At 38.6% G+C, this 57,671-nt stretch carries 47 protein-coding genes (1 of these 47 running past the window's edge); 33 read left to right on the top strand and 14 right to left on the bottom strand.

Annotation, left to right across the window (positions count from 1 at the left end):
• Positions 1–997 carry the 5' portion of an alanine dehydrogenase gene (gene ald / locus ACT29I_RS16030; RefSeq protein WP_430932782.1) on the bottom strand. It extends 116 nt beyond the left edge of the window, so only the first 997 of its 1,113 coding nucleotides appear in the window; the start codon lies at positions 995–997; its stop codon lies off the left edge, out of view.
• 227 nt (positions 998–1,224) lie between these two features.
• Here ald and ACT29I_RS16025 point away from each other — a divergent pair, with 227 nt between their 5' ends.
• Complete coding sequence (locus ACT29I_RS16025) at positions 1,225–2,436, top strand: hypothetical protein (protein ID WP_430932783.1); 1,212 nt, start codon at positions 1,225–1,227, stop codon at positions 2,434–2,436.
• A gap of 337 nt (positions 2,437–2,773) precedes the next feature.
• Here the strand turns inward: ACT29I_RS16025 and ACT29I_RS16020 are convergent, their stop codons facing one another.
• Complete coding sequence (locus tag ACT29I_RS16020) at positions 2,774–4,234, bottom strand: sodium/proline symporter (RefSeq protein WP_430932784.1); 1,461 nt, start codon at positions 4,232–4,234, stop codon at positions 2,774–2,776.
• A gap of 192 nt (positions 4,235–4,426) precedes the next feature.
• Here ACT29I_RS16020 and ACT29I_RS16015 point away from each other — a divergent pair, with 192 nt between their 5' ends.
• The 5 genes from ACT29I_RS16015 (at position 4,427) to ACT29I_RS15995 (ending at position 9,745) form a co-directional block, all read left to right on the top strand.
• A complete protein-coding gene (locus tag ACT29I_RS16015) occupies positions 4,427–5,191 on the top strand; it encodes a glycosyltransferase family 2 protein (protein ID WP_430932785.1) in 765 nt (254 codons plus the stop codon).
• A 191-nt stretch (positions 5,192–5,382) separates the two neighbouring features.
• Complete coding sequence (locus ACT29I_RS16010; RefSeq protein ID WP_430932786.1) at positions 5,383–7,002, top strand: hypothetical protein; 1,620 nt, start codon at positions 5,383–5,385, stop codon at positions 7,000–7,002.
• A gap of 480 nt (positions 7,003–7,482) precedes the next feature.
• Entirely contained in the window at positions 7,483–8,406 is a 924-nt protein-coding gene (locus tag ACT29I_RS16005; protein WP_430932787.1) for an alpha/beta hydrolase, read from the top strand.
• 1 nt (position 8,407) lies between these two features.
• Positions 8,408–9,013, top strand: coding sequence for a methyltransferase family protein (locus tag ACT29I_RS16000; RefSeq protein WP_430932788.1), 606 nt, complete (start codon positions 8,408–8,410; stop codon positions 9,011–9,013).
• 21 nt (positions 9,014–9,034) lie between these two features.
• Complete coding sequence (locus tag ACT29I_RS15995) at positions 9,035–9,745, top strand: methyltransferase domain-containing protein (RefSeq protein WP_430932789.1); 711 nt, start codon at positions 9,035–9,037, stop codon at positions 9,743–9,745.
• A gap of 21 nt (positions 9,746–9,766) precedes the next feature.
• On the opposite strand, the gene ACT29I_RS15990 is transcribed toward ACT29I_RS15995, so the two are convergent.
• The gene (locus ACT29I_RS15990) at positions 9,767–10,894 is read right to left on the bottom strand and encodes a GNAT family N-acetyltransferase (RefSeq protein WP_430932790.1); all 1,128 of its coding nucleotides are present in this window, start codon (positions 10,892–10,894) and stop codon (positions 9,767–9,769) included.
• A 287-nt stretch (positions 10,895–11,181) separates the two neighbouring features.
• On the opposite strand from ACT29I_RS15990, the gene ACT29I_RS15985 reads away from it, so the two are divergent.
• From ACT29I_RS15985 to ACT29I_RS15960, 6 genes are all read left to right on the top strand, one after another.
• Complete coding sequence (locus ACT29I_RS15985; protein ID WP_444793922.1) at positions 11,182–12,189, top strand: hypothetical protein; 1,008 nt, start codon at positions 11,182–11,184, stop codon at positions 12,187–12,189.
• 11 nt (positions 12,190–12,200) lie between these two features.
• A complete protein-coding gene (locus ACT29I_RS15980; RefSeq protein WP_444793921.1) occupies positions 12,201–13,634 on the top strand; it encodes a B12-binding domain-containing radical SAM protein in 1,434 nt (477 codons plus the stop codon).
• Positions 13,573–14,898: a B12-binding domain-containing radical SAM protein gene (locus tag ACT29I_RS15975; RefSeq protein WP_430932793.1), complete on the top strand. Its 1,326-nt coding sequence runs from the start codon at positions 13,573–13,575 to the stop codon at positions 14,896–14,898. The genes ACT29I_RS15980 and ACT29I_RS15975 overlap by 62 nt, the downstream gene beginning before the upstream one ends.
• Positions 14,899–15,033: 135 nt before the next feature.
• On the top strand, positions 15,034–17,853 hold the full coding sequence (locus ACT29I_RS15970) for an aminotransferase class III-fold pyridoxal phosphate-dependent enzyme (RefSeq protein WP_430932794.1): 2,820 nt from the start codon (positions 15,034–15,036) through the stop codon (positions 17,851–17,853).
• A gap of 28 nt (positions 17,854–17,881) precedes the next feature.
• Entirely contained in the window at positions 17,882–19,057 is a 1,176-nt protein-coding gene (locus ACT29I_RS15965; protein ID WP_430932795.1) for a radical SAM protein, read from the top strand.
• Positions 19,058–19,366: 309 nt separating this feature from the next.
• Positions 19,367–19,654 (top strand): hypothetical protein, encoded by a 288-nt coding sequence (locus tag ACT29I_RS15960; RefSeq protein ID WP_430932796.1) that lies wholly within the window; start codon positions 19,367–19,369, stop codon positions 19,652–19,654.
• A 258-nt stretch (positions 19,655–19,912) separates the two neighbouring features.
• Here ACT29I_RS15960 and hemH read toward each other — a convergent pair whose 3' ends face one another.
• The 6 genes from hemH to folP all read right to left on the bottom strand — a co-directional run bounded on the left by hemH (position 19,913) and on the right by folP (position 26,989).
• On the bottom strand, positions 19,913–20,917 hold the full coding sequence (gene hemH, locus ACT29I_RS15955; RefSeq protein ID WP_430932797.1) for a ferrochelatase: 1,005 nt from the start codon (positions 20,915–20,917) through the stop codon (positions 19,913–19,915).
• Positions 20,918–20,965: 48 nt separating this feature from the next.
• Positions 20,966–22,330, bottom strand: a complete 1,365-nt coding sequence (gene hemG / locus ACT29I_RS15950) for a protoporphyrinogen oxidase (RefSeq protein ID WP_430932798.1) — start codon at positions 22,328–22,330, stop codon at positions 20,966–20,968.
• Between the two features lie 2 nt (positions 22,331–22,332).
• Positions 22,333–23,712: an oxygen-independent coproporphyrinogen III oxidase gene (hemN, locus tag ACT29I_RS15945; protein WP_444793920.1), complete on the bottom strand. Its 1,380-nt coding sequence runs from the start codon at positions 23,710–23,712 to the stop codon at positions 22,333–22,335.
• A 243-nt stretch (positions 23,713–23,955) separates the two neighbouring features.
• Complete coding sequence (locus tag ACT29I_RS15940) at positions 23,956–24,816, bottom strand: TIGR01777 family oxidoreductase (RefSeq protein ID WP_444793919.1); 861 nt, start codon at positions 24,814–24,816, stop codon at positions 23,956–23,958.
• A gap of 403 nt (positions 24,817–25,219) precedes the next feature.
• Entirely contained in the window at positions 25,220–25,996 is a 777-nt protein-coding gene (cdaA, locus tag ACT29I_RS15935) for a diadenylate cyclase CdaA (RefSeq protein ID WP_430932801.1), read from the bottom strand.
• A 129-nt stretch (positions 25,997–26,125) separates the two neighbouring features.
• Positions 26,126–26,989 carry a dihydropteroate synthase gene (folP, locus tag ACT29I_RS15930; protein ID WP_430932802.1) on the bottom strand — a complete coding sequence of 288 codons (864 nt, stop codon included), beginning with the start codon at positions 26,987–26,989 and terminating at the stop codon, positions 26,126–26,128.
• A 325-nt stretch (positions 26,990–27,314) separates the two neighbouring features.
• On the opposite strand from folP, the gene ACT29I_RS15925 reads away from it, so the two are divergent.
• The 5 genes from ACT29I_RS15925 to ACT29I_RS15905 all read left to right on the top strand — a co-directional run bounded on the left by ACT29I_RS15925 (position 27,315) and on the right by ACT29I_RS15905 (position 33,790).
• On the top strand, positions 27,315–28,646 hold the full coding sequence (locus ACT29I_RS15925; protein ID WP_444793918.1) for a TolC family protein: 1,332 nt from the start codon (positions 27,315–27,317) through the stop codon (positions 28,644–28,646).
• Positions 28,647–28,705: 59 nt separating this feature from the next.
• A complete protein-coding gene (locus ACT29I_RS15920) occupies positions 28,706–29,755 on the top strand; it encodes an efflux RND transporter periplasmic adaptor subunit (RefSeq protein ID WP_444793917.1) in 1,050 nt (349 codons plus the stop codon).
• Between the two features lie 28 nt (positions 29,756–29,783).
• Entirely contained in the window at positions 29,784–33,035 is a 3,252-nt protein-coding gene (locus ACT29I_RS15915) for an efflux RND transporter permease subunit (protein ID WP_430932806.1), read from the top strand.
• 241 nt (positions 33,036–33,276) lie between these two features.
• Entirely contained in the window at positions 33,277–33,585 is a 309-nt protein-coding gene (locus ACT29I_RS15910) for a hypothetical protein (protein WP_430932807.1), read from the top strand.
• 19 nt (positions 33,586–33,604) lie between these two features.
• Positions 33,605–33,790, top strand: a complete 186-nt coding sequence (locus tag ACT29I_RS15905; protein ID WP_430932808.1) for a YgaP family membrane protein — start codon at positions 33,605–33,607, stop codon at positions 33,788–33,790.
• A 128-nt stretch (positions 33,791–33,918) separates the two neighbouring features.
• On the opposite strand, the gene ACT29I_RS15900 is transcribed toward ACT29I_RS15905, so the two are convergent.
• Together ACT29I_RS15900 and ACT29I_RS15895 are read right to left on the bottom strand one after the other, a co-directional pair.
• On the bottom strand, positions 33,919–34,170 hold the full coding sequence (locus tag ACT29I_RS15900) for a hypothetical protein (protein ID WP_430932809.1): 252 nt from the start codon (positions 34,168–34,170) through the stop codon (positions 33,919–33,921).
• Positions 34,171–34,531: 361 nt separating this feature from the next.
• Positions 34,532–34,732, bottom strand: coding sequence for a (2Fe-2S)-binding protein (locus ACT29I_RS15895; RefSeq protein ID WP_430932810.1), 201 nt, complete (start codon positions 34,730–34,732; stop codon positions 34,532–34,534).
• Positions 34,733–35,037: 305 nt separating this feature from the next.
• Here ACT29I_RS15895 and ACT29I_RS15890 point away from each other — a divergent pair, with 305 nt between their 5' ends.
• The 8 genes from ACT29I_RS15890 to ACT29I_RS15855 all read left to right on the top strand — a co-directional run bounded on the left by ACT29I_RS15890 (position 35,038) and on the right by ACT29I_RS15855 (position 43,963).
• Entirely contained in the window at positions 35,038–36,033 is a 996-nt protein-coding gene (locus tag ACT29I_RS15890; RefSeq protein WP_430932811.1) for an AAA family ATPase, read from the top strand.
• 91 nt (positions 36,034–36,124) lie between these two features.
• Positions 36,125–36,991, top strand: coding sequence for a DUF58 domain-containing protein (locus ACT29I_RS15885; protein ID WP_430932812.1), 867 nt, complete (start codon positions 36,125–36,127; stop codon positions 36,989–36,991).
• Entirely contained in the window at positions 36,991–38,037 is a 1,047-nt protein-coding gene (locus ACT29I_RS15880) for a hypothetical protein (RefSeq protein ID WP_430932813.1), read from the top strand. Before ACT29I_RS15885 ends, ACT29I_RS15880 begins: the two co-directional genes overlap by 1 nt.
• 27 nt (positions 38,038–38,064) lie before the next feature.
• Positions 38,065–39,057, top strand: a complete 993-nt coding sequence (locus ACT29I_RS15875) for a vWA domain-containing protein (protein WP_430932814.1) — start codon at positions 38,065–38,067, stop codon at positions 39,055–39,057.
• Between the two features lie 15 nt (positions 39,058–39,072).
• On the top strand, positions 39,073–40,113 hold the full coding sequence (locus ACT29I_RS15870; RefSeq protein ID WP_430932815.1) for a vWA domain-containing protein: 1,041 nt from the start codon (positions 39,073–39,075) through the stop codon (positions 40,111–40,113).
• Positions 40,110–41,045, top strand: a complete 936-nt coding sequence (locus ACT29I_RS15865) for a tetratricopeptide repeat protein (protein WP_430932817.1) — start codon at positions 40,110–40,112, stop codon at positions 41,043–41,045. The genes ACT29I_RS15870 and ACT29I_RS15865 overlap by 4 nt, the downstream gene beginning before the upstream one ends.
• Positions 41,046–41,287: 242 nt before the next feature.
• A complete protein-coding gene (locus tag ACT29I_RS15860; protein WP_430932818.1) occupies positions 41,288–43,084 on the top strand; it encodes a BatD family protein in 1,797 nt (598 codons plus the stop codon).
• 129 nt (positions 43,085–43,213) lie between these two features.
• Positions 43,214–43,963: a tetratricopeptide repeat protein gene (locus ACT29I_RS15855; RefSeq protein ID WP_430932819.1), complete on the top strand. Its 750-nt coding sequence runs from the start codon at positions 43,214–43,216 to the stop codon at positions 43,961–43,963.
• 228 nt (positions 43,964–44,191) lie between these two features.
• Here ACT29I_RS15855 and ACT29I_RS15850 read toward each other — a convergent pair whose 3' ends face one another.
• Both ACT29I_RS15850 and ACT29I_RS15845 read right to left on the bottom strand, forming a co-directional pair.
• A complete protein-coding gene (locus ACT29I_RS15850; RefSeq protein ID WP_430932820.1) occupies positions 44,192–44,515 on the bottom strand; it encodes an STAS domain-containing protein in 324 nt (107 codons plus the stop codon).
• A gap of 15 nt (positions 44,516–44,530) precedes the next feature.
• Complete coding sequence (locus ACT29I_RS15845; protein WP_430932821.1) at positions 44,531–45,010, bottom strand: Hpt domain-containing protein; 480 nt, start codon at positions 45,008–45,010, stop codon at positions 44,531–44,533.
• A 323-nt stretch (positions 45,011–45,333) separates the two neighbouring features.
• Between ACT29I_RS15845 and gcvT the strand changes: the two genes are divergently transcribed.
• The 8 genes from gcvT to ACT29I_RS15805 all read left to right on the top strand — a co-directional run bounded on the left by gcvT (position 45,334) and on the right by ACT29I_RS15805 (position 54,343).
• Entirely contained in the window at positions 45,334–46,416 is a 1,083-nt protein-coding gene (gcvT, locus tag ACT29I_RS15840) for a glycine cleavage system aminomethyltransferase GcvT (protein WP_430932822.1), read from the top strand.
• A 656-nt stretch (positions 46,417–47,072) separates the two neighbouring features.
• A complete protein-coding gene (gene serC, locus ACT29I_RS15835; RefSeq protein ID WP_430932823.1) occupies positions 47,073–48,143 on the top strand; it encodes a 3-phosphoserine/phosphohydroxythreonine transaminase in 1,071 nt (356 codons plus the stop codon).
• Between the two features lie 182 nt (positions 48,144–48,325).
• A complete protein-coding gene (locus tag ACT29I_RS15830; RefSeq protein WP_430932824.1) occupies positions 48,326–49,246 on the top strand; it encodes a 3-phosphoglycerate dehydrogenase in 921 nt (306 codons plus the stop codon).
• 342 nt (positions 49,247–49,588) lie between these two features.
• Positions 49,589–50,839 (top strand): DUF1015 domain-containing protein, encoded by a 1,251-nt coding sequence (locus tag ACT29I_RS15825; RefSeq protein WP_430932825.1) that lies wholly within the window; start codon positions 49,589–49,591, stop codon positions 50,837–50,839.
• A gap of 73 nt (positions 50,840–50,912) precedes the next feature.
• Positions 50,913–51,602 carry a YggS family pyridoxal phosphate-dependent enzyme gene (locus tag ACT29I_RS15820; RefSeq protein WP_430932826.1) on the top strand — a complete coding sequence of 230 codons (690 nt, stop codon included), beginning with the start codon at positions 50,913–50,915 and terminating at the stop codon, positions 51,600–51,602.
• A gap of 76 nt (positions 51,603–51,678) precedes the next feature.
• The gene (locus ACT29I_RS15815; protein WP_430932827.1) at positions 51,679–52,665 is read left to right on the top strand and encodes a dihydroorotate dehydrogenase-like protein; all 987 of its coding nucleotides are present in this window, start codon (positions 51,679–51,681) and stop codon (positions 52,663–52,665) included.
• Positions 52,666–52,925: 260 nt separating this feature from the next.
• On the top strand, positions 52,926–53,861 hold the full coding sequence (locus ACT29I_RS15810; protein WP_430932828.1) for a hypothetical protein: 936 nt from the start codon (positions 52,926–52,928) through the stop codon (positions 53,859–53,861).
• Positions 53,862–53,884: 23 nt separating this feature from the next.
• Entirely contained in the window at positions 53,885–54,343 is a 459-nt protein-coding gene (locus tag ACT29I_RS15805) for a hypothetical protein (RefSeq protein WP_430932829.1), read from the top strand.
• Positions 54,344–54,400: 57 nt separating this feature from the next.
• On the opposite strand, the gene uvrA is transcribed toward ACT29I_RS15805, so the two are convergent.
• Positions 54,401–57,199, bottom strand: a complete 2,799-nt coding sequence (gene uvrA, locus ACT29I_RS15800) for an excinuclease ABC subunit UvrA (protein WP_430932830.1) — start codon at positions 57,197–57,199, stop codon at positions 54,401–54,403.
• Positions 57,200–57,671 lie beyond the last annotated feature (472 nt).

The raw sequence follows: 57,671 nt of genomic DNA, 5'->3' as shown, positions 1-57,671 counted from the left end.
ATGCTTTTTTCCACCCCTTTTTTGCCAGCTCCAATGCATACGGCAAAGTAGCGTTAGTTAATGCCATTGTTGATGTAAAAGGTACTGCACCAGGCATATTTGCAACTGTATAATGGATAACATCATCAATAATATATGTAGGATCTTCATGTGTGGTTGGTTTAGAAGTCTCGAAACAACCACCTTGGTCAATAGCAACATCAACCAATACGCATCCTTGTTTCATGGTAGGCAGCATATCGCGCGTTATCAATTTGGGTGCTTTGGCTCCGGGAATCAATACAGCACCAATGATTAAGTCCATTTTACGAACTTCTTCCCGGATGCGCATCTCATTGGCTGCCAAAGTACTTACGTTGGCAGGCATAATATCATCCAAATAACGTAAGCGCTCTAAACTTTTGTCCATGATAGTTACATTGGCACCCATTCCTGCCGCCATTTTTGCGGCCTGGGTACCTACAACACCACCACCGATCACTAATACTTTAGCAGGACGAACCCCAGGAACGCCTCCTAACAACACTCCGCGTCCTTTGTACGTTCTTTCTAAATACTTTGCGCCTTCCTGCGTAGCCATTCTACCAGCTACCTCCGACATTGGAACCAATAACGGAAGCTTTTTGTCGGGGGTTTCCACGGTTTCGTAACTTAAACAAATTGCTTTTTGCTCAATCATGGCCTTGGTTAATGGCTCACAAGATGCAAAATGAAAATAAGTGAACAATAACTGATTTTCTTTAATCAATTTATATTCCGGCTCAATAGGTTCTTTTACCTTCACAATCATTTCAGCAATAGCATATACCTCTTCAATGGTGGGTAAAATTTTGGCACCAACCTTTACGTAATTCTCGTCGAAAAAATCGGTACCTTCGCCTGCGGTAGATTGTACATATACAGTGTGACCAGCCTTAACACACTCTAATACTCCGGCCGGAGTCATACCAACCCTATTTTCGGAAGGTTTAATTTCCTTAGGAACACCTATAATCATTGCTCTAAACTTTAAAATATTTATTGAATAGTTTTGTCATTTCAAATTAAGAAATTACTTTGTTTATGCACTATGAATATTGTCAGGCAAAAAAGCTGTTTAAAATCATGGTAATTATTTACAAAAATCGTCAAATTAATCAGAAACCCTATAGTTGGGATGGCTATTGCACTTATAAGTGCATTTTTCACAAAGCACACCCGATATTTTTTTCAGTTAATACATAAATGACAGATATTTTCATCTATAACCCCACGGGCGAAATGGCAATCGCCAATGGCATGGTCAGTTATATGCCTCCTAAAAACCTAAGGCATTTTGAAAGTGATTTAGCTTTTCTGCCCTCCTTTTTTGCATCGAAAGGCGATATAATCCTCACCCCCAATCTTCCGAACCCCGCTTTTTTAGAACAATGGTATGCCTTAGGACTTGTAAAGATTCGTTATTTAAGCTCATTGAAACAAACAAACAGCAACTTAAATTATATCAGACCCTGGAGTTGGAATCCCGCCATACATCATAAAACCAAACATTTGAAAGCGAATACTTCAGATGATTTTAAAACGTCGCCTAATTTTAGCTGGAAAGATAGCAGTATGGCATTTTTTAGCAGGGATACCACGAACAAAGTCCAAAAGTATATTCACGAATCAGATGTGATAAATCCAATCATTAATATACCATCTCCAGCTATTTCACTTACTTCATTGGAAGATTTCAATTCGTGGATGAGCAAGCAAAAAACGGCTATTTTAAAAATGCCATGGAGTTCCTCGGGAAGAGGAATTCACGTTATTGCACCGCATAAAAATCTTCATGCGAATTACCCTTGGATAAAGGGAGCCATAAAACAACAAGGGTTCTTAACAGCAGAACCTTTGTTGGATAAAGTTTTTGATTTCTCCTTTCAATTGGAGATCAAGCAAGATGGAGAAATTGACTTTTTAGGTATCTCATATTTTATAAATGACGAAAAGGGACACTTTGTTGGTGGAAATATAAATTGGCCTCACCAAATAAATGAAATTAGTAATTTTCTGCAAGTTGATTTACTTAAAAATGTATCCTTGATTCTAATTGAAGCTTTAAAAACAGTTTCCCCGCATGATTATTACGAAGGCCCTATTGGTGTGGATGCCATCCTATATAAGGATATTAAAGGAAATTTAAAAATTCATCCTTGTGTTGATATAAACTGGCGATACAACATGGGTATTGTCAATATCTCGCTGCCTAAATTTGTGGATGAAAACGCTATTGGATTTTGGAAAGTGTCGTCATTCCGGAAAGGTGAATGGAACAAATTTATAGAATCAAATAAAAAAACTAAGCCACTTATAACTAGCGCTTTTAATAAGATATCCAGCGGTTTTATTAATATGACTCCCGCAAACGAACAAGCAGCATTTGGTGTATGGATGGAGGTATGGCCTAAATAAAACGTCCTTAAACCCGCAATATGCATTAGAAAATCTATTACACATTGAAATTGTTTCAAAACAAGACACTCCGCTGCTTCACTTCAACTCACCATAACGATGAAAACCTAGTAAGATTGCACTTTCAATGTTCACGACGAAGTTCTAATGCATAATCCGGGTTAAACTATTTTGATATAGATTACGAGAAGGTTTTGAGCCTCGCTTTGGGATTGATTATAATAACTTTGAAACCCGGGAACCTACCATATAATGCCCGGGAAAATAGTTTGGTGAGCTTTGGGGAGATCAACAAAGCAAGTTTCAAGTCATTCTTTTCATACAAAAATGGTTTCCATCATGAATCCCCATTGGGTTTAGTTTGATTTACATTGTTTGGTATTAAATACGACAGGATTACTGCCAAACTAAAAGCTACCAGATAACTCACCAATCTTTCTGATATGCCCGTGATATCGGCCAACCATGTTTTCCAGATAATGGTTGAAATTGATCCCCCAAGCAAAGAGCCATACAAGCCAGCCACAGAAAACCTTCTCCAGAAAAGCAACAGTAAGATAGCCGGTCCAAATGAAGCACCTATACCCGACCATGCATAAGATACCAAACCATATACTGTTTCTTTCATTAAAATTGCCAATGCAAACGCAAACAAGCCCACAACAACTATCAAGATCTTGTTGATCTGCAACTTTCTTTTCTCTGAAAAATGATGTTTCCGGCTGCTTTCAATTAAATCTTCACTTACTGCCGTCGAAGCCACCATCAATTGCGACGAAGCTGTAGACATCATAGCACTAACAGCCCCTGACAATAAAACTCCTGCCAATAACGGGTTCAATAGAAGCATCACAAGTGTTGGCATAATCTTTTCGGCATCTAGGGCTAATGTCAGGGCCACATCACCTAAAACTCCGGATTGTACCAACTTATATCCGATTAAACCAATGGCAAAGGCACCCACATAAGCTAACATGGTCCAAATAACCGCCACTACCCTTGCTTGTTTTGTTTCCCTATCGTTTCTTAATGCCATCAGGCGAGTTAATAACTGTGGCTGTCCAGTATAACCTACGGACCAGCTGAGACCGTTTAGGATGAGCAGAAAAGAAAAAACACTTTTGTGATCGGCATTACCTATCTCATCCGGCACAGTTGATACAATGGATGAGAGATCTATACCATTATTAACCGCAACAAAATAAGCTATGATCGGCAATACCACACAGGTAACCACCATTAAAATAGCCTGAAAAGCATCGGTGGCAACAACGGTAATAAATCCTCCCAACATGGTATAAAATGTTACCAATAACGACCCGAGAATCATTCCCCATAAAGGATCGATACCGAAAGTATTGTTGAATATTTTTCCGGCACCAGAAAATTGCGAGGCAATATAAAGCATAAAAAAGAAAATAATTACGGTAGAAGTAACTATGGTGATAGGTCTTGTGTGTTTGGGAAATTTGTTTACAAACAGGGCACTCACGGTTACGGCTCCATATTTTTGCTGAACTCGCTGAAGTGGATTGGCCATAAAGATCCATAAAAAGAAGATCCCTAGCATACAACCAATAGCCACCCATACGGATGTTATTCCTTCGGCATAGGCGTGGCCGGTAAGACCAAGCAACAGCCATGCCGACTCTCCTGTGGCCCTTTCGGAAAGTGCGAGCGAATAACCGGATAGTTTGTTTCCGCCGATAACAAAATCGGTGTTGGTTTTAGATTTGTTGGAAGACCAGGCAACTATTCCAATCAACAAGATTAGGTATAAGATAAATACAAGCGTCATATATAGTAAAGGTTATTTACCAGAGTTCCACATTGCTTTTTTTTAATTCGAACTCACGTTATTACAAATAAACATATTTATAACATAACAAAATAAAAACTGTTCCGTAATTATTTATACACAACTTTTACAAATGATTTGTAAATATTAATTAAAGCCCTCATTTTTGCGCTCGATATTTAAACCTTTATAATGACCGTTTCTATAATAACTGCTACCTATAATGCAGGGAAAACCCTTGAAAGTGCGATAACATCGGTAATCAATCAAACCTATCCACACATTGAATATATTGTTGTTGATGGAGGATCAAAAGATGAAACCATAGGCCTGGTTGACAAGTATCGTCCTTTTATCCACCGGTATGTTTCCGAGCCGGACAATGGGATTTATGATGCGTTGAACAAAGGAATCAGCATGGCCACGGGCGACATCATCGGATTTTTACATGCCGATGATCTTTTGGATGACGATTCAACCATTGAAACAATGCTAAACGTATTAAAAAACAAGAACACGGATGCCATTTATGGCGATCTGGAATATGTTCAGGTTAACGATCCAACCAAGGTGGTAAGGTATTGGAAAAGTAAACCATTTAAACCATCACTGTTAAAAGCAGGCTGGATGCCCCCGCACCCCACGTTGTTTTTGAAAAAACAGGTTTACGACGAAATCGGATTGTTTAACCTGAATTATAAAATTGCGGCCGATTACGATTTTATTCTTCGATTATTCTCAAATCCTAACTACAGTGCTACATATGTTCCCATGGTAATTACCCGCATGAGAGTGGGCGGTGCCAGCAACAAAAACATAAAGAACATACTTTTGAAAACCAGGGAAGACATACGTGCTCTAAAAGAAAACAAAGTAGGTAATCTATTTTCTTTGATATGGAAAAATGTATCTAAATTGCCTCAATTCGCAAAAAGTCGACACGGCCGAAGCGAATAATTGGCACGGCTGAGACGAATAATGGTTTTAACGGGATCTTGCCTTGATAGGCACTCAATATGTAGTGATAAAAGCAGTTAGTTCGCAAAAAATGAAAAGAACATACAAATTCAATCATTTAATTTATACGCAAAGGAATGATTGAATTTGCATGGGAGTTCCATATGACCATGGAAAGAAAATAAAAGCATATGAAAATTAGTCAAAAATTAATATTTGCCACAGTAGTATTAATAGCAACTAACCTGTCGGCACAGGAAATAAGTCATTATAACAACGATAAATTCAATCCATTTGAACGCATAATTTATCGTCCCGGATTAAACATTCATACTTCTGTTCGTACCTACCAATTGGATAAGATCAATGCGATAACAAATATAGATTCTTTGTTATATGATGGATTAAAAGTACCATCAGGAAAATTGAATTTTTGGCAACGTATTTTCCATGATGATTTATTGAAATGGGAAAATGAGGAAGTCACCATTAAAATTAATCCTCTGTTCGATTTTGGTGTGGGAAACGAAACGGATGAAGGAAAAGGCACCTGGAATAATACACGAGGGCTTTTTATTGAAGGGACCTTTGGCAAGAATTTTTATTTCTATACCGATTTCGTGGAGAACCAAAGCGTATTCCCGAATTATATGGACGAATTTGTTGACCTAAGAAAAGTAGTACCGGGACAGGGAAAAAGCAAAAGCTATGGCGATAATGCGCACGACTACGCTCAATCTACAGGCTTTATTTCGTTTAATCCTGCAAAGTGGTTTAATGTGCAATTGGGTCAGGGCAAACATTTTATTGGCGATGGATATCGCTCGTTGTTACTTTCCGACAATTCGTTTAGTTATCCTTACCTAAAGTTTTCGGCTGAATTTAATAAGGTTCATTATCATGTGTTGTGGGCACAACATCGAGACTTAAACAACATAACTGAAGAACAGGAAAGCAATGATTCCAGATATCTGGATAAATATTCAGCGTCGCACTATTTGACCATCAATGTCGGCAACCGCTTATCGATGGGACTATTCGAAAGCGTTGTTTGGGCTGGGCAAGATAACAGGGGACAACGCAACTTCGACCTTTCCTACCTTAACCCTATAATCTTCTTTCGCCCATTAGAATACTCTTTGGGATCGCCCGATAATATGACCATGGGATTAACCACCAAATATATCGTCGGCAACAACAGTGCCTTATATGGACAGTTTGTGTTAGGTGAATTTAAATTCGACGAAGTGTTTTCCGGCAACAAATGGTGGGCCAACAAACAAGGTTTTCAACTGGGTTTTAAAAGCTATAACCTTTTCGGCATCAACAAGCTTGATTTCCTTACCGAATATAACCAGGTAAGGCCATATACTTACTCGCACCGCGAAACCATAACAAATTACGCCCATTACAATCAGGAGCTGGCCCATCCCCTCGGTGCCAACTTCAGGGAAAGCGTTACCAAAGTAAAGTATCAATACAGACGATTTGTTTTTAATGCTGAATTGATGTTTGCCATGTATGGCAAAGACCTTTCTGACGATGAAGATGCTCCCAGCTTTGGCCAAAATATCTTTAGAGACAATGATTACCGACCTGAAGATTATGGAAATTCTATCGGTCAGGGTTTAAGAACCAATCTGACTTATCTGGATGGTAATATGAGTTATTTGATTAATCCACGAAACAATTTTAATATTGCTGCGGGACTTAGAATCAGAAAAGAATCAAATGACCAGGAAACGAAAAACACCCAAATGGTTTGGTTTGCCGTTAGAACATCCATCAGAAGCATTTATACCGATTTTTAAGTATAGTGAATCGAGCGTATAATGCTCCGTAATTATATCTAAACGAAGATTATCGACTAGTATATTTATTTAATCAATACCCGTTCCACATAAGCAACATCGGTTCTTCCCTTAAAATAAGAGTACTGCGGTGCAGTCGTAGGGAGGGGGATTGGGATATTAATGTAAGCTTATATTCCTATGCATATAAGCTTACAAACAACCATTAGAGTATTAACTAGCATTATTATTCTCCAATACATTTCATTTATTCCCCTATTAAATGGTATGGATTTTTACTAAAACATATCGTAACTTGAGTATAAATGTTTTACACAGGCCTTTCCGTTGGAATTGACCATGGCGGAGCAGTGCCTTTTGCTCCCTATAGATGCATCATTTCAAGCACTTTGTGAGTGATGCAAAAACAAAGTATCCTTCAGACACCATAATCTGACTCAAGAATTAGCTTAAAACATTACCTTCCAAAAACATACGATCATGAATTCACCAGAAAACAAGGTTAATAACGAATGGTTTGATTACTACCAAAAATTCGATTATTTCTCTCATGACAAAATCAGAGAAGGATGCTACCCCACGATGATGGAACACGAAGGTGCAGATAAAGCCATTGTGTTGGTTCACGGACTTACCGACTCCCCCTACTTTATGGGTGCGATTGCCTATCATTTTCATCATAACCTTGGATATAATGTTTACCTGCCCCTACTCCATTTTCATGGTCTTAAAGAACCGAAGGGAATGGAAGGTGTAGATTTAAGAGAGTGGAAAGCGAACGTGCGATTCGCCATTAAATCCGCTGCATCAAAAGTTAACCAAGTTTCAATTGGAGGTTTGTCTACAGGAGGAACTTTAAGCTTTTATATGGCTTGTATCAGTCCTAAAATCAATGGCGATCTTTACTTGTTCTCTGCTGCGCTTGATTTGGCAGGGGGGCCTTTGGGCGTTTTTGGGGAAATCATTGAAAGACTTCTTCGTACAGGCGTTACGGAATGGCTTGATAGGATTGATGGAAAGAAACCTCTTATTGGAGAAAATCCTTATCGCTATGCCAGAATTGATAAAGATGGTGCCCGTGAACTGGTTCGGCTGATTAAGGAAACAGATGATTTACTCGATGAATATGATGACAAAGATCCATTTCCCAAACGTGTTTTTGCTGCGCACTCAGAATTTGATCATACGGCAGATATTCAAGGAATTCTCAACCTGAAAAAAGTTACACCTCCAGACCGGTTTACATTCTTTAAAATCCCTAAGAAATTAAAAGTTCCACATGCGAGCCTGGTGCTTAAAGAAAACATTGAGACAGACATAAGTACCAAAAACAAAAAGGTGTTCGAAGAAGCAAACCCTTCTTTTAATGATATGATGGAAGCAATCACCTTCTTTCAGAAATAGTATGGAACTGTTTTTCAGAATTTTCCTCCCCTCGTACATTATTGTTTACATATTGGTGTTGTACATAGAAAATATTTCTTCTTTCAAAAAGAAATATGGTATTGATCCCGAAGTGGTCACCCCAAAAGATAAATTGATGTATATTTTTCAGGTCTACCGCCAAATCATCTTTGTCTTTATATTAATGGCCATTTTGATGTACTCGGCATTCCCAAATAGTTACCATATCCTTGTTCCAATACCTTATCTGGAAATCGGAATTGTCCGTATCTCAGGTGCCACGATTATGGTCGGATCCCTTGTTTTGGTGAGAGTTTCGCAACTTCAATTAAAAAGTTCCTGGAGAATAGGTATTGACCGGTCCGGAAAAAGAACCGACCTAATAACTACGGGAATTTATCGAAGATCAAGAAACCCTATTGCTTTGGGAATGGTTTTAAATGCGTTAGGCCTGTTTATGACATTACCCAACGTAATAACATTTTGTATACTTAATCTGGTGTTCATGATCTTTACGGTTAGAATTAGAATTGAGGAAGAACATTTAGCATGGATGCATGGTGATGAATACGAAGATTATAAAAATAAAACTCGAAGGTGGCTTTAGGATTCTTGAGCTGAAAAATATATGGATAATATTACATTAGAAAAAATGATCTTATCCAGGGTTGGAAACTGGACCTTTGATAAGCATGTGTCAAAAATATTCGACGATCATGTCAGGAAATCGATTCCCTGTTATGATGACGTACAACGACTTATTGCCTTGATTTCACGACAAATCCTACCGGATCATGCCTTTGTTTATGACCTGGGTACCGCAACCGGAGAAGTTATCTTTAACATTGAGGCCATTAACCACTCTAAGGAATTGTCTTTTGTTGGAATTGATCAATCCGACCATATGCTCAATATGGCCAAAAAAAAATGCCAGGTTATTAACAATGTAACATTCCGAAATGAGAAAATTGAAACGTTTGATTATCTGCCATCCAATTTAATAGTATCCGCTTTTACCTTGCAATTTGTCGAAATACCCAAGAGAAGGGACGTATTGAATAAAATTAAAGATTCAATCATGCCTAATGGTTATTTTATTTTATGCGAGAAAATGTCCTTTCCGAATGACGAATCAAATAGTTTTTTCCGACAGGTACACGAAAACTGGAAATTAAGACATTTCTCACCCGACGAAATAAATTCAAAGAAGAACAGCCTAAAAAATGTAATGCAATTATTATCTATGTCTGAATATTCCGACATGCTGAGAGAAGTTGGTTTTAGACAAATAGATGTATTTTTTCAATGGTGCAATTTTGTTTGTATCCTGGCACAGTAATAATTATTCCTCTTTTAATAATTAAACCTTTAAGTGCTTAATGTAACACCTTCTTCTTTTATGCTGTCTCTTATCGAAATATTTCCATTGGCCCTGAACAAGCTTATTTGATTCAAGCTCAGGATTGGATTCAACTTTTAATATTCCTTTTGAATTAAATACTTGAACCATGTTATGAATCAATATCGCATTGACCCCTTTTCTCTGGTACTCCGGTTTTACGGCAATTAAACACAACTCTGCCCGATCATTCTTCTTGAGGGCCTTAAAAAGATACATAAAACCCAAAGGATACAACTTGCCTTTTGCCTTTTGTAATGCCTTACCTATAAACGGGATCGCAAATCCAAAAGCAATAACACGGTTGTTCCTATCCATGACAACGGGAAGAAATTCAGGAATTATAATGTCATAATATTGCTCAATATATTTTTGTATCTGCTTTTTGGTTAATGGCACTACACCGTATAAATGTTGGTGCGAATCTTCAATTAATTGAAATAAATCGCTGGCATAAGGCAATAGTTCTTTTTTGTTGTTTACTGCCAACAGCTTAAGTCCATAACGTTGCATGGCCATATTTGCGATCCGTTCTATTTTTTCGTTTGTAACATCAGGAATTTCTATTTCATATTCAACCCAATCGGTATCTTTTGTGTATCCGGCTTTTTCGAAATGATTTGTGTAATAAGGATAATTATAAGTGGCAGCTTGTGTACTAATCTCGTCAAATCCTTCAACGAGCATTCCTACCGGATCATGGTCGGTAAAGCCCAATGGACCATGCACAGCTTCCAGCCCTTCTTGTAATGCCCATTGTTCTACCTTTTCCATTAAAGCTAAAAACACAGCTTTATCATCAATAAAATCAATCCAACCAAACCGTAAGTACCGCTGGTTCCATTTTTTGATATGAGCATGATTTATAATGGCTGCTACGCGTCCCACAACTTGATCCCTATCATAGGCTAACCAATATTTAGCCTCGCAATGCTCAAATGCGGGATTCTTGTCACGGTTAAGAATACTATATTCATTCACAAATAAAGGAGGCACCCGATAAGGATTATTCCTATAAAGCCATTCTGGAAACTGAACAAAACTCTTTAGATCCTTTAGGTTGATCACCTCTTTTATTTTTATATGCATAGTTTGTATTAATTACGCTAAGCTGTTAAAATACAACACTTACCTTCTATAAATATATGAAACCGGTGCTATTGGTGCAAATAATAATTTAGCAATGGATAATAATCTGGGCGCTTTTCAAACTTTGATCATTCTCATTTTTGAAAAACATGTCCAACAAGGCATTATAAAATAACCTGTACCATTAAAACTATTGCCAAAACCCGATATGCTCATTAAATTATAAAGAATCAGCAATTAATTTTCCAACAAGAATAATAGTAAGAATCAGTTAACTTAATCGCTTTATGGAACGAAGTATAAGAAGGGCAACTTCAGTAAATAAGCTCAATAAATATTGGGATGATTTAACATCTTGCTATTTTCAAAAAAAAGATTTCCTTCTTCATTTACAAAAATACAATCCCTGTAACCAGCGTTATTATGAGCTTTACATCGACGAATGTCTTAAAGCCGGGGCCGTGGTATATTCCATCAAGATGGACTTGCTCACTTTTTCCAAATTCACCAACCAAACTACAGTTCACATTATTGGCCTGCCTGTATCCGTTTCGGCAAGTGGGTTGATAGGAGAAACATGCGAGTTTACATATCTTTCGGAATATATCCTGAAAAAGGAAAAAGGATTCATACTTGCTCTCAATCTCATTAACGGATTCACCCAGGATAGTGCAATAAATATGAGGACATTACCTTCTGTTGTTTTCAAGAAAAATATCAATAACTGGGAAGAATATCAGGGACTAATCAGATCGAAATACAGAAGACGCCTAAACAATATCCTTCAAAAATTCTCAGGGGTAGAGTGCTTTGTTAATTTATGCTCCGATTATACCGAAGAGCATCATGAATTGTACCTGCAAATCCTGGAACGTACAAAAACAAAGCTAGAAACATTGACTTTTGATTTTTTCAGGAATTTACCGGATAATTTTCAGCTTACCAGTCATTATGCTGCAGGATGTTTACTCTGCTGGAACATAATCTGCTTCGATAACAACAGAGGATTTTTCTTTTTTGGAGGATTGAATTATGAACTAAGAAATAAATACCAGGCATACCATAACAATCTCATAAGCATATTAAAGTCATGTTTCACCAATAAATGTGAGCTTATCGATTTGGGTCAGACCGCAGAGATCCCCAAAATGAGATTAGGTGGAGAAATAGATGAGAGACATATGTTTTTGTACCATAACAAAAAAGTAATTATGGGTTTGCTAAGGATATTCCAAAAACAGATATCCTACAATCACATTTCTAAAAAAACAAAAGTATTTAGTAACAATAACTAAACTTGAATATTATGGAAAGGTCTTTAAATGTATTATTTGTACGACCAAAGCCATCGCCCGAAACAATCGGCCTGCAACACATTATGGTTGTTGAACCGTTGGAACTTGAAATTCTGGCTACTTTAATCAAGGCTGACAATCAAGTGACCGTTATAGATATGATTCATGAGAAAAAACCGATTTCTTATTTTATCCACAAATATGATCCGGATGTATTTTGTATTACCGGCTATATTACACATACAGCCATTATGGCAGCGTATTGCCGTATTGCTAAAGAGATAAATCCCAAAACCGTTACGGTAACCGGAGGTATTCACATTGAGAAATTTCCGGAAGATATTGATCATGAATATGTTGATTTTAGAGTGGTCCGTAATGCCACCATTACATTTCCCAAATTAATCGATCATATCAAAGGAAATGCCGACTTGCCGAATGGTGTTTTATCGCAAGGGGAAATTCTGGACGAGGCTTTACTGCCAGAATATGATTTCTATACGATAATACCCGACAGAACACTTACCTCAAAATATCGCAAAAAGTATTTTTATGTGTTCCACAATAAGGTAGCTCTGCTTAAAACATCTTTTGGTTGCCCCTATAAATGCAATTTCTGTTATTGCCGTATAATTACGGGAGGAAAATACTTTGCACGGCCAATCGATATTGTAATAAAAGAGTTAAAAACAATAAAAGAAAAAGAAATATATATCATTGATGATGATTTTTTATTGGAAAAAGGCAGGCTTAAAGAGTTTATTCGATTGGTTAAATCAAACGGGATAAACAAAAACTATCTTGTTTTTGGAAGAGCGGATTTTATTGCAAATAATCCAAACATTATCCATGAGTTTAAGTCAATTGGGCTTAGAACAGTTCTTGTTGGTCTCGAATCCTTTAATAATGATGAATTATCCGGTTATAAAAAACAAACCAGCGAAAGCACCAACAAACTGGCTCTTAAGGTACTAAGTGAAAGCAATGTAGATTGTTACGCAGCGGTTATTTTATCTCCCACATGGAGTCAGGAAGATTTCAACCGTGCTGCTGATATTATGGTTGAACTTGGATTGAAATTTATCAACCTACAACCTCTCACCCCATTAAAGGGGACCGGACTTTACATAGACGAAGATACATTGATTATTGACCGAAGTGATTTCTCCAAATGGGATTTGGCACATATCATGGTAAAACCACATCACATGACCGTGAGCGAATATTATAATAACATCATCAAATTATATCAACGTGTTATCTTCAAACCCAAACATTTATGGGGATACATTAAGTATTCACCTCTTATGCAATATAAAATCATCAAGGGGCTAATAAAAATTCGCAAGCAATATAGGAAAAAGATTATGGAGGGTTCACATTATGCCAAAAATACTATTTATTCAACCGACTCAGTACAGCGCCAAGAACAAAAAACCTTGTAAACAAAAAAGGGTTTACCTGCCAGGCCTTGCTTTTCCTTTGTTAGCCTCTATTACTCCTAAACATTGGGATGTAGAGGTTATTATTGATATTGTTGAAGATGTTAACCTGGATACGGATGCAGATATTGTGGGAATCGGCGCCATGGGCCACGCTATCTTCAGGGCTATAGATTTGGCCAAGGCATTTAAAGCCAAAGGTAAAACAGTGGTTATGGGCGGTTATATGCCATCCATGGTGCCCTGGTTTGTCAAAGATTATTGCGACAGCGTTGTCATTGGTGATGCAGAAATTGCGTACCCGAAGCTACTGAAGGATTATGAATTAAATGGTACAATAGATGAAGTTTACGATTACCCCATCAAAGAATTAAAGAACCTTCCTCTTCCCGACTATGATATATTAATAAACAAAAAAATTGGCTATATGCTACCTGTACAGGCAGGAAGAGGTTGCCCTAACTTATGTAGCTATTGTTCAATCGCTTGCCTGTACAAAGGTAAATATATTACCAGACCTATCGACGAGGTGATGAATGATATTTATCGAGTAAAGGAATTGGGTTTTAAAAGGTTTTATTTGATAGATGACAATATAGCCGGGAACCCAACTTATTTGGAAAAACTGTGCCAAAAGATTAAACCGCTTCGCATGACATGGGCCAGTCAATGCTCCATACAATTGGCAAAAAAACCGGAATTATTAAAGCTCGTTGCAGAATCTGGGTGTAGGATACTTAGCCTGGGCATAGAAAGTCTTAGCCAGGAAGGATTGGATAAACTCAACAAAAAATGGGTGATAACCCATGAGCACGAAGAATTATTGGGAAGAATAGCTGATGCCGGCATACTCCCTGCAACAGAAATGATCATAGGAACGGACGGCGATACAGTCCAATCAATAAAAGCCACTTTTGAATTTATCATGAAAACTAAAATCCCGGTCCCGAAATTTTATATCATGACACCCATGCCCGGTTCCGATTTGTATGCTGAATATAAGGAACAGGGAAGGTTAATTCACGAAAATTATTCGAGATATACAGCAACAAATTGTGTTCATGTTCCCGAAAAAATCACTCCCGAAAAATTGGAGAACCGCTATTGGTGGCTTTACAACAAAGTATATACCATCCCTAACATTTTAAAAAGGACAATTTTTCATAAGCGATTTTTTAACCGACCATTCATGTACTTGTTTGCTTTCGTTGTCAATTTACACTATCGCAGATATATTAAAAATGGCGATGCTCCAAATATCTTTTAACCGGCGTGTGCGGATCAAATTATATTACCCAAAGGTTACCCGTATAGGTTAGAAAGACGAATTGAAAATAGAGCTGGTTATCAATGCCTGGCTGTTTAATCAATATAATTAATAAACATTCTCATTTATAGTTTTATGAAAGAATATATCCATTCCTTATATAAAGCATATGCAAGACCACTGCCTGTCAGACTAATGGAAGCGCTAAAGTTGGATAAAGAATATATTAAAGCGGAGCAGAACTATCTTTATTATACAGAAGGGGAAGCTGAAATTAAAGTACTGGATTTTATCAACGGCTATGGTTGTGCCTTACTAGGGCACAACCATCCCGATTTACTCAAATACCTTCACCAGTTGCAGGAAAGGAAAATCCCTGTTCACACTCAACTGTCCATAAAAAAAGGAACCGCTTTACTGGCTAAGAAAATAAATGACCTGATTGCACACAAAAGCAACAAAGAATATATAACAACACTGGCCAACTCCGGTTCAGAGGCTGTTGAAGCTGCGATTAAACATGCTTATTTAAACTACAACAACAAATTATCCGGCATAATTAAAAAGGTTGAATCAACTCTGTTGAATATTAAAGTGCACGGCCAGAATCGCCCTTTCAAGATTACCTTTAATCATCTATCCTACTCAACATTTGAGGATTTCAAAAACGCAATAATCAAACATAACGAAAAATGTATCAAGAATAGCCCACCTTTGATCCTGGCTTCTAGGAATTCCTATCATGGCAAAACACTGGCTGCACTTTCCGTTACCTATCGCGAGCAATACAGACGCCCTTTTTTATCCGACAATCAAACCAATAACCTTTTCTTTGATTGGGACGAAAAAGACGTTAAAAAACTTGTTGATGAAAACCAATTTAAACTGGTTGTTCCGGTATTGAAAAAAGATGGATATATAACGATTAAAGAATTTGAAATAAACAGAATTGCAGGATTAATAATTGAACCTATCTTAGGCGAAGGCGGTGTTTTACCTGTACCCCATCCATTTCTTAAGTTTTTGCGAGAAATAACAGCAGTCAATCATATCCCTCTAATATTCGACGAAGTACAATCTGGATGCTTTAGAACCGGAACTTTTCTATCATCCTTTAAGGCGGACGTATATGCCGACTACTATATTTTAGGTAAAGCCTTGGGAGGCGCAATGGTTAAAATAAGTGCTTTGGTAGTGGAACGTGAGCAATATATCTCAGAATTTGGCCTGAACCATACTTCAACTTTTGCAGAGGACGAATTGTCATCGCTTTTAGCCATTAAAAGCCTAGAAATAGCAGGTCACAAAAAGGAAGACATCATTACCAAAGGGAATATCATTAAAGAAAAACTGTTTGACCTAAAAAAGGAGTATCCTGAAATTATAACCGACATTAGAGGTGAAGGGTTAATGATAGGTATTGAATTCAAAGACTTTAGTTTCAGTCAGAGTTATGGTTTCCAACTGCTGTCTCGAAGTGGTTATTTGGGCTATGTGATTTCGGCCTGGCTGTTGAATCGAAAAAACATACGTGTTTCTGTCCCACTCTCTAACACTACCACAATACGGATCCATCCAAGTTTTTCGGTTACCGGTGCGGAAATTGAACACTTCATTAATTCCTTACAAGAGTTATGTGGTTTCCTTTATTATGAAGACTTGTATAAATTGATAGATTTTATGCTTGCTCCCAAATGGCAAAGTTTAAGGGGGATACAGGATTACAGACATGGAAAGATTGTTTTTGAAGATAGTGATATGGCAATGAACAAGGTTGGCTTTTTAGTCCATTATATTGATTTAAACACCGTGAAAGCTGCTGATCCATCATTAAAATTATTGGATGATGATACCCTAATGAAGTTGTTACATAATCTTTTGCCCATGGCCTGTCCGCTAATATTGGGCCGAAAAAATATAAGAAATGATCATGGAGATGTTGTTTCCATAACATTTTCCGGCTTATCATTTACCTCGCAAATGGTCAAAGATGCCTTTGCTGAACCAGGCGAGTCGCTAAGTTGTTACAGGAGGCTTTGCAATAACGCCATTCAAATTTTGAATGGCGAATTTGACATTTCAATAATTGGCTTAGGGCAGTTTACCTCAATATTATTAAAAAATGGAAAACTTGTACTGAATTCGAATGTAAATATAACTACAGGCAATAGCTACACGGTTTACACCGCTGTTCAAAATATTATAAAACACATCGAAAATTTGAACCTGACCAATATAAAGATGGCAGTTATTGGTGCTGGTGGTAACATAGCTTCTTCCATTTCCGGATTTCTGACGAATCGTTGTAGTGAGATACTTTTGATGGGTAATCATGGTAAATTAGGCAATAAGGCAAAAGAACATGGAAATAATTTGTTGTGGCACATAATGAAACACCTTTTCAGCGGACACCAGTACAACTCCAAATTGGAAGAAAAAATTTTCAACAGCCAACTTTATCAAAAAATTATCGCAAATTCTAATATGCCAGAAAGCAATAAATTATGGAACCTATTGCAAGATGAACTGGAAGACGAGAATCCCGTAAAAATTATAGACAATCTGGATCATTGTAACCAATGCGACTTAATAATTGTTGCCACCAACGAGGCCAAACCATTCCTTGAGTCGAAACATTTCAAAAAAGGCGCTGTAATTTGCGATATTTCTGTGCCACTAAATTGCACTCAGGAACTGCTGAACGATGACGATATAACTGTAATCAAAGGTGGTATTGTCACTTTGCCATCTATGGATAAAATGCCATTGAAAGGATTTCCTTTAAGGCAGGGAGAGGCATACGCTTGTATCAGCGAAACATTAATAATGGGGTTTAATAACAGCAATGAAACCTATTCTTTTGGACCGATACAACCTCAAAACGTTCTTCAGATTGGAAAAATAGGGAATAAGTATGGCTTCGGGAATGTGATGGGTAAAATGACTATACCTTAAAATATATTCAATTACTAAAACAAGCGCTATGTATGCTCCATCTATTACAGAACTTTACCGCCTTCCATATTCTAAAAACGATAATCCAAACGGTTGGATAGAAATTACCACCATGTGCAACTTAAAGTGTCCCGGTTGCTATCGTGGTTGCAACCGACCGGAAAATATTGGCAAACACGAACCTTTGGATAAAATCAAAGAGGAGATCTTACAATTGGAAAAAATCAGGAATTGCAAGATTATTTCTATTAGCGGTGGCGAACCACTAATGCACCCTAAATTATCCGAAATAATTGATTTTATCACCCAACAAGGAATGCAAGCTTTCGTGCATACCAATGGATTACTCCTTACGGTAGATCTTATTAAAAAACTGAAACTATCTGGTATGGTGGGTTTAATCATTCGGTTAGATTCTTTGATGGAGGAGAAAAAAAACCATACAGAAATCGAGCTCAACACCAAACGACAAAAATGGGCAGAAATGGTATCCTCTGTAAAAAATATCAACCTCGGCTTTATCTCTGTTGTTAACCATAAAAATTTGAATGAAATAACAGAGGTCATTCGTTGGGCTCAACAAAATGCCGAAGTAGTAGATTTTCTTACTCTTATTCCCATCCGGCAGGTTGTTTTTGATAAATCTGAAGTGCTTGAAACAAGTAATTGGGTCACTTTAGAAGAGATGTGCCAGGTCATCCATCAAGAATTCCCAAATCTGAAATATGCCTCTTACCTGGGCAGCCAACTTGAAAATTCAAGTATAAAATGGCTACAGGCTGGTTGGATGATTAAAGGAGGTGTTTTTGTGGATTATATCGACAAAAAATTCATTGAAGCCATACTCATGATATATCATTATAAATATGGTAAGTATTCGTATGTATTTAAAAATGGGAGAAACCAGATCACTTTTACGGAGTTGTTATTCCTAAGCTTATTAGTAAAAACCTTACGAACCAGCATCTTAAAACTCATTCTAAAGGTACTCTGCAAACCCTCATTGTTGTTTAAAAAAAACATAATACAAATATTAAGTTTTACTATACCTCCCGGATTTGTTGACGGTGAACGTGATTTGTGTGATGCCTGCCCCGATGCCATGTTGTACAACGGGAAACTAGTGCCATCTTGTGGCCTCGAGGAAATTAAAACATATGGAAAACCACTTTCATCTAATCTTTTTGATAAGTCGCCTCTATAAATTTTAACTACTGCAAAACAATTTCATTATTCCTCTTATTTAATTCACACTTCAAAAATGGCAATTCGTCATCTTAATGTAATCTTACCAATAATTAGAGTTTAATTTTACATTCAATATGATGATCATCTTACATACTCTGTCATCATATATCACAACCTAAAATTATTTGTATGGAAGAAATTTACATTACTATTGGCAGATTTATACTGGATATATTAATTATTGGCGTTGTGACTTATTACGGCGTTAAAGAAATAAGAAAAACGAGTAGTTAAACTTTGGAGGGTATAAAAAGAATGGGCAATTATGATAGGTGCGAGTAGTTTAGATCGCACTTCGTGGCAAAAAGAGTTTCGGGACGCAGGAGAAGAGACTGCACAGATTAAGAAAAATGATAATATTAATATCCCTGAAAATATTTTCACCATACCCAGAGCCGACTTTTTGCGCATTGAAAAAATGATCCATATTGGCTGCGATTTCAGTGACATCCTTCAATTCAATGTAACAGCGTACTTTCAGGCCATCAACAAAAAAAAGGTAAACATCAAATGTATGCCATTACCTTCAACGGAGTTCGGACTATGCAGATAAATCGCATTCAGGAATGCTAACAGGTATAAAAATAGAACTGGCGGAAAAAAACAAAAGTTACCTTAAGGAACGTACGTAGTTACTCTTTACATGAAAACGTCAACTACTGCGTTACCTTTGTCAGAAAATACTCATCCGGCAGCTGCCTGATTCTGTTTTATATGGCTTAACAAGCCTCCGCTTTGGCAGAGCAGGCTTTGTCTTTGACGCCTTCTTATCAAAGACTTCGAAATAAAGGAGCTTTCTTACAGGCATTTTTTAGTACGATCTAACAATTTCTGCTATTCCATTTACCCACACTTCGGAATCGTTAAGGCTTTCGACCAGTTGAAGCTTTTCGCCCCCATTCTCGAGGAATTCTTCGTTGTATTCAAATCCTATTTCCACTTCTGTTTCCAGACAATCAGTCACAAACGCTGGCGATACAACCAAAACTCTCTTCTTTCCCCTGTTTAAAAGATCCCTTAATACATCATCGGTAAAGGGCATTAACCAATTTTTGCTTAATCGGCTTTGGAAAGAAACGGTGTATTTTTCTTTTTCCAGCCCTAGTTCCTTTGCCATAAGCCTTGTCGTTTGATAACAAGTAGCCTTATAACAATTCCTTCCATGATCTGGCATAGCAACATGGCAAGAACATTCAGGACTTTTAATTGGGGGATGTAATTTATTCACTTGTCTATCGGGTAAGCCATGGTACGAAAACACTACATGGTCATAACTGTCAATATCGTGCTTTTTGATGTTATGAACAAATGCACCGATAAATGCCGGATGATCATAAAACTGGTCTACATATTTGATGGTGGGCAGTTTTTTCCAGTTTTTAACTTCCCTATTAACTTTGTTGATGGTAGACAAGGTTGTGGATGTTGCATATTGCGGATAGTGTGGCAAAACAATCAGTTCTTCATAATTGTTTTTCTGAATTTCTTTCAACACATACTTAAGAGATGGGTTTCCGTAGCGCATGGCCGAATAAACATCATATTCGCCCTTCAGCTTGTCGTTGAGTTTTTTAACCAATCGGGATTGATAAAACATTAATGGGGAACCGTCCTTAGTCCATAACCGCTGATATAACTTGGTAGAATTATTTAACCGAAAAGGAATGATAATCAGATTAACCAGTATTTTTTGCAAAAGCCACGGAATGTCTATCACCAACCTATCGTTTAAAAACTCAAACAAGAATCTGCGCACAGCCTTCTTTTCTGGCTTATCCGGTGTACCGATATTGATGATTAATAATGCTTTCTTCATGTATACAATTGACTTTTAGGCAAAAAAAAACAGATAAATAATTGATTACTAAAGTATCCTCGATAATTCCAAGGCTTGCTGCACCCTATCGGCCATTCCTATGCCATCCCTTATATTTCCCGCTAAATGCAATCCCTCAACTTCCATTTCTATCCGGTCAATGGCTTCATACCGTTCTTTGGTTGAAATATCGTATTGGGGAATGGCATTCTGATAGCGGAACACTTTGAATAGATCAGGTTGTTCCGCACAATATAAAGTGGACTCAATTTCTGCCAAAACCATATCCCGAATCTCTTCGTCCGACTTCAATATCATTTCAGGTTTTTTGATGCCACCAACAAAAACAGATAAAACGGCACCTTCTTTGGGGCTTCTTCCTGCAAACAAAGCGCTTGGAAACAGGATACCCAGGATATCCCTTTTTTCAATGCCAGGCACTAACCCTCCAAAGGCATTCAGTTTTTTCCCCGTCCATTGTTTATAACCGACCACCACCTGAACCACTTTGGCATAGGTAATATTAGCGATTGGTTTCAATAGTTCCTTCTGAACAAATGGTAAAATATCCAGCAATCCCTTCCCTCCGAATGTTGTTACTATCTGAGAAGAATTTATAGATACCGCTTCCCCGTTATCCGCTTTAAATTCTGAGGTAAATCCGGCTTCAGTTTTTTTAATCTTAAGCGCTTGGCATCCACAAAAAATTGCTTCGTCCGAAATATTATGCTCCAATGCCGAGATCAGCTTATTCAATCCACCTTTGGCCGAGAACACCTCGCGGCTCACTCGCTTTTGCAACTCAGTTTTGGGTTCTTTTTTCTTTTTGATGGCACCGCGTATAAAACTTCCATAATTCTGTTCCAAATTATAGAGTTTGGGCAGGGCATAACGGGTGATCAGTTTTACAGGATCACCGGCATAGATACCCGAGACAAATGGATCAACCGCATAATCCAGAAAACTTTGCCCTAATCGTCGTTTAACCAATTCTGCCAGCGTTTCATCCGGGTTAGCACCTTTCTTTCGCCAAGGTTCTCCCAATATTCTAAATTTATCTTTTAACTTAAATAGGGGCGTTGAAATAGCCTTTAACAAACCAGAAGGAAGAGGCTCCCATTTGCCACTTTTCAAAATCCATCTTTCATCAGCTTCAGGATTGGGTGTGACCAGCTCGCAACTCCCTTTTAAATCATCAAATAACTGCACAATACCTTCGGTTCCTATCACACCTGTATTGGGGCCTTTTTCGTAGACAAATCCTTCTTCTTCCGCCGTGCTGATCACGCCGCCAACCCTATCATTTTTTTCAAGAAGCATTACTTTCTTACCCGCTTTTTCTAAGTAAAAAGCCAGTGTTAATCCGGTAAGCCCCGCACCAACTATTACAATGTCAACTTTATTATCCGCCATCTTTATAGTGAGTTTGAATATCTCTTATTACTACCTTGCAAAGCTGGATCAAAAGCTGCTACAATATTCCGGATAAACATGGTACCTAACTCCGTGATCTCGATTTGCTCATCTGTAAAGTCGATTAATTCATCCTCCTTAAATTGTTTCAAAACAAGTTCGTCATAACCAATCAGCTTTTTGATGGTTAAGGCATCGCTTGAAAAATCTTTGGCAACGATATGCCAGTCGATAAATTTATTACACATTAACTCATTTATCACGGTTCTGATCATTTTTTGCTCCTTGGTAACCATAACCCCTTTTTCAACCGGTAGTATTTCTTTCTCTATCGATTCGATATATTTTTTTACCTCTTTCGTATTCTGGATATAACCGCCAGAGAGCTGACTAATGGACGAAACACCTACCGCATAAACCTGTCCCGTTGTTCGCCTGGTACAATAACCCTGAAAGTTACGGTGTAATTGGTGTTTTTCAAGTGCCTGGCAAAGTTCATCCTCTGGCAAGGCGTAATGGTCGAGACCGATAGATATATAACCTGCCTTTAAAAGCATGGCATATGCAGCCAAAAACATGTCCAATTTATCATCGGCACTGGGTAATCCTTTTTCGTCCAAAATCTTTTGGTGTTCTTTGAACCACGGCACATGGGCGTATGAGAATGTCACCAACCTGTCCGGCTTGATTTCAATAGCTTGTTGAATAGATTCACAAAAACTTTTTGTTGTTTGACCGGGCAAGCCGTAAATAAAGTCCAGGTTCACGGCAAATTTCTCATTTTCCGACTTCACATATTTAACCAAATCACCCACCGGCAAGGCTGATGGCTTACGGTTGACATCTTGTAAAACACATTCGTCAAAATCCTGTATACCAAAACTAAAACGATTAAAACCAGCTTTGAACAACTCATCTAAATAAGGGTAAGACAGGTGAGCTGGATTACATTCAATCGCAATTTCCGGATTTTCGATTAAATCAAACGCATCAAAAAGGATATCATTAATCTCTTTTAGATAGGATGCTTTAATGGCGTTGGGCGTTCCTCCTCCATAATGAATTTGAGAAATCTTACGTCCTCTATCAATCTTGTTTATAATTAGCGAGATCTCCTTTTTCAGTGCATCCATATAATTTCTGATCTCATCTGCCCTACCCATTTTTATGGCATTGCATCCACAGTAATGGCAAATCTGTGCACAGAAGGGAATGTGGATATAAAAGGCAACATTCTGTGGTTCTTCCTCATTTGATTTTACCAGAAGATGATTAAAATCATCTACCTTAAAATCATTGGTAAAATGATTTGCGGGAGGATAACTGGTATATCTAGGAACAGGAACATTATATTTATCGAGTAATTGCTTATTTACTTTCATTTTGTGTTAAGGACTTATGAACACGGAGTCGCAGGGACACAAAGTTCAATTTAATTTTATTGTACTATTATAATTATGTAGCGTTTGTTTTGTTCACCGAGTCAATAAAATAAGATGAACAGTAAGATTGCAAAAATAGCAAATTATATTCAACAAATTCTTTGGTTTGTTGAATAAGCCAATGCGTGAATCACAATCCAAATGACAACTGGCTAGTGCACCAATGACTATTGACGGAGAACGTTACTTCCTTACCAAGTCATCGAGCATAGCATCCACTGTAGGGAATTGAAATGGGAAATTTAAATCCAACAAACGTTGAGGTTTTACTTTCTGTCCCTTAAGAAGCACACTGGCACCATCCCCAAACACCATCTTCATCATGAACTTGCTGGCTTTAAAAAGGACCGGTCTATTAAGCTTTTCGCCTAGTTTTTTCGAAAAATATTGATTCGACACCATATCCGGGGCCACCAAATTATAGACTCCATTCGATTCCGGATTTTTAAGGATGTACCAGATGGCCGAAAGAAAGTCGTTGATGTGAATGCATGGAAACGATTGCAAGCCATCACCGACTACTGCTCCCAGACCCATTTTAAAAGAAGGCAACATCTTGGCCAACGCTCCTTGTTTGGCATCCAACACCACACCAATGCGCATAACCGCCAGCTTAACATTCATGGAAGTTAATGGTGCTAAAGCAGATTCCCAGTCCTTGCAAACCGAGGCCAAGAAGTCATCTCCCAGCCTGTCCGAAAATTCATCATGTTCATAAACATCATCGTAAATACCCACTGCCGAAGATGAGAGGACAATGGAGGGCTTATTTTTAGCCAACCCAATCGCTTCTACCAGCAGCTTGGTGGTTTCAACCCTGCTGTCGCGAATAGTTTTTTTATAGCTGGATGTCCATTTTTTTAGAATAGGAGCACCAGCTAAATTAATTAACATATTAGCACCTTCAATTTTATCAGCGATTGTTTTGGGGCTTCCTTTAAAGTCTTGACGAGATATATTTACCACTTCAAAACCATTCTCCTTAAAAAAAAGGCCAATTCTAGAACCTAAAAAACCTGTACCTCCGGTTAAGCAAATCTTCATAACTATATTACTGGTTATATTTTGTAACGATGCATAAAATTAGAAAAAGTTTTATCCAAACTAAGTATTGCGATACTTAACTCCTGAATAAGGGTGCCGATCTATTTGAGAAAAGGTTATTATACCTGATGAACTTCAAATTTATCGATGATGTCGAATCCATATCACTTCTTACCTTTTCTTACCAGATTGATTTGTCGATTCACACGAAAGGGAAAACCAACAAAAGACCATTTTGTGAACATCTTCACCTAACTTTGACAACTCAATTCCGGGCAATTTCAGTAATTACGTTTAAAAAGCCCAAATGAATTACGTTCTTTTTCTCCCATTGAAAAACAAAACATTAAAATGAAACGTTCTCTTAATCTTACACTTGCCTTGACTTAACATATGTAAGCTTTTACTTTGATTGTTCGTGCCCCAGGAGCTTCTCCAACTCTTCTGGTGTTACCCCATGGTTTATCTCGCCCGCATGAAAATACGATATCTTTCCGGTCTCTTCCGAAACCACGATAGCCGAAGCATCGGTTGCTTCTGTTACACCGAGTGCAGCCCGATGCCTTAATCCCAGTTTTTTCGGCAGGTCAAAACTTTGCGACACAGGTAATATACAGCCTGCCGCTTTTATTTTGTTTTGCGCCACAATAACCGCCCCATCGTGCAACGGACTATTCTTAAAAAAAATATTTTCTAACAAACGACTTGAAATTACGGCATTCACCAACTCTCCCGTCTGCACATAATCCAACAATTCCGATTTTTTAGATATCACGATGATAGCCCCTGTTTTTGTTCTAGCCAGATTCTGACAGGTTCGTACAATGGGTTTATTATAGATGTTCATGACACCTGTTGAGGGAGTGGAAAATATTTTTTCGAATGAGAAACGATTGGCTATGTTATATTTGGTACCCATCAGCAGAAAAAAACGCCTTATCTCCTGCTGAAATACAACAATTAGAGCTATCACCCCCACATTTACAATATTGTCTATTATGGCAGTGGACAACTCCATATTTAAAAACTTGATAAAAAGCCAAAAAGCAATAAATGCAAACAATCCGAAAAAGATATTCTGAGCTACCGTACCCCTAATAAGCTTATAGAGCCTGTACATCAGGTAAGCCACCAGTGTAATATCAATTACGTCAATAAATCGTATATCTAAAAATGTCATATTATTCTTTTGTGCATGCTAATTACACGAATTTATCTTATTTAAACAATATAATAGCGGGTTAATTATAACCGCCTCCGGTCAGTTTTAAAATCCTGTCGTCAGAGATCTCAAAATGTATGAAATATATTAACCACGAAGCTTTTTATATATTCCCACGCACTCTCTTGCTTCTTTAACATCGTGTACCCTTAATATTTCAGCTCCTCTTTCTAAAGCCAACATATTTAGGGCTGTGGTTCCGTTTAAAGCCTCTTCGGGTGTACCATTAAACAATTTGTATATCATCGATTTTCGCGATATTCCAATTAGTAAAGGTAACTCCAAAAGTTTTAATTCATTCAATCGTTTCATCAGCTCGTAGTTGTGCTCCATTGATTTTCCAAAACCAAAACCCGGGTCAATAATTACATCATGAACGCCCAGCAAACCCAACTTTCGTTTCTTTTCTGCCAAATAATCAATCACTTCAAAAACCACATCTTTTTCGTAAAACGGATTTAGCTGCATATTTTGCGGTGTACCCTTCATATGCATCATAATATAAGCCACATTTAACTCTGCTACCGTCTGAAACATCCTGTCATCCATTTCCCCTGCCGAAATATCGTTAATAATATCCACCTGAAAAGTTTTTACAACCTGTTTGGCTATTTCCGACCGAAATGTATCCACAGAAATGATGCTGTCTGGAAACTTGTTTCTTGCCAACTCCAAAACTGACAGCAACCGTTTTAACTCTTCCTTTTCACTTATATGTTGAGCACCGGGACGAGAGGAATAGGCTCCGATATCTATTATATCGGCTCCCTCCTTTAACATCTTTGTTAATCTTTGCAGTACGAATTTATTATCTTTGTATCTACCTCCATCAAAAAAGGAATCTGGAGTGATGTTAAGAATACCCATTACCAAAGGACTACTCACATCCAGTAATTTCCCATTACAGTTTATAGTTTTGGGTTTATTTAAAAAACCGTTTGATTTTTGCATGAATTGACTTTTAATGATGCAAAAGTAGTTTAATCATGTAATATTTAAAACGGGAAAAGTGTAACAGTCATTCTATTTTCGGTCGATTTGTCAGCTAAAATAGTAATATCGTCAGGGATCCTCTAACAAAACGTCAGTTTGTTTCTTATTTTAATTTCGCATTTACCATTCCAAAGAACAACTTTACATACACATTATCAACACATTACGATATTTATATTTAACATATCACATTTATACATATCTATTTATTTGGATATTTACATTTATGGATTTATATTTGAAACCTCAAAAGCAACAAATTTGAATAAAAATGACAATAACTATGCATACAAAAAAACTATTCATCTTAACACTAAGCATTTGTTTAGGTGTTTTATGGCCTGCAAAAGCACAAGACTCAGGTAATGTTTTTACCCTGAATCAAATATTGGAAATGGCTAATAGCAATAACAGCGAGATTCTTAAGAGCCTGGCGGATGCTAAAAGCGCCAAAGCCGATAATCAACAGGCAAACGCAGGTTTTTTGCCATCTGTTGAACTTTCAGGCACATATTATTCCACGACAGACCCGCTCAATGCTTTTGGTTTTAAATTACAGCAAGCCATTGTAACAGGGGACGATTTTACCCCAAGTCTATTAAACGACCCAGGCAGTATCAACAATTTCCATACTCAGATAAAAATAGAGCAACCATTAATTAATGTGGATGCCTGGATGGGAAAAAGTGCCGCCACAAAGAAAGTGAAAGCCGTTGAACTAAAAAGTGAATATACAAAATCACATATTCATTACCTATTAAAACAAACCTATTATGCCCTGCAACTGGCCAAAGGTAGAAAATTGGTTATTGAAAAGGCGCACAAAGCTTCTGCGGCTTATTTACAAATGGCCGAGGATAACCTGGAACAAGGTTATATGAAAGAGGCCGATCTGCTGGCTATTAAGGTTAGAGCCCTTGAATTGGACGCTCAAATGAAAGCCGCCGTAAATCAAGAAAAATCCATCAAAGAGTCACTTAACTTTTTAATAGGACGAGATATTAACCTTCCATTGGAAGTGGCAGACTCCATTCATAAAGTAAACTTCTCTTTTTCGGGATTGAATACGGTAATCAACAGAGCCGATGTAGTGGCGATGCAATATGGCATGGAAGCCAGAAAGCTGATGAAGAAAAGCAGTGCGTTCAGTTTTGCTCCCAGGATTAACGCCTTTGGCATGTACAATATGTACGATGCCGATCTAGGAGGTTTCGATGCGGACAGCTATATGTTAGGAATCAACCTTCAGTGGAAATTGTTTAACGGAGGAAAAAACCTGGGCAAACTGAATAAGTCGAAGGCAGAATTCCATAAATCGGAAATAGAATATCAGGAATATCTCGACAAAGGAAATATGGAACTGATGCAGGCCAAAAGAGATATTGCGGTTAACGAAAGTCAGCTGTTAACTTATAAAATGGCTGCAGAACAAGCACAAGAGTCGTTAAGGATTAGAACGAACCGCTATGAGGAAGGAATGGAAAGAACATCGGACCTATTAATGGCGGAAGCCACATCGGCCGAAAACGAATTAAAGCATTTAAATGCAATTTACAACTATAATATCTCAGTGTTCAAATACGAGCTGCTCTCATCAGAATCAGCTTCTAAATAAAATCTCAATTAGTAAATAATAAAAAACTCAAAATAACTATGAATCTTTCAAAATTATTCATGCTTGTAATAGCTGCGGGAATGTTGCTACAAAGTTGCGGCAGTCGCGAAAAAGAGGAAACCCAGAAAGCAGGTGTGCCTGTACAAACTATTGCCATTAAGGCATCGGAGGTACCTAAATCCTATCAATATCCGGGAACTGTTGCTTCGGTAAAAAAATCGACCTTGAGCACCCGCATCATGGGGCAAATAAACAAGGTTTATGTGCATGAGGGCGATAAAGTCGAAAAAGGACAGCTATTACTGGCTATCCGAAGTAACGATATCATGGCTAAAAAAAGTCAGGTTGAAGCCAACATACTAGAAGTGAAAGCAGCCTACAAAAATGCAGAAACCGATTTCAACAGAATCAGTAACTTGTACGAAAAGAAAAGTGCAACTAAAAAGGAATTGGACGATATCACCACTCATTTTAATATGATGAAAGCCCGATTGGAGGCCGCCAGCAAGGCAAAGGCCGAAGTGGAAGCCATGATGATGTATGCCAATATCCGCGCACCTTATTCAGGTGTGGTTACCAACAGTTTTGTGGATGCGGGCGATATGGCCAATCCGGGAATGCCCTTGCTGGCAGTTGAAGCACCGGGACAGTTCGAGGTGATTACCCGTGTTCCAGAATCGGAGATCGATTTGGTTGCCAAAGACGATACCGTTTATGTAGCCTTAAAAAACTGCGACGAAGATGTTATGGGCGTTATTTCCAGGGTCAGTACTTCAAGTATGTTATCCGGTGCCCAGTTCGAAACCCGAGTTTCATTACTGCCAAACGAAAAGCAAAAAGATGCTTTGAGAAGCGGCATGTTTGCCCAGGTGAAATTAACCAAGGGAAGCAATAAAAAAATAATGGTATCTAAAGATTTAATTGTCAACAGAGGCCAGTTAACCGGCATATGGACCGTTGGCGAATCTAAAGCCGCACTGTTGCGTTGGGTGCGTCTGGGTAAAAGCAATGCAAATCAGGTTGAGATTCTCTCGGGACTTTTGGAAGGGGACCAACTGATTGTAAAATGTGACGAGAGGTTGTACGACGGGATGGCTTTAGAACTTTAATTACTAACCAAACTAATTGTTTGAGAATATGAAAACAGGATTCGCAGGGTCATTGGCCCGAATGTTTATAAAATCAAAACTGACTCCCCTATTGATGGTTGCCTTTGTGATCATTGGGATGTACAGTTCATACCTTACTCCTCGGGAAGAGGAGCCACAGATCGATGTTCCTATTGCCGATATCTTCGTAGGATATCCGGGGGCAAGCCCTAAAGAGGTTGAATCGAGAATCGTAAAACCTATAGAGAAAGTTATTTCCAACGTAAAAGGCGTTGAGTATGTTTATTCTCAATCCATGCCGGAACAAGCTATGCTGATCGTTCAATTTTATGTAGGCGAAGATATCGAGCGTAGTTTGGTGAAGTTGTACAACGAAATCATGAAAAACATGGACCAAATGCCAGAAGGAATTACACTTCCTTTGGTTAAAACAAGGTCTATTGATGACGTTCCTGCCATGGGACTAACGTTGTGGAGCGATACGTACGATGACTATCAGCTGAAAAGAGTTGCCCAAGAGTTAAATTCTGAAATTGAAAAGATTACCGATATTTCAGAAACCAAAATAATAGGCGGAAGAAACCGTGAGATTCAAGTGGTTCTGGACAGGGACAAAATGACGGCTTTCCAGGTGGACCCGCTAATGATTGCGCAACAATTAAAAGCGTCTAACACGCAATTTTCGTCAGGCTCCTTTAATCAGAATAACGATGAATACCTGGTCACGACAGGCAAGTTTTTGCAAACAGCCGAAGAAGTAAGCAACCTGGTAATTGGAGTAAATCAAAACAGTCCGGTTTACCTGCACCAGGTGGCAACTGTTGAAGATGGGCCTGCTTTACCAAGCACCTATATTTCGTTCGGTTACGGGAAAGCCAGCGATAACAAAGAAGTTCACCCGGGAGAGTACAGTGCCGTAACCATTTCGATTGCTAAAAGACGCGGTGCCGATGCCATGCGATTGGCGGAACAGATTGAGCATAAAATTGAATTATTGCAAGGTGAATTACTACCTGAAGATATTCATGTGGAGGTAACACGTAACTATGGAGAAACTGCTTCAGAAAAGGTATCGGAACTTTTGATGCACTTGTTGGGTGCCATTGTAGCAGTAACTTTCGTGGTGATGTTGGCCATGGGCTGGCGTGGCGGTTTGGTGGTGTTTATTTCGGTACCTATCACCTTTGCACTGACCATGTTTAGCTACTATTTTATGGACTATACACTCAATCGTATTACGCTTTTTGCCCTGGTTTTTGTGACGGGTATTGTGGTAGATGACTCCATTATTATCGCCGAAAACATGCACCGTCATTTTAAGATGAAGCAACTGCCATTTTTCCAGGCGGCGTTAAAATCCATCGACGAGGTGGGTAACCCGACCATTTTGGCAACATTTACCGTTATTGCGGCGGTTATACCTATGGTTTTCGTTTCGGGTATGATGGGGCCTTACATGAGCCCAATGCCAATTGGAGCTTCCATAGCCATGATATTCTCGCTATTGGTAGCCTTAATGATTACACCTTGGTTAGCGTACCGCCTGCTAAATCATGAAGACGAGAAAGAAGACGAGAAAGATTATTCGTTAGAAAAGACATTAATTTATAAGCTGTACGACAAAACCATGCGTCCAATGATTGACAACAAGGTGAAGCGCTGGGTATTTATCGGAACAGTAACACTATTGTTGTTTGGTTCTGCAAGCTTGTTCTTATTTAAGGCGGTAACGGTTAAGATATTACCATTCGATAACAAAAACGAGTTCCAGGTAGTGGTCGACATGCCTGAGGGAACAACATTGGAACAAACGGCCAATGTAACCAAGGAACTGGCTGCCTATCTTAGAAACCACGAACTGGTTACCAATTACCAGACTTATGTGGGTGCCTCTGCTCCTATCAACTTTAACGGTTTGGTTCGCCACTACGATTTACGGAGGGGGTCAAATGTGGCCGACATTCAGGTGAATCTGGTTTCCAAGAAAGAAAGAGACTTACAAAGTCATGATATCGCCAAAGAGTTACGCCCTCGCTTACAGGAGATTGGTAAAAAATTCAACGCTAACGTAAAAGTCGTTGAAGTGCCTCCGGGACCTCCGGTTATGTCAACCATGGTAGCTGAAATTTACGGTCCGGATTATGAATCGCAAAAAGATGTGGCACTTCAGGTTAAAAAGCTATTTGAAACAACCGAGAGTGTGGTTGATATCGATTGGATGATGGAAGATGACCAGAATGAATACAAATTTGATGTGGACAAGGAAAAAGCGATGTTGGCAGGTGTTTCTTCACAACAGATAGTTCATGCCATCAACATGAATCTTCGAGGCGCTAAAGTAACCAATCTATATGCCGAAAACGACCACGACCAGGTGGGCATCACCTTGCGTATGGCGGAGAAAAACCGCACTGGAATCGAGGATATAAAGAAAATCAACCTGATGTCGCAACAAGGCAACATGGTTGCTATTGGCGATTTGGTAAACGTTAAAAAAACGGTCAAAGAGAAAAGCATCTTCCGCAAAAACCAGAAACAGGTAGTTTATGTGACAGCGGATATTGCAGGTAAATTGGAAAGTCCGGTTTATGCCATCATGGATATTTCTGACAGGATGGATGAAATACAAATCCCTAAGGGTTATGAAATTGAAGAATTCTATAACGGCCAACCATTTGTGGAAAACAATTATGGTTTAAAATGGGACGGTGAGTGGCAAATCACTTACGAGGTATTCCGCGATCTGGGAACTGCATTTGCTGTGGTTCTGCTTATCATCTATATGCTGATTGTGGGTTGGTTCCAGAACCTTAAGGTTCCGTTTGTAATGATGGTGGCGATCCCATTGTCGTTGGTCGGAATCGTACTTGGTCACTGGATGTTAAACGCCTTTTTTACGGCAACTTCAATGATTGGTATGATTGCGTTGGCCGGTATTATGGTTCGGAACTCCATACTGCTCATTGACTTTGTCAATATTCGACTCGCCGAGGGAGCGCCCTTGAAAGAAGCCGTTATCGAGGCAGGAGCCGTTCGTACAACCCCAATACTGCTAACTGCAGGAACTGTTGTCATTGGAGCCGTGGTTATTTTGTTCGACCCCATATTCCAGGGATTGGCCATTTCCCTGATGGGAGGAACCATTGCATCCACATTTCTAACATTGTTGATCGTGCCATTGATTTATTATTTGGTTGAACGAAAAAAACATATAGCAACAGCAATAGAGGTCTCGGAAAATAAAAATGAAGAAACTGAAAAGAATCATTCAGAAGCATAGTTAATGATTGAGTTTGAGTTTACCTATTCCAAAGTTTTGAGCTTTGGAATAGGTTTAAAACTCAATTTACTAAAGCTTTATTAAATTAATTATTTCAATACTTAATATTTGGGAGATATACCCATGTTTATTAGAAACAAACACACAGGAGAATGATTGAAAAGAAAAAAACGCGCCTCTGTCTGGGTGTTCGTAGTCTTTTATCTCTTTTCTATTAATCTCTAATCTAAAATTTAAAGAAATGAAACTATTATTAGCCGTAACGGTAGCCGAATACCGTGAGAAACTGGAGGAGTTTTTCAGCAATCAGAAGATCACTTCATACAATCACTTTGATGTTACAGGCATAAAAAAGCCAGACAAGGCGCCTCACAGAGCCGGGAATTGGTTTTTTGGTAGCAATGCAATATCAACCGATAACATTGCTTTTTTCACCATAGTACAAGACGAACAAGCTGAAAACATCCTCATTGACCTGAACCGTTGCAAAGCAGAAATTTCTAATTGTAATATTCAGGCTTATATATTAAATATTGAAAACGCATTGTAACTATTAAAACCCAATAATCATGCAAGAAAGAATAGTAAGAGCAGTAGCAGGAACTTTTATTTTAATTAGTATTCTATTAGCTATATATGTAAATATAAACTGGTTATTTTTTACCGGATTTGTAGGTTTGAACTTGCTACAATCATCCATCACCAAATGGTGTTTAATGACCGATATATTATCCAAATTGGGAGTGCCCAAGTAGTATAACGGTTAAAGCAAATACAATATTGTTTGGTGTTCAGCCTTTAAAGCATGTCCCACCACAACCTAGGCCTAACGGCCTAGGTTTTTACAGGTTGGTCCTTCAGACCTTTACCTGAATACACATTTTCAAATCTTGTTTAGACGCCTCCCCGATTTTTTATCGAAAGGAACATCTACTGACGGGAATGGTATAGTTATACCTCCTTCATCAAGGGCAATTTTCCCTTGTTCATATACATCAAAATAAACTTCCCAATAGTCTTGTGGTGTTGAATGAGGTCTAACCGCTAAATTAACGGAACTATCTGCCAACTCGCTAACGCCTACGAATGGAGCCGTGTTTTGCAGAAACTCAGGGTGGCTATTCCTAATATTCAACAATCATTATTTAGCTTTTTTAATATTTGATTCATAGAAAATTCCAAATGTCAAGTCAACCCTAATTTTACCTTCCTCAGTATAGTTTTTAGTATCTCCATTGGAAATTGCACCAAAGGGTATGATGGTAGTTTTCCATAACTATAAGTTTAAGTTAAAATCAATTACGGAAGTTATAGAAATTTCAATATTGTACTAATTCAGTTAGGTTGTCTAACTTCGTTTTAATTGACCACATGGTTCTACATAAATAGTATAGTTTGGTAATTCCAATATCACTAAAGCACTTTGTACTCCAGGATTCACAAAAAATAATTCCTCGGTATTTCTTTATGGCTTTTGTGCCTTCGTAATAAAAACACTAACCTTTCACCTTCTTCAGTTCTTCTTGCAATATCTCCTCCAAATCATCATAACACGAACCACAAATAGTGGCCGCATTAGTTTCGTCCTGAATATCCTCTACTGTTTTCAAATCTTTTTCGTGAATCACTTTTACCAAGTCCTGTTTTCTTAGCATCATATGTTTACATACAAAGTCTCTATCCCCAAATTTGCTCATTATTTTTCTCTTTTAAAATGATTTGTTACAATACAAATGCTTATGAATAACGCTATACTCATATTACATCGCTCCTCTATTATCTTAAATTATTGAATACTTAAAACCAACCGCTACTTATTTGGTTCAATCCGTTAAAGCATCCCATATAAAAAGTTAAGGAACTGTTAAATTAGTGTATTTATGCTTAGTTCAAATAATTGATTAACGTTTTTTAACAACCTTAGATTTTTGACTGCTCATTAAAAAACTAATTTTGGAAGCCACAATAAAAATTGAAATCAATTAAATATAATATTAAAATCATGGAGCAATCTGTTGATATAAGAGAATTAAACGAGAGAATAAAAAACGAGAGTTCGTTCGTGGATTTGCTAACCATCGAAATGAACAAAGTTATCGTAGGTCAAAAGCATTTGGTGGAAGGCTTGCTAATTGGATTATTAAGTGATGGACACATCCTTTTGGAAGGGGTTCCCGGATTGGCAAAAACTTTAGCCATTACGACACTGGCCAATGTTGTAGATGCAGATTTCAGCAGAATACAGTTTACTCCTGATCTTTTGCCCGCCGACCTTATTGGTACTATGATCTATAGCCAAAAAAATGAAGAGTTTATCATAAAAAAAGGGCCTATCTTCACCAACTTTGTTTTGGCCGATGAGATTAACCGTGCTCCGGCAAAGGTTCAGAGTGCTTTATTGGAAGCCATGCAGGAGCGCCAGGTAACCATTGGAGAAACCACGCATAAACTGCAGGAACCTTTCCTGGTGATGGCAACGCAAAACCCCATCGAGCAAGAAGGTACCTACCCGCTTCCTGAAGCGCAAGTCGACCGTTTTATGCTTAAAATTGTTATCGACTATCCTAAAAAGGAAGAGGAACAAATGATTATCCGTCATAACCTGGCCCAATCATTCCCTAAAGCATCAACGATCCTAAAGCCCGATGATATCATCCGTGCCCGCGAGGTGGTGAAAGATGTTTATATGGACGAAAAAATCGAAAAGTATATCGTCGACATCGTATTTGCAACACGTTTCCCGGCTCAATACAACCTGGATAAATACGAAGAAATGATTTCGTACGGTTGTTCACCACGTGCAAGTATCAGTCTATCTATGGCTGCAAAAGCGTATGCTTTTATCAAGCGCAGAGGTTATGTGATCCCTGAGGATGTTCGTGCGGTTTGCCACGATGTGATGCGCCATAGAATTGGACTTTCGTACGAGGCAGAAGCCAACAACATTACGTCGATAGATGTGATTAATGATATATTAAATACAATAGAGGTACCATAGTAGACTTTAGAATAAGAGGTGAGAGTTATAAAGTTTATAAAATGCTTTATCGTATCGGAATACATAAGGCATCATTAAAACAACAAACACTATGGAAACAGCAGAGCTTTTAAAACGGGTTCGACAGATAGAGATTAAGTCGAGGGGGCTTTCCAACAATATTTTTGCGGGCGAGTACCATTCCGCCTTTAAAGGCAGAGGGATGACTTTTAGCGAGGTTCGCGAATACCAATATGGTGACGACATCCGCAATATCGACTGGAATGTAACGGCACGTTTTAATCATCCCTATGTTAAGGTTTTTGAGGAAGAAAGGGAACTCACCGTGATGCTTCTAATTGATGTCTCAGGCTCAAGGGAGTTTGGTACATCTTACAAATACAAAAAAAATATCATCACCGAAATTGCTGCCGTATTGGCTTTTTCGGCCATTCAAAACAACGATAAGATCGGTGTTATTTTCTTTTCCGATAAGATAGAAAAGTTTATAACACCGCAAAAAGGAAGAAAGCACATATTGCATATCATACGCCAGCTGATTTCGTTTACGCCGGAAAATAAGACCACCAATATTGGTGAGGCCTTGCGATATATGACCAATGCCATTAAAAAACGATGTACGGCTTTTGTCATTTCCGATTTTATCGATGAAGAATTTGAGAATCCGCTGAAGATAGCCAATCAAAAGCACGATGTGGTGGCCTTGAAAATTTACGACAAGCGCGAAACAGAGATGCCCTCGGTGGGTTTGGTGAAAATGAAAGATGCCGAAACTGGTCAATATTCGTGGATTGATACCTCAAATATCAAAGTCAGGGAAGCTTTTAACAAATGGTGGAGAGAGAACGATGAAAATACTAAAGCCATTTTCAGAAAGTGTGGGATCGATAATACCTCCATCAGAACCGATGAAGACTACGTTAAGTCTTTAATGTACTTATTTAAAAAACGAATGTAATGAACCATATTACACTTGTAAATAGGATTAAAAAAATCAACATAAAAGAATCCTTACTTGCAGTTTTAATTGCATTTGCAAGTTTTTCTGCAAATGCTCAACAAGTAAATGTTACCGCTACGTTGGATTCTACCATGATATTGATTGGAGGACAAATTGACCTTAAACTCGAGGTGAGTCAACCCTCCGGTGTGATGGTCAACTTCCCGCATTTTACTGATACCATCACAAAAAACGTTGAAATCGTTGAAAGAGGACAGGTAGACAGTTTAAGATTGGGGAACGACCGATTGGTTCTATCCCAACTTTTCAGGATTACCTCGTTTGATAGTGGCTTGCATTACATTCCTCCTATCGAATTTGAAGTGATTCAAAACCAGGTAAGAAATATAGCAGCATCCAACGCGTTAAGTCTGATGGTGGTGAACCCTTTTAAAGAAGTAGATCCTGAAAAAGGGGTTACAGATATAAAAGGACCACAAGATGCTCCATTTAAAATTGCCGAGGTACTCGATTTTATATATCTATATGGTGGAATAGCGCTGGCTCTGGGATTACTGATATGGTTATTTTTATACCTGCGCAAAAACCGAACCGAAGGTGGATTGTCGTTTGTCAAAGCAAAACCGCAGGAACCGGCACATATTATTGCGCTAAGGGAGTTGGATAAAATCAAGGATTCAAAGCTTTGGGAACACAATAAGGTCAAAGAGTTCTATACCCAGGTGTCCAATACTATCCGTGCGTATATCGAGCAAAGATACGAGCAGTCTGCCCTGGAACAAACATCCATTGAAATTTTCGATTCCTTAAAATCTTTGGATATCGATAACAAATCGATGGAGCAACTTACCCAGGTGCTGGAATTGGCCGATTTGGTTAAGTTCGCGAAGTTTCAGCCGTTGGCAGATGAAAACGGGTTGACCTTGTTGAATGCCTACTTTTTTGTGAATCAAACCAAAAAAGAAGAAATTAAAACACTGGAAGAAGAAAAAGTACAAATGTTGGCCAAGGGTGTGCAACAGGAAGATTCCATAGAAAAGTAATACAGGTTATTGCATAACAATAATATAATGAACAACATTAAATTTTTACATCCGGATTATTTTTACCTTTTGCTGGTATTGGTGCCCATGATAGGCTGGTATATCTGGAAACATAAAAGTGCCCAGGCTTCGTTGCAAATATCCACTTTAAAGGGTTTTAGCGCGGCTCCAACGTCATGGAAAGTATACCTGCGACACTTACCTATCGTTTTAAGAGCATTTGCCATTGCCATGATTGTGGTGGTTCTGGCTCGCCCGCAGTCTTCAAATAGCTCCAGAGACGTTGTTACCGAAGGAATCGACATAGTTATGACGATGGATATCTCTTCGAGTATGGAAGCGCTGGATTTTACACCAAACAGGCTGGAAGCGGCAAAAGATGTGGCCTCGGAGTTTATATCTGCTCGTGAAAACGATAAGATCGGGATGGTTATTTTTGCCGGAGAGAGCTTTACGCAATGCCCCCTAACCACCGACAAAACGGTGTTGGTAAATATGATGCAGGACATAAAAACGCATATGGTGGAAGACGGTACCGCTATCGGACTTGGTTTGGCAACCGCAGTGAACAGAATTAAGGACAGTGAGGCTAAATCCAAGGTTATTATCCTTTTAACGGATGGTGTAAATAACCGTGGGGAGATAGCACCATTAACAGCAGCCGAGATAGCAAAGACATTTGGCATTAGGGTCTATACCATCGGTGTGGGTACCAAAGGCATTGCCCAACGTCCCGTACAAACACCTTACGGCACGCGTCTTGTAGAGGAAGAAGTGAAAATTGACGAGGAGATGATGCAAGAGATTTCCAACATCACAGACGGACAGTATTTTAGGGCTACCAATAAAAACGGCCTTAAAAAAATATACGAAGAAATTGACCAATTGGAAAAAACCAAGATTGAGGTAAAGGAATACACAAAACGTTCGGAGGAATATATGCTCTGGGCAATTTTGGCCGCGGTGTTTATGTTGCTGGAAGTGCTTTTAAAAAGCACGGTGTTACGAAACCTACCTTAATAAAACAGAATCATCATGTTTAGATTTGAACATACAGAATTTTTATATCTGCTGGCTATTATTCCCATATTAGCTTTTGCCAGTCTGATAATCGGACAAAGAAGGAAAAAAGCCCTGGAACGGTTCGGTAATCCAACCTTATTGGAACCCCTGATGCCAAGCGCTTCTTCCGTGCGTCCCACGGTTAAATTTTATTTGATGTTATTGGCACTGATCGCCATCATCTTCACTTTGGCAGGGCCTCAATTCGGAACTAAGCTGGAAACCGTTAAACGTAAGGGAATAGAAATCATCATTGCTTTGGATGTTTCCAACAGTATGAATGCGCAAGATATTCAGCCCAGTAGATTGGACAGGGCGAAGAGAGCAATTTTTCAGTTGGTAGATAAGCTTCAGAACGATAAAATAGGCTTGGTTGTGTTTGCAGGACAAGCGTACACACAGCTGCCCATTACAACGGATTACCCCTCGGCTAAGATGTTTATTTCATCTATTAACACAGGAATTATTCCTACGCAAGGAACTGCAATCGGAACCGCCATCAACCAATCTATCAGGTCGTTTACATCACAAGAGGATGTGAATCGCGCTATAATTGTTATTACCGACGGCGAAAACCACGAGGATGATGCCATTCAGGCCGCCAAAGCAGCAGCAGAAAAAGGAATAAAAGTATATACGGTAGGAATGGGACTTCCCAAGGGCTCCCCTATCCCGATCCCCGACGGTGGCAAAAACAACTTCATGAAGGATCGTGAGGGAAATGTGGTCATCTCCAAGTTAAACGAAGCCATGCTGGTTGAAATCGCGACGGCGGGAGGTGCAGAGTTTATAGCGGCCAACAATATCCGAAAGGGGATGAACGATTTGGTCGACCATCTTTCGAAATTGGAAAAGACGGAAATGGAAGCCAAGATTTATACCGATTATGAAAATCAGTTTCAGTATATCGCTTTGTTTGCGCTATTGTTTTTGTTGATAGAATTTATGGTATTGGAACGCAAGAACAAATACCTGCGTAAAATTAAACTGTTCGAAGAGGAGGACGAGAAATGAGATCTTTACTGACTACCATATTATTGTTTTGTGCAATAACAACCTTTGCACAAAAAGAACGTAAGTTCATTCGCAACGGAAACGATGAATACAGCGAAGGCAAATTTATCGAGTCCGAAATTGAATATAAAAAAGCATTGGAGAAATTAAAGGAAGGAGAATCTTCTTTCGAAGCCGATTTTAACCTGGGAGATGCATACTTTAAACAAGAGAAATTTGAAGAAGCCTTTAATCAGTTTAAAAGTATCAACCTTGAAAATTTAAGCAAGGAGCAGAAGGCACAGGTTCAGCACAACCTGGGTAACACTTATCTGGCCCAAAAGGATATCGACAATGCAATCAATTCGTATAAAGATGCTTTAAAAAACAATCCTTTGGACGATGAGACCAGGTATAACTTGATTGCCGCCATGAAAATGAAACAGCAGCAGGAACAAAATCAAGATCAGAACAAAGACCAAAATCAGAACAAAGACCAAAATCAGGATCAAAACAAGGACCAAAACAAGGACCAAAACCAACAGGATCAGCAAAAACAGGATTCCGATGGGGATGGTATTCCTGACGAAAAAGAAAAAGAAGACAAGAACGGACAGCAAAACGAAAACGAGGATACCGATAAGGATGGCACACCGGACTATCAGGACGAAGATTCTGACAACGATGGCATACCGGACCAACAAGAAGCCGGCGAGAATCCGAATGAACCAAAGGATACTGATGGAGATGGAATACCAGATTATCGCGATACCGATTCCAATAATGACGGGACACCGGATAGTCAGGAACAACAAGCTCAACCTCAGGATCAAATATCCAAGGAAGATGCGGAGCGAATCCTCAATGCGCTGAATCAGGATGAACAGGAATTACAGGATAAAATGAAAAAAATAAAAGGTAAGCCTAACAAAAACATTGAGAAAAACTGGTAGAGTAAGAGCCGGTGTTCAACCTGGATGCTTTATTGCATTGATAAAGCACCAAAGGCCGAACCGGCCTAAACAGGTCCGAGGGCTAGCCCGTGAAACGTTGAATGAAACTTTCTCGGCATTTTGATTAGCGTAGCGAAAAGTGAAAAATGTTTGATTTTTTCAGGCTTATAAATATATTTTTGCACAAGAATTTCAATATTGTGATGATGCACCAATTAAAACACATATTTTTTATAGTTCTCATGCTTTCCATTTTTGAAAGTGTGGGTGCGCAAGATGTCCAGTTTACAGCCCAGGCTAAGCAGTCTGTGTTGGCGGGAGAGAAATTCCAGCTTATATTCTCTGTCAACGAAGAAGGCGATGATTTTAGGTTACCCCCCCTCCCCGATTTTACAGTATTAATGGGGCCCAGTGTCATGACCAGTTCAAGTACACAAATAATTAATGGGAAAGTGACCAGAAGCAGACAGTATACCTACACTTATATTTTAAAATGCGACAAACCCGGCAATTACACTATTAATCCGGCACAGATAACTGTGGATGGTAACAAATATTCAAGTAATGAAATCAGTATTGAGGTTGTAAAAAACGACGGTTCCGCCCAAAAACAACAAAGTCAGCAACAGCAGTCTTCCGAGACAGATTTCTCAACGGATGATTTGTTCATCAAGGTACTCAGCAATAAAAAGAGTATATACCAGGGCGAACCTTTGGTGCTGACCACTAAAATTTATACCAGAATCGACCTGGACAATGTTTCGGATATCAAACATCCCGATTTCAGGAATTTCATCGTACAAGAACTGTCCGATGGCAGTAATATTCAATGGGCCTACGAGTATGTGAATAATAAACAATATAGAGTAGGTACCTTTGAACAGAAAGTACTATATGCACAAAAAACCGGCGTGCAAACCATCTCTCCCACCGAGATAGAGTTTTTGATCAAACAAAGGGTGCGTCGTAGGTCGCAAAGCATTTTCGACGACTTTTTTGATAACAACTACAGGGTTGTAAAAAAACGTGTTAAGTCCAAGCCAATTGAAGTAACGGTTAAACCATATCCTGCGGGCAGACCACAGAATTTTTCTGGAGCCGTTGGACAGTTGAGCATGAAGGTGGTGACCTCTGCCAATAAAGTTAAGGTAAATGATGGTGTCACAATTAAAGTAATCATTTCCGGCACGGGCAATCACAAATTGATGTCCTCGCCCGAGTTTAACTTCCCTACCGACTTTGATTTGTTTGATCCTACGACTAAAAATAACTTTCAGAACACAACGGCCGGGATGAAAGGAACCAAAACATTTGAGTACCTTATTATTCCCAGGTTTCCGGGAACATATACCATCGATCCTTTAATATTCTCATATTTCGATTATCAATCAAATAGTTTTAAAACAATTTCGTCGCAACCCATCCATATCGAGGTTGAAAAAAATGGCGAAGGAGAAGAATATGTAAGTGGAACGTATAGTCCATCCAGTGTAAACCGCGAGGATGTTAGGTTTGTAGGAAAGGATATCCGATTTATCAAAACCGGACGACCCGACTTAAAACCTAAAGGTACCTTCCTGTTCGGTTCTATGTTGTTTTATCTGGGGTATTTATTACCTGTGCTATTGCTGGTTGTGGCCTTTGTGTTATACAGGAAGCGCATGCACGAAAATGAGAACGTGCATTTGGTAAAGAACAAGAAAGCGAATAAAATGGCTCAAAAACGCCTTAAAAAGTCGTCTTCCTTCCTTAAGGCAAAAGATCATGAGGCGTTCTACGATGAAGTATTGAAAGCTTTATACACCTATTTAAGCGACAAGCTATACCTACCGGTAAGTGAATTAAACAAGGACAAAATAAGCACGCTCATTGAAGAACGAGGTGTTGAAACACAAGTGAAAGATGAACTGATATCAATACTAGACACTTGCGAGTTTGCCCGTTTCTCCCCTGATTCAGGAGCTACCGAAGAAATGGATAAACTGTATAAACGGGCTTTAACCAACATTGGCAGATTGGATAATCAAATAAAAAAATAACCTGCATAGTCGCTTTTCTGCCACGGGCAGCAAACGAACAACCGGGCACAGAGGAACAAAGCCTGCCCCGAACTTAATTCGGGGATTGAAATTTGCATAGCTTTTCAAGTTTTACTAATTATTAAGCGCATGAAAAAACTACTAATATATATTATCGTACTTGCAGCTGCCGCTTCAGCATATGCTCAAGACAACAGATTTGAAGATGCCAACAACCTATTTACGGAGGGGAAATACGAGGAAGCTATAACCTCTTATAACGAAATTATTAATACCGGAGTCGAAAGTGCCAAATTGTATTATAACCTTGGCAATGCATATTACAAATCTGGCAATCTCCCCAGGGCCATATTAAATTATGAAAGAGCTCTTTTGCTGGCTCCGCACGACAAAGACATCCGGTACAACCTCGAAATGTCCAATATGCAAATCACCGACAAACTGGAAACCGTTGGCGAGTTCTTTCTGGCAACCTGGTTTAAAAACTTTAAAAGCAAAACAAAGTCCGACACCTGGGCGCTCCTCTCTATAACTGCTTTTTGTATATCTATATTGGGTATAGGACTATTTTTATTTTCACGTAAAAGAAGTATAAAACAAGTTTCGTTTGCTGCGGGAATAATTTTATTCGTTGTGGCATTTATAGCGTTTAACTTTTCAGCTTCTCAAAAAGACAAGCTCATTAATCGGGATACTGCTATTGTTTTTGAGCCCTCCGTAAGCGTCAAGAGTTCTCCTTCGGCTGGAGGAACAGATCTTTTTATTCTGCACGAAGGAACAAAGGTGAATATCCTGGAAGAACTTGGCGAATGGAAAAGGATTGTAATCAGCGATGGTAATGAAGGTTGGATGCCTGCTGCAGCAATAGAAGTGATATAGCACAACATTGGAATTATCGCTCTGGAGCGTTAAAATGAAGCAACGCAGTGTCTTGTTTTGAAGCCATTTCGATGTGTAATACCGGCCAGTAGGCTGGCTAAGAAATTCTCATGCATATTGCAGACCTAAAACGCATATACAAGAAAGCCTGATTCAATGTTGAGCCAGGCTTTCTTGTTATAAACAAAACGTACCTAATATGTACTTCATATTGTTTGCAACGTTATTTTATAACATGCTTTCGTCAGCACAAATTTCAAAAATCTTATCTAGCTTCATCAATGACAATAAGCTCATGACATCCTTCTGAATTGCACATAAAGCAAAAGATGTATCACTTTGCCTGGCTGTTTTCAGTGCGGATATTAACACACCTATTCCAGTACTGTCGATAAATTTGATATTTGATAAATCAAGTATCACTTTACTGTTGCTTTCTGATACAATACTTGTCAAATCGCTTTTTACATCATCCGCTACAGCAGCTGTAAGTCTGTCAGATTCTTTGATGCTGGCAATTACAAATCCGTCGTTTAATCTTGTTTCAACCATAAGAGTATGTAAGGTTTAATAGGTACTAATCACTTTATTTAACTCATCCACTGCTTTATTACATACAGTAGTAAATTTTTCAATAAGACTTTCTAATGTTTCTTTGTCGGCGTTTTCCACAACCCAAGTCACCCTGCTGTCAGGATAACTCTCAAGATTCCGTTTAAGGTTGACAATCTCTTCTTTTTGGGATTCCGTTATGCTTTCTTTCACCGAGAGTTCATTGATTCGTAGTTGCTTCGCCAATAACTCCATGTTTTTCAGGTCGATACTACCAAGCTCTTCCATTCCCATTGACATCACCGATGATTTTGCCTTATGGGCAATGGCTGCTACTTTAACCCAGTCTTTGTCTGTCATGCTTTCCGCAAAACCATCTGTAAATTCGGGCATTTGATCCAGAAATATCTCAACAAGTTCTTTAATAATTTCCTTGTCCCCTTCAGCAATTCCCTCAAGGTAAGATAAGTCGATATATTTGTAATCCTCTACCATTAGGTCTGGCTTTAATTATTAGTTTAAAATACAAATCTAGTTTTTTTTATGTAACCTACATGCAAATTCCAAAGTAAATTCAGCAATTTCCTTGGTACATTTAATTCACAGTTTTCATTGTACCAAGTATTGATTTGGTACTTCAATGAGTTTTTTAATCGTCTTAAAGATAAAGATTCTTTAAAAATTACAAGAGCGAATACGCTATTTTTTAGCAAAACGGATAAAAAGAAAGTAATTATCATATATGACCCAATAACATTTGCATACATTTGTGTCAATAGATAAAACATTTGTTCTTAAATTTTCAAGAAAAATAAATAATGAAAAAAACTGCCTTCTACGCTATCCATCAGCAGCTAAATGCTAAGATGGTCGCTTTTGCCGGCTACGAAATGCCAATAGAATACTCGGGAATTAACAACGAACACATGCAAGTGAGAAATTCGGTAGGTGTATTTGATGTTTCGCATATGGGCGAATTTTGGGCGAAAGGCCCCCATGCTTTGGAGTTCGTGCAAAAAATAACTTCTAATGATGCATCCAAACTAGCCGTTGGTAATGCTCAGTACTCTTGCTTTCCAAATGGCGAGGGAGGTATAGTTGACGATCTACTGGTTTATAAATATGAAGAAGAAAAGTACCTATTGGTTGTAAATGCCTCCAACATAAATAAAGATTGGGAATGGTGTGTAAAAAACAATACCATGGGTGCCGATCTGGAAAATGCATCTGATGCCATTTCACAATTAGCTGTGCAAGGACCAAAGGCGGTTGAAACACTGCAAAAACTTACGGATATAAATTTATCGGAGATACCTTATTATAGCTTTGTTACGGGAAAAATAGGCGGCATTGATGAAGTTATCATCTCAAATACCGGTTATACCGGTGCCGGTGGTTTCGAACTTTACATGCATAATAAAGATGCGGAGCATATTTGGAAGGCCATCTTTGAGGCTGGAGCAGAATTCAATATCCAGCCTATTGGACTGGGTGCCCGCGACACCTTGCGTCTTGAAATGGGTTATTGTCTGTATGGCAACGATATTGATGACACCACCTCACCTATTGAAGCGGGTTTAGGTTGGATTACAAAATTTACAGACGACAAAGACTTTATGGACAAACAAGTGTTATTAAAGCAGAAAACCGAAGGTGTAAAACGTCGGTTAAGAGGCTTTAAGATGATTGACCGAGGCATCCCGCGCAAGGATTATGTTATTGTTGATGTGGATGATCATGTTATTGGTAAGGTAACCTCCGGAACGCAATCACCTGTTTTGCAACAAGGTATTGGAATGGGATATATAATTACACCAAATGCCAAATTGGGTTCCGAAATATATATCAAGGTTAGAAATAGAAAACTGAAAGCCTTAGTCGTAAAAACGCCATTTATCTAAATGAACGCACCGACCTGACTATTGCTTTTATAATGTAAAAAGCACATTTACACGTAAAACATTCAAATAAGCATAAGCAGACCGGTATCGTAAAAATAACGTAGTGAGGGTGTCCGATATTCAGTTTATGAAAATTGTAAATTTACGATTTGTAAGTACCGAGCGAATGGCTCTTCCCCTTAACTCTGAAGCCAGGGGAAGTAACGTATCAAAGATGCAGGGATGGGGGTTACTGAGTCTCTCAGCTTTTAATCTGCAAGTCCCGCTGTTAATTAAAAACATTTTGGGATACCCTCACGTAACAAAGATTTTTTCATGACTAAAATCAGGTTTCCGAATGACAAAAATCATTTCACATATCCTTTAACAACAATATTTTAAGCGGTATTTGGTGTTATTTTGGAGACTTAGACCATAACATTTAATTATAACAGATAACTATGTTTTATGGCAAATAATGGATTTAAATGACAGATTTTTCTAAATTTGCGCCATACTTCAAAAGAAAAGGATAAATCTCAATATTGTAAGCTAATCAGGCTTTTTTGTATAGTGAAAGCTCTATTTTTTTGAATTTTTATTAATTGTATAATAATACATATCCATTAACAATTCTATTATTGAAAATGGCTATAAGTGTAAAAAATAATTTAAACATGAAAAAGCACAATTTTTACGCCGGACCATCTATTTTACCGGAATTTACCATTAAAAACACAGCCGAAGCTGTTGTAAATTTTGCGGGAACAGGTTTATCTGTTATGGAAGTATCTCACCGTTCCAAAGAATTCGTTGCGGTAATGGAACAAGCGATTGCTCTTGTTAAAGAATTGTTGGAAGTACCAGCCGGTTACCAGGTAATTTTTGTGGGTGGTGGTGCGAGCACACAATTCTGTGCGGTCCCATATAATTTATTAAACAAAAAAGCAGGCTACCTAAATACCGGTTCGTGGGCAGCCAAGGCGCAAAAAGAGGCTAAATTATTTGGTGAAGTGATTGAAGTTGCATCTTCTAAGGACAAAAACTACAATTATATTCCCAAAGGTTTTGAAATACCTGCTGATTTAGATTACTTACACATTACTTCTAACAACACTATATATGGTACCGAAATAAAAACAGATTTAGACCTGGGTGTTCGTTTAGTAGCCGACATGTCATCGGATATTTTCTCACGTCCCATCGACGTGTCAAAATACGATGTAATTTATGCAGGTGCGCAAAAGAATCTTGCTCCTTCCGGAGTGACCGTGGCGATTGTAAGAGAGGATGCATTAGGTAAAGTGGAGCGGGAAATTCCAACTATGTTGGATTACCGCACGCATATCGATAAAGAATCGATGTTCAACACGCCTCCTGTATTACCTGTATTTTCTGCTTTACAAACCTTGACTTGGTTGAAGAATAATGGTGGTATTTCTGCCATGAACAAGAAGAATGTGGAAAAAGCAGCGCTTCTTTACGACGAGATCGATAGCAACAAATTCTTTAAGGCTACTGTTGAAGCTGAGGAAGACAGATCTATCATGAACATCTGTTTTGTGATGAACGAAGAGTATGCCGAACTTGAAAAAGACTTTATGGAGCTTGCCACCTCAAAAGGGTGTGTAGGTATTAAAGGTCACCGTTCGGTAGGTGGGTTTAGAGCTTCTACATACAATGCACTTCCAAAAGAAAGCGTAGAAGTATTGGTTGCTGCCATGAAAGAATTTGCTTCCAAACACTAGAATACCATATTAAAACACTTGGAACATTCTTCCCACTATCCTTGGGATAGTGGGAAGTACCATACCAGGTTCTTCGCCATAGGCTACGCCCCCGGAGAAAGATGGGGGAATGGGGAATGCATAAACTACTCCATACCTCTATATCAATTACATAACCTAAATAAACATAAATTCTTACTAATATGTCAAAAGTACTTGTTGCCACAGAAAAGCCTTTTGCAAAGGCTGCTGTTGATAAAATCCAAGCTATTGTTGAAGAAGCTGGTTTCGACTTTGCTTTGCTCGAAAAATATACCGATAAGGCTGAACTTCTGGAGGCCGTTAAAGACGCTTCTGCACTTATCGTTCGTTCCGATAAAGTTACCGCCGAAGTAATAGAGGCTGCCAAAGAACTTAAAATTGTTGTTAGAGCAGGTGCCGGTTACGACAACCTTGACCTTGAAGCTTGTACTGCCCATGATGTGGTTGCCATGAACACGCCCGGGCAAAACTCAAATGCAGTTGCCGAGTTAGCTTTTGGTATGATGATTTCTATGGCCCGTAATGCATACAACGGTACTGCGGGAACCGAACTTAAAGGTAAAAAGATTGGTATTCACGCGTACGGAAACGTAGGTATGTACGTAGCCAAAATTGCGCAGGGTATCGGAATGGAAGTTTATGCGTTCGACCCATTTGTAAGTGCCGATAAAATTAAAGCAGACGGTGTAACACCTGTTGATTCTGTTGAAGATCTTTATTCCACTTGTCAGTATGTGTCTTTGCATATTCCTGCAACTGCTCAAACTAAAGAATCTATCAATTTTGATTTGCTTTCTAAGATGCCTAAAAACGGTGTATTGGTAAACACAGCCCGTAAAGAGGTTATTCACGAAGCAGATATGATTAAGTTGATGAACGAAAGAACTGATTTTGCTTATATCTCTGATATCGCTCCTGATAACAAAGATGAATACGCTCCATTTGAAGGAAGGTATTTCTTTACTCCTAAAAAGATGGGTGCGCAAACTGCAGAGGCTAACATTAACGCAGGTGTAGCAGCCGCCAATCAAATTGTCGATTACATCAAAAACGGGGTCACTACTTTTAAGGTAAACAAGTAAGCTCTTTTTTAAATCAAATATAAAGGGTATTCGTTCGAATACCCTTTTTTCGTTCTCAGTCATATGCCTCATAAATGATTTTCATATGCTTAAAATCTCATGCTTTAACGATTTATTTTTATGCGCATAAAAATAAATCCTAAACGTATAAGTTCTTCGTTTTATAAGCACTAGATTTAAATGTTACAGTTAACCATTATCGGTTGTGCCATTTGAGCGCAAAAAATTCCTGCCAAAAATCAGCAACTCTCTCCCCTTCTTCTTGATAAATATCACTATTCAAAACAAAATTAAGTGCCTATATTGTATTCTGATTAAAATCCTGATTAAAATCTAAACAATATGGCTGTAGTAAAACCTTTTAAAGGACTTCGTCCACCACAAAACATTGCCAGTACATTGGCATGTTTGCCTTATGATGTAATGAACCGTGAAGAAGCGGCAAAAATGGCGGAGGGAAAACCGGAATCGTTATTACATATTACCCGAAGCGAAATAGATTGTTCGCCAGATATCGACATCCACTCGCAGGAGGTATATGATAAATCCGTTCGTAACTTCAAGATGTTCCAGGAAAAGGGATGGTTATTTCAGGAAAAGGAAGCCCGGTTTTATATTTACGCGCAAACAATGGATGAACGAACCCAATATGGTATCGTGGGCGCTGCATCTGTTGATGATTACTTAAATGGTATCATTAAAAAACATGAATTGACCAGAAGCGAAAAGGAAAAAGATCGCATGATTCATGTAAAAATAAACAATGCCAATATTGAACCCGTGTTTTTCACCTACCCCAATGTGAAAGAAATTGATGACATCGTTGAAAACTATGTAAAAAATAACGAACCGGAGTACGACTTCACCGCTGAGGATGGTTTTGGACATCATTTTTGGGTAGTTAGAGGCAAGGATTTAAATCGACGTATCGAAGAACTTTTTGCGACCAAGGTCCCTGCCACATATGTAGCGGACGGACATCACAGAACGGCTGCGGCCGCCTTGGTTGGAAAAGAGAAGAGAGAGCTAAACCCTAATCATACTGGCAACGAAGCGTACAATTTCTTTTTGGCGGTTCATTTTCCCGATACCCAATTAAAGATTATTGATTACAACAGGGTTGTTAAGGATTTAAACGGGCTTTCGAATCAAGAATTTATGGCCAGGCTTCGTGATTGTTTTGAAATCATTCAGACCTCCAACGAAATTATTAAACCCGATGAACTTCATCAGTTTTCGATGTACTTAAATGGTAAATGGTATAAGCTAAAAGCCAAACCGGGAACATACAACGACGGCGATCCCATTGGTGTATTGGACGTTACTATTCTTTCCGACCTGGTATTGAATAACATTTTAGGCATAAAAGACTTACGCACCGACAAACGAATTGATTTTGTAGGTGGTATCCGTGGTTTGGGGGAATTGTCACAAAGGGTGGACAGCGGTGAAATGAAAGTGGCCTTTGCCCTGTATCCGGTTTCTATGAAACAATTAATAGACATTGCCGACACTGGTAATATTATGCCCCCAAAAACCACTTGGTTCGAACCTAAGTTACGCTCGGGACTGGTAATTCATAAATTGCAATAAAATTTTATCTTTAGTATAAATCAAAAGAGATTGCTTTAGATAGGCAATCTCTTTTTTTATTGATATTTTTGTTATGCAAAAAAACGAACACATGACCATTGTTGAAAATATAAACAAAATAAAATCCTCCCTACCCGAAACCGTAACCCTAGTGGCTGTTTCAAAAACAAAACCCAACAGCGACATTATGGAAGCGTATGATGCCGGCCAACGGGTTTTCGGAGAAAACAAAGTGCAGGAATTAACCCGGAAACACGAAGAACTGCCCCAGGATATCCAATGGCACTTCATAGGTCATCTGCAAAGCAACAAAGTAAAATATATTGCCCCATTTGTAAGCCTACTGCATGGGGTGGATTCTTTAAAACTACTAACTACCATTAATAAGGAAGGGAAAAAGAATAATAGGGTCATAAAATGCTTGTTACAGTTCCATATTGCGGAGGAGAGTACCAAATTCGGATTCTCTGTGGATGAGCTGGATGAACTCATAAAAAACGATGCCATCCTCGAATTTGAAAACGTTGAGATATGTGGCGTAATGGGAATGGCTACGTATACGGATGACAAATCGCAAGTGGCCAAAGAATTTTCGGTTTTGGCTAATATTTTCGATCAACTAAAAAAGAAGCACTTTAGCAAACAAGAATATTTTAGAGAGATATCCATGGGAATGTCGGGCGATTTCGATATAGCCATCAAGCAAGGCAGTACAATGGTTCGCATAGGCAGCACAATATTTGGGGCCAGAAACTATCATTGATATTCATTAATTGCGGATTTTGGAATGAAAATGTACAAAAAAAATTATATTTGTTCTGATAAATAAATAAAAGTCTATGACAAGTTTAAATACTACCTATCTGGGTCTAAAACTTAAAAACCCAATTATTGTTAGTAGTTCCGGTTTAACCAATAGCGTTGATAAAATTCAGAAACTGGTAGATGCAGGTGCAGGTGCCGTTGTTTTAAAATCTCTATTTGAGGAGCAGATCAATCACGATATCAATAAGCAAATCCAGACCAGCGAGGGTTATGATTACCCCGAAGCGATGGATTATATTACAGGCTACACAAAGGACAATTCTGTTGGGGAATACCTGAAACTCATCACCGATGCTAAAAACAAGTTCGACATTCCGATCATCGCAAGTATAAACTGTTTTTCGTCAAACGAGTGGATTTCGTTTGCCAAACAAGTGGAAGAAGCTGGTGCTGATGCGATTGAATTAAATATCCATGTGGTAAACACAGACAAAAATGTTGAAGCCTCGGTTATTGAAGGTCTTTATTATTCAGTGGCCGAAAATATCAACAAAACATTGAATATTCCTTTTTCGATGAAACTTGGCGATAACTTTGCCAATATTGTTGGTGTGGTTAACAAATTATATGCGTTAGGTGCCAATGGGGTTGTTTTATTTAACCGTTTTTATCAACCAGATATAGATATCAACCGGTTAAGCCTGGTTTCCGCATCCGTTTTCAGTACCCCGGCTGACATCAGAAGATCGTTGCGTTGGGTGGCTATCGTGTCCGACAAGGTGCAACAAATAGATATTTCGGCTTCTACGGGCAACCATGACGGGGAAGCTGTTATCAAGCAATTATTGGCGGGAGCCTCAACGGTTCAGGTATGCTCTGCGGTCTATCAAAAAGGAGCAGGAGTCATCTCTGATATGTTGAATGAATTATCATACTGGATGGAAGAAAAGAAATTTGATACCATAAATTCTTTCAAAGGTTTGATGAGTTACCGAAAAATTAAAGACCCTGCCATGTACGAGAGAGCCCAATTTATGCGCTATTTTTCGAACATGGAATAAAACCTTTGTCCATAAAATACGTAAAGAGCTGTTGAACTCAAGGGTGTCAAAAGCTTTTTATTGGCATTTCATCAACAAAAGCAATCAAAAAATATTGCTTTTGAATTATATTTGATATTTTTAGGTGCTGTATTATATGAGTGACGCATTCCAAAAGCATCGGAGCGATTTGGGAATGTAACAATTAATTAAAAACCTAGCAATTACGGTCTGCATTTTTGGCATTTTCAGTAAGAATGGAGGCATAAAAAAATAACAAAATGAGAAAAACTTTTCATCTAGTTTCTAAAACAGTTTCAATTGTATTTATTGCAGCCTGCATACTAAGTTCATGTCAATCGAGCGAGCAAAAGAAGTCATCCAGCGAACAAGATGAATTAATTGAATCGACCCAACAACAGATTGATCCCCAAATGATGGAAGATTTTAATAAATCGAAACTGATTTTTTATTCGCTGCCATCGCCTTTGGAAACTGCCATGTTGATCAAAAGGTCAGGTGCACGTTACGACGGGGAAATATTAAATCCAACGTCAAACATCACCAATTACAATACCAATTTAAAAATGGCATTGAATTTAGGTATTTACAGTGCAGACTTAAGTTATACCAGTCTTTTCGATCAAACCCAAAGTGCTATTCAGTATATGGGATGTGCAAAAAAAATGGCGGAAGGTTTAAGTATTATCGATGCCATTGATGAAAACACCATGAAAAAACTGGAGGATAACATGAACAACAGGGATGCGGTTCTTGAAATCATCTCGGAAACCTTTATGACTTCCAATGCCTATTTAAAAGAGAACGACCGACCTGCTATTTCGGTAATAGTTCTGGTTGGTGGATGGGTAGAAGGTTTATACCTTGCATCGGCATTGACAAATGGCTCCATGGAAAACAACAAAAGACTATTGGACAGAATTGTTTACCAAAAGCTTTCGCTGATTACGGTAATGAACTTGCTGGAGTCCTATCCCGATAACGAGGACATTCAGTATCTGTATGGCAAAATGAATGAGTTAAAAGGGATTTTCGAGCAGGTTAAAATTGTTAACACCTCTAAGGTTGAATCTGAAACTGATGCCGAGAACAGGGTTACAACGATTAAAGCCGATTCAGAAACATTTATGTCAAAAGAAGTATTTGAATCTTTAATTAAGAAAGTGGAAGAAATAAGAGGCGAATTTATTTCGTAACCAACAACACACTTCACCAAATCATGAAAAATCTAAAAAAAGCCCTTTACGTTGGGCTGTTGGTATCCGCTCTATTTCTGGCACCTGATGTTTGCAAAGCTCAATGTGCGGGTTTTGCCAAAAATATTGGCAAGGCCAAATTAAATGAATTTGTTCACGACGGAAATTACAATGCCACAATTCTTGGTGCCGGGGAAACGGCCGAACTGTATAAAACCTTTTTTGCAGGCCAAAAGTATCGTGTTGCCATCAGTAAAATCGAAAACCTTCCCGATATTCACTTCCGCTTGGTAGATAAAGAAAACCATATCCTTTTCGACAACAAAGAACATGACTTTGCAGACGTTTGGGATTTTACGGTAGAAACAACCCAGATGTTAATTTTAAAACTGAAAGTACTGGATGATTACAACAACGCTGAAAACACCACCAAAGGATGCGTTGCTGTGTTATTTGGGATAGAAAAAGAAAATAAACAATAACTTTAGACCTATTAGGTTCTAAAAAAAGCTGCCCTTAAAAGGCAGCTTTTTTTGTATCTATCGCAGGTACGGTTTTAAAAACTTACCGGTGTATGATCCTGCCACATCGGCTAATTTTTCAGGCGTTCCTTCAAATACCAAATACCCTCCTTTATCACCGCCTTCCGGCCCTAAATCAATGACCCAGTCGGCAGATTTAATGATTTCCATATTGTGTTCGATTATCACCAAAGAATGGCCTTTGGCTATCAACGCATCAAACGCTTTTAATAGCTTTTTAATATCGTTAAAATGCAGCCCTGTGGTGGGTTCATCAAAAATAAACAAGGTAGGTTCGTTCTTTTCTTTGGCCAGGAACGAAGCGAGCTTAACACGCTGGCTCTCTCCGCCGGAAAGCGTGCTCGATGATTGCCCCATTTTTACATATCCCAAACCAACGTCGGCCAGAGGTTGCAACTTACTGATGATTCTCTTTTCAGTATTTTTGGCATCCTTGGCAAAGAATTCAATAGCCTGCTCAATGGTCATCTCCAAAATATCATGAATGCTGTTTCCTTTGTATTTCACGTCCAAAATATCGTTCTTAAACCTGCGGCCATGACAACTCTCGCAAGTCAACACGATATCGGCCATAAACTGCATTTCCACCTTAATGGTACCTTCTCCCTGGCACTCCTCGCACCGACCGCCGTCGATATTAAACGAAAAATGAGAAGCTTTATAGCCATTTATCTTGGAAGCCTGCTGACCAGCCATTAACTTGCGTATTTCGTCGTATGCCTTTAAATAGGTGGCCGGATTGGAACGAGACGATTTACCTATGGGGTTCTGGTCAACAAATTCCACTTCGCTTATCTCTTCCACACTTCCTTTTAAAAGATCAAAGGCTCCTGTTTTATCCGCATAACCGCCCAATCTTTTTTTAATGGCAGGATATAGTACTGACCTGATCAAGGAAGACTTACCGGAACCACTTACACCCGTGATTACGTTCAGAACGTTTAAGGGTATTTTTACATCAATACTTTTGAGGTTGTTCTCCCGTGCCCCCAATATTTCCAGATAATTGTTCCAACTTCTGCGCGACATCGGCAGCTCTATTTTTTTAGCGCCAAACAAATACTGATGTGTCAAACTTAAATCGGCACACGCATCTTCTTCCAATTTGCCCTTAAAAACTATCTCTCCTCCCAAACGGCCCGCTCCCGGGCCTATATCCACAATTTCGTCCGCAGCGCGCATAATATCCTCGTCGTGTTCAACCACAATAACCGTATTCCCCAGTTTCTGAAGTTCTTGCAACACGCCTATCAATAATTCAGTATCGCGGGAATGCAGTCCTATACTCGGTTCATCGAGGATATAGAGGGAGCCCACCAAAGTACTGCCCAATGAAGTGGCCAGGTTAATTCGTTGACTCTCCCCGCCGGAAAGCGTGGAAGAAAGACGGTTCAAGGTGAGATAACCCAAACCTACTTCATATAAAAACTTCAGGCGCGTGTTGATTTCTCTAAACAAACGCAAACCAACCTTTTCCTCGTGTTTTGATAGCTTCAGATTTTTAAAGAACTCCATCAACTCGGTGATGGACATCAACACTAATTCCGAAACGCTCTTCCCTCCCACTTTCACATACGAAGCTTCCTTTTTCAATCGCGTACCGTTACATTCCGGGCATTTTGTTTTGCCCCGGTAGCGGGATAACATCACCCGGTATTGGATTTTATATTGCTGCTCCTCAACATGCCTGAAAAAGGTATCGATACCATGAAAATACCTGTTGCCCTTCCAAAGCAGTTTACGCTCTTCGTTACTAAGCTCGTAATACGGTTTGTGTACAGGAAAATTAAAATGATGGGCCGCAGATATCAGCATTTTTTTGTACTCTCCCATCTTCTCCCCTTTCCAACATGCCACCGCATCCTCAAAAACAGAAAGCGATTTATTGGGGATCACCAAATCTTCATCAATACCAATTACACTTCCAAACCCTTCGCATCTTTTGCATGCCCCAACAGGATTGTTAAAGGTAAACATATGCTCACTGGGCTCCTCAAATTCAATTCCATCCAGTTCGAACCGGTTAGAGAAGGTCTGTGTTTCCACCTTATCTTTCTCGAAAACCCTGACCATACACTCTCCTTTGCCTTCGAAAAAAGCAGTTTGAATCGAATCGGCCAAACGCGAAAGGTTGTCTTCATCTTTAGAAGCTGTTGCCCTGTCGATTACCAGGTTAAACGACTTACATCCGGACAACAGATTCTCATCCTGCAGGATATCTTCAATCTTATAAAACTCATTCTCACTTTCCACACGAACAAATCCCTGCTTCATCAAAACCTCAAGGTGTTCGGCACATGTGCGTCCTTCCGGAACATGAATGTCTGTAAGGATAACCAATCTTGTTTTATCATCGTGGTCAACAATATGGTCCACCACATCCGAAACAAAGTGGCGTTTCACTTCATTACCCGAAACCGGAGAAATGGTTTTGCCTATGCGGGCAAACAGCAGTTTCATGTAATCATATACCTCGGTTGAGGTACCAACGGTAGAGCGAGGATTTCGAGTATTTACTTTTTGCTCGATGGCGATAGCGGGCGGAATTCCTTTAATAAAGTCAACCTCAGGTTTATCAATCCTTCCCAAAAACTGGCGTGCGTACGAACTCAAACTTTCTACATAACGCCTTTGTCCTTCGGCATATAACGTGTCAAATGCCAGGGAGGATTTTCCCGAACCGGAAACCCCTGTGATAACAATGAATTTATTTCGGGGAAGATCTAAATCAACTCCTTTAAGATTATGTACCCTTGCCCCCTTTATTTGAATGCTTTTTGAAGCAGTAACTGTCATACAACTTTAAAATTTTAGAAAGACAAAGGTATTAAAATAGTTTTTTACCTCACTTGGTCCGTTCGTTTATATTTATCGTATACGTCGCGATGACTTTATGTTAAAACTAATACAAAAACACAAAAAATACAATTAGTATAAAAAGTCAAAGCCCGGTACCTAAACTTTTACTTAACAGGCTCTGTTTTAAATTATACTTATTGGTTAATGACCTGAGCGTTATATAAGCTTCGCAATAACGCGGTCATTAATCCATCGGCATAATCCCAAGTGCTCATTTCATAATCAAAATGGTAGTACATCGTTAAACCCGCAATATGCATTAGAAATCCTGTTACGCAATTAAACTACTTCAAAACAAAGCGTTTCACAGAGTTGCTTCAACACACCAGAACGATGCTCCCGAAAGTAATCAACGATTTTATTTAGCAAGAATACATTACACTATTTAAATCTAAAGTCAAGTTTGTAG

This window comes from Saccharicrinis sp. GN24d3 (assembly GCF_052400645.1).
GTDB lineage: Bacteria > Bacteroidota > Bacteroidia > Bacteroidales > Marinilabiliaceae > Saccharicrinis.
This window is presented reverse-complemented; position numbering and strand designations above follow the sequence as displayed.

What these genes read in the sequence shown, in the direction of transcription:
- ACT29I_RS16025 (WP_430932783.1), top strand. Translation starts at nt 1,225, where the DNA reads ATGACAGATATTTTCATCTATAACCCCACGGGCGAAATGGCAATCGCC.
- ACT29I_RS16020 (WP_430932784.1), bottom strand. Translation starts at nt 4,234, where the DNA reads ATGACGCTTGTATTTATCTTATACCTAATCTTGTTGATTGGAATAGTT.
- ACT29I_RS16015 (WP_430932785.1), top strand. Translation starts at nt 4,427, where the DNA reads ATGACCGTTTCTATAATAACTGCTACCTATAATGCAGGGAAAACCCTT.
- ACT29I_RS16010 (WP_430932786.1), top strand. Translation starts at nt 5,383, where the DNA reads ATGAAAATTAGTCAAAAATTAATATTTGCCACAGTAGTATTAATAGCA.
- ACT29I_RS16005 (WP_430932787.1), top strand. Translation starts at nt 7,483, where the DNA reads ATGAATTCACCAGAAAACAAGGTTAATAACGAATGGTTTGATTACTAC.
- ACT29I_RS16000 (WP_430932788.1), top strand. Translation starts at nt 8,408, where the DNA reads ATGGAACTGTTTTTCAGAATTTTCCTCCCCTCGTACATTATTGTTTAC.
- ACT29I_RS15995 (WP_430932789.1), top strand. Translation starts at nt 9,035, where the DNA reads ATGGATAATATTACATTAGAAAAAATGATCTTATCCAGGGTTGGAAAC.
- ACT29I_RS15990 (WP_430932790.1), bottom strand. Translation starts at nt 10,894, where the DNA reads ATGCATATAAAAATAAAAGAGGTGATCAACCTAAAGGATCTAAAGAGT.
- ACT29I_RS15985 (WP_444793922.1), top strand. Translation starts at nt 11,182, where the DNA reads ATGGAACGAAGTATAAGAAGGGCAACTTCAGTAAATAAGCTCAATAAA.
- ACT29I_RS15980 (WP_444793921.1), top strand. Translation starts at nt 12,201, where the DNA reads ATGGAAAGGTCTTTAAATGTATTATTTGTACGACCAAAGCCATCGCCC.
- ACT29I_RS15975 (WP_430932793.1), top strand. Translation starts at nt 13,573, where the DNA reads ATGCCAAAAATACTATTTATTCAACCGACTCAGTACAGCGCCAAGAAC.
- ACT29I_RS15970 (WP_430932794.1), top strand. Translation starts at nt 15,034, where the DNA reads ATGAAAGAATATATCCATTCCTTATATAAAGCATATGCAAGACCACTG.
- ACT29I_RS15965 (WP_430932795.1), top strand. Translation starts at nt 17,882, where the DNA reads ATGTATGCTCCATCTATTACAGAACTTTACCGCCTTCCATATTCTAAA.
- ACT29I_RS15960 (WP_430932796.1), top strand. Translation starts at nt 19,367, where the DNA reads ATGATAGGTGCGAGTAGTTTAGATCGCACTTCGTGGCAAAAAGAGTTT.
- hemH (WP_430932797.1), bottom strand. Translation starts at nt 20,917, where the DNA reads ATGAAGAAAGCATTATTAATCATCAATATCGGTACACCGGATAAGCCA.
- hemG (WP_430932798.1), bottom strand. Translation starts at nt 22,330, where the DNA reads ATGGCGGATAATAAAGTTGACATTGTAATAGTTGGTGCGGGGCTTACC.
- hemN (WP_444793920.1), bottom strand. Translation starts at nt 23,712, where the DNA reads ATGAAAGTAAATAAGCAATTACTCGATAAATATAATGTTCCTGTTCCT.
- ACT29I_RS15940 (WP_444793919.1), bottom strand. Translation starts at nt 24,816, where the DNA reads ATGAAGATTTGCTTAACCGGAGGTACAGGTTTTTTAGGTTCTAGAATT.
- cdaA (WP_430932801.1), bottom strand. Translation starts at nt 25,996, where the DNA reads ATGACATTTTTAGATATACGATTTATTGACGTAATTGATATTACACTG.
- folP (WP_430932802.1), bottom strand. Translation starts at nt 26,989, where the DNA reads ATGCAAAAATCAAACGGTTTTTTAAATAAACCCAAAACTATAAACTGT.
- ACT29I_RS15925 (WP_444793918.1), top strand. Translation starts at nt 27,315, where the DNA reads ATGCATACAAAAAAACTATTCATCTTAACACTAAGCATTTGTTTAGGT.
- ACT29I_RS15920 (WP_444793917.1), top strand. Translation starts at nt 28,706, where the DNA reads ATGCTTGTAATAGCTGCGGGAATGTTGCTACAAAGTTGCGGCAGTCGC.
- ACT29I_RS15915 (WP_430932806.1), top strand. Translation starts at nt 29,784, where the DNA reads ATGAAAACAGGATTCGCAGGGTCATTGGCCCGAATGTTTATAAAATCA.
- ACT29I_RS15910 (WP_430932807.1), top strand. Translation starts at nt 33,277, where the DNA reads ATGAAACTATTATTAGCCGTAACGGTAGCCGAATACCGTGAGAAACTG.
- ACT29I_RS15905 (WP_430932808.1), top strand. Translation starts at nt 33,605, where the DNA reads ATGCAAGAAAGAATAGTAAGAGCAGTAGCAGGAACTTTTATTTTAATT.
- ACT29I_RS15895 (WP_430932810.1), bottom strand. Translation starts at nt 34,732, where the DNA reads ATGAGCAAATTTGGGGATAGAGACTTTGTATGTAAACATATGATGCTA.
- ACT29I_RS15890 (WP_430932811.1), top strand. Translation starts at nt 35,038, where the DNA reads ATGGAGCAATCTGTTGATATAAGAGAATTAAACGAGAGAATAAAAAAC.
- ACT29I_RS15885 (WP_430932812.1), top strand. Translation starts at nt 36,125, where the DNA reads ATGGAAACAGCAGAGCTTTTAAAACGGGTTCGACAGATAGAGATTAAG.
- ACT29I_RS15880 (WP_430932813.1), top strand. Translation starts at nt 36,991, where the DNA reads ATGAACCATATTACACTTGTAAATAGGATTAAAAAAATCAACATAAAA.
- ACT29I_RS15875 (WP_430932814.1), top strand. Translation starts at nt 38,065, where the DNA reads ATGAACAACATTAAATTTTTACATCCGGATTATTTTTACCTTTTGCTG.
- ACT29I_RS15870 (WP_430932815.1), top strand. Translation starts at nt 39,073, where the DNA reads ATGTTTAGATTTGAACATACAGAATTTTTATATCTGCTGGCTATTATT.
- ACT29I_RS15865 (WP_430932817.1), top strand. Translation starts at nt 40,110, where the DNA reads ATGAGATCTTTACTGACTACCATATTATTGTTTTGTGCAATAACAACC.
- ACT29I_RS15860 (WP_430932818.1), top strand. Translation starts at nt 41,288, where the DNA reads ATGCTTTCCATTTTTGAAAGTGTGGGTGCGCAAGATGTCCAGTTTACA.
- ACT29I_RS15855 (WP_430932819.1), top strand. Translation starts at nt 43,214, where the DNA reads ATGAAAAAACTACTAATATATATTATCGTACTTGCAGCTGCCGCTTCA.
- ACT29I_RS15850 (WP_430932820.1), bottom strand. Translation starts at nt 44,515, where the DNA reads ATGGTTGAAACAAGATTAAACGACGGATTTGTAATTGCCAGCATCAAA.
- ACT29I_RS15845 (WP_430932821.1), bottom strand. Translation starts at nt 45,010, where the DNA reads ATGGTAGAGGATTACAAATATATCGACTTATCTTACCTTGAGGGAATT.
- gcvT (WP_430932822.1), top strand. Translation starts at nt 45,334, where the DNA reads ATGAAAAAAACTGCCTTCTACGCTATCCATCAGCAGCTAAATGCTAAG.
- serC (WP_430932823.1), top strand. Translation starts at nt 47,073, where the DNA reads ATGAAAAAGCACAATTTTTACGCCGGACCATCTATTTTACCGGAATTT.
- ACT29I_RS15830 (WP_430932824.1), top strand. Translation starts at nt 48,326, where the DNA reads ATGTCAAAAGTACTTGTTGCCACAGAAAAGCCTTTTGCAAAGGCTGCT.
- ACT29I_RS15825 (WP_430932825.1), top strand. Translation starts at nt 49,589, where the DNA reads ATGGCTGTAGTAAAACCTTTTAAAGGACTTCGTCCACCACAAAACATT.
- ACT29I_RS15820 (WP_430932826.1), top strand. Translation starts at nt 50,913, where the DNA reads ATGCAAAAAAACGAACACATGACCATTGTTGAAAATATAAACAAAATA.
- ACT29I_RS15815 (WP_430932827.1), top strand. Translation starts at nt 51,679, where the DNA reads ATGACAAGTTTAAATACTACCTATCTGGGTCTAAAACTTAAAAACCCA.
- ACT29I_RS15810 (WP_430932828.1), top strand. Translation starts at nt 52,926, where the DNA reads ATGAGAAAAACTTTTCATCTAGTTTCTAAAACAGTTTCAATTGTATTT.
- ACT29I_RS15805 (WP_430932829.1), top strand. Translation starts at nt 53,885, where the DNA reads ATGAAAAATCTAAAAAAAGCCCTTTACGTTGGGCTGTTGGTATCCGCT.
- uvrA (WP_430932830.1), bottom strand. Translation starts at nt 57,199, where the DNA reads ATGACAGTTACTGCTTCAAAAAGCATTCAAATAAAGGGGGCAAGGGTA.